The organism is Kribbella sp. NPDC023855, from assembly GCF_040639475.1.
GTDB lineage: Bacteria > Actinomycetota > Actinomycetes > Propionibacteriales > Kribbellaceae > Kribbella.
Genome location: NZ_JBFAAA010000023.1, coordinates 1 through 55,673, shown reverse-complemented (window position 1 = coordinate 55,673; position 55,673 = coordinate 1). Strand labels below are relative to the sequence as shown.

General features: G+C 67.9%; 55 protein-coding genes and 1 pseudogene. 31 read left to right on the top strand and 25 right to left on the bottom strand.

The features are described 5' to 3' along the window. On the bottom strand, window positions 1–182 hold a 182-nt coding region (locus tag AB0F51_RS39150; RefSeq protein WP_360288851.1), incomplete at its 3' end, for a transposase. A 125-nt stretch (window positions 183–307) separates the two neighbouring features. After that, window positions 308–1,096: a phosphotransferase gene (locus tag AB0F51_RS39145; protein ID WP_360288849.1), complete on the bottom strand. Its 789-nt coding sequence runs from the start codon at window positions 1,094–1,096 to the stop codon at window positions 308–310. A gap of 290 nt (window positions 1,097–1,386) precedes the next feature. Between AB0F51_RS39145 and AB0F51_RS39140 the strand changes: the two genes are divergently transcribed. From AB0F51_RS39140 to xylB, 6 genes are all read left to right on the top strand, one after another. Next, window positions 1,387–2,703, top strand: coding sequence for a sugar ABC transporter substrate-binding protein (locus AB0F51_RS39140; RefSeq protein WP_360288847.1), 1,317 nt, complete (start codon window positions 1,387–1,389; stop codon window positions 2,701–2,703). A 7-nt stretch (window positions 2,704–2,710) separates the two neighbouring features. Further along, window positions 2,711–3,661, top strand: coding sequence for a sugar ABC transporter permease (locus AB0F51_RS39135; RefSeq protein WP_360288845.1), 951 nt, complete (start codon window positions 2,711–2,713; stop codon window positions 3,659–3,661). Beyond that, a complete protein-coding gene (locus AB0F51_RS39130; protein WP_360288843.1) occupies window positions 3,658–4,503 on the top strand; it encodes a carbohydrate ABC transporter permease in 846 nt (281 codons plus the stop codon). Before AB0F51_RS39135 ends, AB0F51_RS39130 begins: the two co-directional genes overlap by 4 nt. Continuing rightward, complete coding sequence (locus AB0F51_RS39125; protein WP_360288841.1) at window positions 4,500–5,978, top strand: mannitol dehydrogenase family protein; 1,479 nt, start codon at window positions 4,500–4,502, stop codon at window positions 5,976–5,978. The genes AB0F51_RS39130 and AB0F51_RS39125 overlap by 4 nt, the downstream gene beginning before the upstream one ends. An 81-nt stretch (window positions 5,979–6,059) precedes the next feature. Continuing rightward, a complete protein-coding gene (locus tag AB0F51_RS39120; RefSeq protein WP_360288839.1) occupies window positions 6,060–7,049 on the top strand; it encodes a sugar-binding domain-containing protein in 990 nt (329 codons plus the stop codon). Continuing rightward, entirely contained in the window at window positions 7,042–8,457 is a 1,416-nt protein-coding gene (xylB, locus tag AB0F51_RS39115; protein ID WP_360288837.1) for a xylulokinase, read from the top strand. Before AB0F51_RS39120 ends, xylB begins: the two co-directional genes overlap by 8 nt. Here the strand turns inward: xylB and AB0F51_RS39110 are convergent. Continuing rightward, the gene (locus tag AB0F51_RS39110) at window positions 8,454–9,740 is read right to left on the bottom strand and encodes a HAMP domain-containing sensor histidine kinase (protein ID WP_360288835.1); all 1,287 of its coding nucleotides are present in this window, start codon (window positions 9,738–9,740) and stop codon (window positions 8,454–8,456) included. The two genes, xylB and AB0F51_RS39110, sit on opposite strands and share 4 nt — an antisense overlap. Then, complete coding sequence (locus tag AB0F51_RS39105) at window positions 9,737–10,429, bottom strand: response regulator transcription factor (RefSeq protein WP_360288833.1); 693 nt, start codon at window positions 10,427–10,429, stop codon at window positions 9,737–9,739. The genes AB0F51_RS39110 and AB0F51_RS39105 overlap by 4 nt, the downstream gene beginning before the upstream one ends. Window positions 10,430–10,557: 128 nt before the next feature. Here AB0F51_RS39105 and AB0F51_RS39100 point away from each other — a divergent pair, with 128 nt between their 5' ends. From AB0F51_RS39100 to AB0F51_RS39080, 5 genes are read left to right on the top strand one after another with little or no spacing between them, the layout of a single operon-like run. Then, on the top strand, window positions 10,558–10,881 hold the full coding sequence (locus AB0F51_RS39100; RefSeq protein ID WP_360288831.1) for a hypothetical protein: 324 nt from the start codon (window positions 10,558–10,560) through the stop codon (window positions 10,879–10,881). Beyond that, window positions 10,878–11,867 (top strand): MoxR family ATPase, encoded by a 990-nt coding sequence (locus AB0F51_RS39095; RefSeq protein ID WP_360288830.1) that lies wholly within the window; start codon window positions 10,878–10,880, stop codon window positions 11,865–11,867. The genes AB0F51_RS39100 and AB0F51_RS39095 overlap by 4 nt, the downstream gene beginning before the upstream one ends. Then, window positions 11,864–12,802, top strand: a complete 939-nt coding sequence (locus tag AB0F51_RS39090) for a DUF58 domain-containing protein (RefSeq protein ID WP_360288828.1) — start codon at window positions 11,864–11,866, stop codon at window positions 12,800–12,802. The genes AB0F51_RS39095 and AB0F51_RS39090 overlap by 4 nt, the downstream gene beginning before the upstream one ends. Continuing rightward, window positions 12,799–13,746 (top strand): VWA domain-containing protein, encoded by a 948-nt coding sequence (locus tag AB0F51_RS39085; RefSeq protein ID WP_360288826.1) that lies wholly within the window; start codon window positions 12,799–12,801, stop codon window positions 13,744–13,746. The genes AB0F51_RS39090 and AB0F51_RS39085 overlap by 4 nt, the downstream gene beginning before the upstream one ends. 20 nt (window positions 13,747–13,766) lie before the next feature. Beyond that, the gene (locus tag AB0F51_RS39080; RefSeq protein WP_360288824.1) at window positions 13,767–14,708 is read left to right on the top strand and encodes a trypsin-like peptidase domain-containing protein; all 942 of its coding nucleotides are present in this window, start codon (window positions 13,767–13,769) and stop codon (window positions 14,706–14,708) included. An 8-nt stretch (window positions 14,709–14,716) separates the two neighbouring features. Here the strand turns inward: AB0F51_RS39080 and AB0F51_RS39075 are convergent, their stop codons facing one another. Continuing rightward, window positions 14,717–15,214, bottom strand: coding sequence for a hypothetical protein (locus AB0F51_RS39075; RefSeq protein ID WP_360288822.1), 498 nt, complete (start codon window positions 15,212–15,214; stop codon window positions 14,717–14,719). A gap of 25 nt (window positions 15,215–15,239) precedes the next feature. Here AB0F51_RS39075 and AB0F51_RS39070 point away from each other — a divergent pair, with 25 nt between their 5' ends. Further along, the gene (locus tag AB0F51_RS39070) at window positions 15,240–15,467 is read left to right on the top strand and encodes a hypothetical protein (RefSeq protein WP_360288820.1); all 228 of its coding nucleotides are present in this window, start codon (window positions 15,240–15,242) and stop codon (window positions 15,465–15,467) included. Window positions 15,468–15,571: 104 nt separating this feature from the next. Here the strand turns inward: AB0F51_RS39070 and AB0F51_RS39065 are convergent, their stop codons facing one another. Further along, on the bottom strand, window positions 15,572–15,937 hold the full coding sequence (locus AB0F51_RS39065) for a hypothetical protein (protein WP_360288818.1): 366 nt from the start codon (window positions 15,935–15,937) through the stop codon (window positions 15,572–15,574). Then, the gene (locus AB0F51_RS39060; RefSeq protein WP_360288816.1) at window positions 15,934–16,683 is read right to left on the bottom strand and encodes a TSUP family transporter; all 750 of its coding nucleotides are present in this window, start codon (window positions 16,681–16,683) and stop codon (window positions 15,934–15,936) included. Before AB0F51_RS39060 ends, AB0F51_RS39065 begins: the two co-directional genes overlap by 4 nt. A gap of 84 nt (window positions 16,684–16,767) precedes the next feature. Between AB0F51_RS39060 and AB0F51_RS39055 the strand changes: the two genes are divergently transcribed. The 4 genes from AB0F51_RS39055 to AB0F51_RS39040 all read left to right on the top strand — a co-directional run bounded on the left by AB0F51_RS39055 (window position 16,768) and on the right by AB0F51_RS39040 (window position 22,749). Further along, a complete protein-coding gene (locus AB0F51_RS39055) occupies window positions 16,768–17,655 on the top strand; it encodes a LysR family transcriptional regulator (RefSeq protein ID WP_360288814.1) in 888 nt (295 codons plus the stop codon). A 671-nt stretch (window positions 17,656–18,326) separates the two neighbouring features. Further along, the gene (locus tag AB0F51_RS39050; protein WP_360288812.1) at window positions 18,327–18,794 is read left to right on the top strand and encodes a YkvA family protein; all 468 of its coding nucleotides are present in this window, start codon (window positions 18,327–18,329) and stop codon (window positions 18,792–18,794) included. A gap of 9 nt (window positions 18,795–18,803) precedes the next feature. Further along, window positions 18,804–21,269, top strand: coding sequence for an aminopeptidase N (pepN, locus tag AB0F51_RS39045; protein ID WP_360288810.1), 2,466 nt, complete (start codon window positions 18,804–18,806; stop codon window positions 21,267–21,269). 76 nt (window positions 21,270–21,345) lie between these two features. After that, window positions 21,346–22,749, top strand: coding sequence for a S28 family serine protease (locus AB0F51_RS39040; RefSeq protein WP_360288808.1), 1,404 nt, complete (start codon window positions 21,346–21,348; stop codon window positions 22,747–22,749). Window positions 22,750–22,803: 54 nt separating this feature from the next. Here AB0F51_RS39040 and AB0F51_RS39035 read toward each other — a convergent pair whose 3' ends face one another. Beyond that, window positions 22,804–23,343 carry an RNA polymerase sigma factor gene (locus AB0F51_RS39035; RefSeq protein ID WP_360288806.1) on the bottom strand — a complete coding sequence of 180 codons (540 nt, stop codon included), beginning with the start codon at window positions 23,341–23,343 and terminating at the stop codon, window positions 22,804–22,806. An 81-nt stretch (window positions 23,344–23,424) separates the two neighbouring features. On the opposite strand from AB0F51_RS39035, the gene AB0F51_RS39030 reads away from it, so the two are divergent. The 3 genes from AB0F51_RS39030 to AB0F51_RS39020 are packed head-to-tail and all read left to right on the top strand — an operon-like array spanning window position 23,425 to window position 25,586. Further along, entirely contained in the window at window positions 23,425–24,447 is a 1,023-nt protein-coding gene (locus tag AB0F51_RS39030; RefSeq protein ID WP_360288804.1) for a serine/threonine-protein kinase, read from the top strand. Window positions 24,448–24,502: 55 nt separating this feature from the next. After that, complete coding sequence (locus tag AB0F51_RS39025; protein ID WP_360288802.1) at window positions 24,503–25,147, top strand: hypothetical protein; 645 nt, start codon at window positions 24,503–24,505, stop codon at window positions 25,145–25,147. 10 nt (window positions 25,148–25,157) lie between these two features. Continuing rightward, window positions 25,158–25,586 carry a YciI family protein gene (locus tag AB0F51_RS39020; protein ID WP_360288801.1) on the top strand — a complete coding sequence of 143 codons (429 nt, stop codon included), beginning with the start codon at window positions 25,158–25,160 and terminating at the stop codon, window positions 25,584–25,586. Here the strand turns inward: AB0F51_RS39020 and AB0F51_RS39015 are convergent. From AB0F51_RS39015 to deoC, 4 genes are read right to left on the bottom strand one after another with little or no spacing between them, the layout of a single operon-like run. Beyond that, window positions 25,576–26,601: a S66 peptidase family protein gene (locus AB0F51_RS39015; RefSeq protein ID WP_360288799.1), complete on the bottom strand. Its 1,026-nt coding sequence runs from the start codon at window positions 26,599–26,601 to the stop codon at window positions 25,576–25,578. The genes AB0F51_RS39020 and AB0F51_RS39015 overlap by 11 nt on opposite strands. Before the next feature lie 54 nt (window positions 26,602–26,655). Beyond that, window positions 26,656–27,528 carry an aldehyde dehydrogenase family protein gene (locus AB0F51_RS39010; protein WP_360288797.1) on the bottom strand — a complete coding sequence of 291 codons (873 nt, stop codon included), beginning with the start codon at window positions 27,526–27,528 and terminating at the stop codon, window positions 26,656–26,658. After that, window positions 27,518–28,954, bottom strand: coding sequence for an aldehyde dehydrogenase family protein (locus AB0F51_RS39005; protein ID WP_360288795.1), 1,437 nt, complete (start codon window positions 28,952–28,954; stop codon window positions 27,518–27,520). The genes AB0F51_RS39010 and AB0F51_RS39005 overlap by 11 nt, the downstream gene beginning before the upstream one ends. Before the next feature lie 3 nt (window positions 28,955–28,957). Continuing rightward, window positions 28,958–29,914 carry a deoxyribose-phosphate aldolase gene (gene deoC, locus AB0F51_RS39000; RefSeq protein WP_360288793.1) on the bottom strand — a complete coding sequence of 319 codons (957 nt, stop codon included), beginning with the start codon at window positions 29,912–29,914 and terminating at the stop codon, window positions 28,958–28,960. 128 nt (window positions 29,915–30,042) lie between these two features. Between deoC and AB0F51_RS38995 the strand changes: the two genes are divergently transcribed. The 4 genes from AB0F51_RS38995 to AB0F51_RS38980 all read left to right on the top strand — a co-directional run bounded on the left by AB0F51_RS38995 (window position 30,043) and on the right by AB0F51_RS38980 (window position 33,164). Further along, on the top strand, window positions 30,043–30,612 hold the full coding sequence (locus tag AB0F51_RS38995; protein WP_360288791.1) for a PH domain-containing protein: 570 nt from the start codon (window positions 30,043–30,045) through the stop codon (window positions 30,610–30,612). Then, window positions 30,612–31,484, top strand: coding sequence for an alpha/beta hydrolase-fold protein (locus AB0F51_RS38990; protein ID WP_360288789.1), 873 nt, complete (start codon window positions 30,612–30,614; stop codon window positions 31,482–31,484). The genes AB0F51_RS38995 and AB0F51_RS38990 overlap by 1 nt, the downstream gene beginning before the upstream one ends. A gap of 113 nt (window positions 31,485–31,597) precedes the next feature. Next, window positions 31,598–32,503: a neutral zinc metallopeptidase gene (locus AB0F51_RS38985; protein WP_360288787.1), complete on the top strand. Its 906-nt coding sequence runs from the start codon at window positions 31,598–31,600 to the stop codon at window positions 32,501–32,503. A 214-nt stretch (window positions 32,504–32,717) separates the two neighbouring features. Beyond that, window positions 32,718–33,164 (top strand): hypothetical protein, encoded by a 447-nt coding sequence (locus tag AB0F51_RS38980; RefSeq protein ID WP_360288785.1) that lies wholly within the window; start codon window positions 32,718–32,720, stop codon window positions 33,162–33,164. Window positions 33,165–33,398: 234 nt separating this feature from the next. Here the strand turns inward: AB0F51_RS38980 and AB0F51_RS38975 are convergent, their stop codons facing one another. After that, on the bottom strand, window positions 33,399–35,054 hold the full coding sequence (locus tag AB0F51_RS38975; RefSeq protein WP_360288783.1) for a phospho-sugar mutase: 1,656 nt from the start codon (window positions 35,052–35,054) through the stop codon (window positions 33,399–33,401). 38 nt (window positions 35,055–35,092) lie between these two features. After that, window positions 35,093–35,554, bottom strand: coding sequence for a gamma-glutamylcyclotransferase (locus tag AB0F51_RS38970; RefSeq protein ID WP_360288781.1), 462 nt, complete (start codon window positions 35,552–35,554; stop codon window positions 35,093–35,095). A 31-nt stretch (window positions 35,555–35,585) separates the two neighbouring features. Here AB0F51_RS38970 and AB0F51_RS38965 point away from each other — a divergent pair, with 31 nt between their 5' ends. Beyond that, window positions 35,586–36,965 carry an NAD(P)H-quinone dehydrogenase gene (locus AB0F51_RS38965; protein WP_360288779.1) on the top strand — a complete coding sequence of 460 codons (1,380 nt, stop codon included), beginning with the start codon at window positions 35,586–35,588 and terminating at the stop codon, window positions 36,963–36,965. Between the two features lie 245 nt (window positions 36,966–37,210). On the opposite strand, the gene AB0F51_RS38960 is transcribed toward AB0F51_RS38965, so the two are convergent. Beyond that, entirely contained in the window at window positions 37,211–37,612 is a 402-nt protein-coding gene (locus AB0F51_RS38960; RefSeq protein WP_360288777.1) for a hypothetical protein, read from the bottom strand. A gap of 1,170 nt (window positions 37,613–38,782) precedes the next feature. Here AB0F51_RS38960 and AB0F51_RS38955 point away from each other — a divergent pair. Beyond that, window positions 38,783–39,949 (top strand): glycosyltransferase 87 family protein, encoded by a 1,167-nt coding sequence (locus tag AB0F51_RS38955; RefSeq protein ID WP_360288775.1) that lies wholly within the window; start codon window positions 38,783–38,785, stop codon window positions 39,947–39,949. On the opposite strand, the gene AB0F51_RS38950 is transcribed toward AB0F51_RS38955, so the two are convergent. Both AB0F51_RS38950 and AB0F51_RS38945 read right to left on the bottom strand, forming a co-directional pair. Next, window positions 39,864–40,205 (bottom strand): hypothetical protein, encoded by a 342-nt coding sequence (locus AB0F51_RS38950; protein WP_360288773.1) that lies wholly within the window; start codon window positions 40,203–40,205, stop codon window positions 39,864–39,866. The genes AB0F51_RS38955 and AB0F51_RS38950 overlap by 86 nt on opposite strands. Continuing rightward, window positions 40,202–40,882, bottom strand: a complete 681-nt coding sequence (locus tag AB0F51_RS38945) for a PadR family transcriptional regulator (RefSeq protein WP_360288771.1) — start codon at window positions 40,880–40,882, stop codon at window positions 40,202–40,204. Before AB0F51_RS38945 ends, AB0F51_RS38950 begins: the two co-directional genes overlap by 4 nt. Here AB0F51_RS38945 and AB0F51_RS38940 point away from each other — a divergent pair. Beyond that, window positions 40,781–41,992, top strand: coding sequence for a glycosyltransferase 87 family protein (locus tag AB0F51_RS38940; RefSeq protein ID WP_360288769.1), 1,212 nt, complete (start codon window positions 40,781–40,783; stop codon window positions 41,990–41,992). The two genes, AB0F51_RS38945 and AB0F51_RS38940, sit on opposite strands and share 102 nt — an antisense overlap. Window positions 41,993–42,009: 17 nt before the next feature. Here AB0F51_RS38940 and AB0F51_RS38935 read toward each other — a convergent pair whose 3' ends face one another. From AB0F51_RS38935 to AB0F51_RS38925, 3 genes are all read right to left on the bottom strand, one after another. Further along, the gene (locus AB0F51_RS38935) at window positions 42,010–42,687 is read right to left on the bottom strand and encodes an alpha/beta hydrolase (RefSeq protein WP_360288767.1); all 678 of its coding nucleotides are present in this window, start codon (window positions 42,685–42,687) and stop codon (window positions 42,010–42,012) included. Between the two features lie 137 nt (window positions 42,688–42,824). Continuing rightward, window positions 42,825–43,646, bottom strand: coding sequence for a hypothetical protein (locus tag AB0F51_RS38930; protein WP_360288765.1), 822 nt, complete (start codon window positions 43,644–43,646; stop codon window positions 42,825–42,827). Window positions 43,647–43,729: 83 nt separating this feature from the next. Continuing rightward, window positions 43,730–44,221: a helix-turn-helix domain-containing protein gene (locus tag AB0F51_RS38925; protein ID WP_360288853.1), complete on the bottom strand. Its 492-nt coding sequence runs from the start codon at window positions 44,219–44,221 to the stop codon at window positions 43,730–43,732. 212 nt (window positions 44,222–44,433) lie between these two features. Between AB0F51_RS38925 and AB0F51_RS38920 the strand changes: the two genes are divergently transcribed. From AB0F51_RS38920 to AB0F51_RS38910, 3 genes are all read left to right on the top strand, one after another. Further along, window positions 44,434–46,044, top strand: coding sequence for an N-acetylmuramoyl-L-alanine amidase (locus AB0F51_RS38920; RefSeq protein WP_360288763.1), 1,611 nt, complete (start codon window positions 44,434–44,436; stop codon window positions 46,042–46,044). Next, entirely contained in the window at window positions 46,041–47,267 is a 1,227-nt protein-coding gene (locus tag AB0F51_RS38915) for a SpoIID/LytB domain-containing protein (RefSeq protein ID WP_360288761.1), read from the top strand. Before AB0F51_RS38920 ends, AB0F51_RS38915 begins: the two co-directional genes overlap by 4 nt. A gap of 85 nt (window positions 47,268–47,352) precedes the next feature. After that, on the top strand, window positions 47,353–48,537 hold the full coding sequence (locus tag AB0F51_RS38910; RefSeq protein ID WP_360288759.1) for a glycoside hydrolase family 76 protein: 1,185 nt from the start codon (window positions 47,353–47,355) through the stop codon (window positions 48,535–48,537). 34 nt (window positions 48,538–48,571) lie between these two features. Here the strand turns inward: AB0F51_RS38910 and AB0F51_RS38905 are convergent, their stop codons facing one another. The 4 genes from AB0F51_RS38905 to AB0F51_RS38890 all read right to left on the bottom strand — a co-directional run bounded on the left by AB0F51_RS38905 (window position 48,572) and on the right by AB0F51_RS38890 (window position 53,176). Continuing rightward, window positions 48,572–49,810: a hypothetical protein gene (locus AB0F51_RS38905; RefSeq protein WP_360288757.1), complete on the bottom strand. Its 1,239-nt coding sequence runs from the start codon at window positions 49,808–49,810 to the stop codon at window positions 48,572–48,574. Between the two features lie 112 nt (window positions 49,811–49,922). Beyond that, the gene (locus tag AB0F51_RS38900) at window positions 49,923–50,792 is read right to left on the bottom strand and encodes a peptidylprolyl isomerase (RefSeq protein WP_360288755.1); all 870 of its coding nucleotides are present in this window, start codon (window positions 50,790–50,792) and stop codon (window positions 49,923–49,925) included. A 98-nt stretch (window positions 50,793–50,890) separates the two neighbouring features. After that, entirely contained in the window at window positions 50,891–52,660 is a 1,770-nt protein-coding gene (locus AB0F51_RS38895; protein ID WP_360288753.1) for a biotin carboxylase N-terminal domain-containing protein, read from the bottom strand. Window positions 52,661–52,726: 66 nt separating this feature from the next. Beyond that, a complete protein-coding gene (locus AB0F51_RS38890; protein ID WP_360288751.1) occupies window positions 52,727–53,176 on the bottom strand; it encodes an Lrp/AsnC family transcriptional regulator in 450 nt (149 codons plus the stop codon). A 54-nt stretch (window positions 53,177–53,230) separates the two neighbouring features. On the opposite strand from AB0F51_RS38890, the gene AB0F51_RS38885 reads away from it, so the two are divergent. Together AB0F51_RS38885 and AB0F51_RS38880 are read left to right on the top strand one after the other, a co-directional pair. Next, the gene (locus AB0F51_RS38885; RefSeq protein WP_360288749.1) at window positions 53,231–54,166 is read left to right on the top strand and encodes an SMP-30/gluconolactonase/LRE family protein; all 936 of its coding nucleotides are present in this window, start codon (window positions 53,231–53,233) and stop codon (window positions 54,164–54,166) included. A gap of 28 nt (window positions 54,167–54,194) precedes the next feature. Next, complete coding sequence (locus AB0F51_RS38880; RefSeq protein WP_360288747.1) at window positions 54,195–55,115, top strand: SMP-30/gluconolactonase/LRE family protein; 921 nt, start codon at window positions 54,195–54,197, stop codon at window positions 55,113–55,115. Window positions 55,116–55,295: 180 nt separating this feature from the next. On the opposite strand, the pseudogene AB0F51_RS38875 reads toward AB0F51_RS38880, so the two are convergent. Then, window positions 55,296–55,673, bottom strand: a pseudogene (locus tag AB0F51_RS38875) (hypothetical protein); the annotation flags it as partial.

The window sequence follows — 55,673 nt, the reverse complement described above, 5'->3', positions numbered from 1 at the left end:
GTTGGAGGACTCGCCCCGCCCGGCTCCAACTGCCCGGCCTTGTCCAGCAGCACCCACCGCGACAACAACTGCGGCCCCACCCCGATCTCCCGAGCAACCTGAGCAATCGGCCGATCCGACTCGATCACCAACCGAGCCGCCTCCCGACGAAACTCCGGCGTGTACTTCCTCGCCTTACCCATAACGACATCCTTCCCACGAGATCAACATCTCGCCAGACAAGGTGTCCACCCAACGGGGGCAAGCCCAGAGCGGCCGGAGCGGGCGAGCGACGGAGGAGCGAGCGGGCGGAGGGCGCGTGGGGGAATCAGTCGGCCAGGCACTTCAGTAGTACGTCGTGGTGGGTGGTGAACCAGTGGTTGGTTCGGGTGGTGAGGGTGGATTCGCCGGTGGTCCAGCGTTGGTGGAACCAGGGGTGGCCGGATTCGGCTCCTCGGCGGACGTAGTCCATGCACCAGATGTGGTTGGCGGCTGCCGCGTCTACGAGTCGGACGCGGTCGGCGTTGGTCAGGCCGTAGGCGTCGGCGAAGCGGCGGAGGCGCGTTAGGGCGTGGCCTTGGCGGGGGTCGTGGATGTCGGCGTCGGGGCGGAGGGGGGCCCACAGGCGGGCCGCGGCTGCGACGTCCCACAAGGCTGAGCCGGGACCGGCCAGGTCGAAGTCGATGAGGGCTACTGCCAGGCCGTCGCGGAAGACGATGTTGTCGAGGTTCGGGTCGTTGTGGCCGACCAGGCCTTCGTCGTACTCCGGTGGTACGGGTTCGGCCCAGGTGTATCCGACTGGGTCGAAGCCGGCGACTGCCTCGTGGTACCGGCGCAGCAGGTGGGCCACGCTCTCCAGAGCCACGTCGGTCATCGACCAGGCCGGGTACGGCGCTGTGACGGTCTCGCCCGGCACGTAGGTCAGCACCTCGCGACCCTGGTCGTCGACACCGAGGAAGGCGGGCGCGGCGTCGAAGCCGACTCCGTGGAGGTGGTCGAGCAGGGCGTGGACGGCAGGGCTGCTCGCCCGCAGCGGGCGGCGTACGGTCTGGCCGACTCGCACCACCAGCCCACGGTTGGCGGTGCCGCCGAGCAGGCGGGTCTCGACCTCAGGCATCACGGCTCAGTCTGGCGGCTGGACCGCATTCCGGCTAGGCCGCCCGACAAGCCGCCACCCAACCGGCGAGCAGTCGCTCAAACGAACCAGCAAAACCTGCAAGCATGCCGCTCATATGAGCATCACTGTGCTCGACTGTTGCGCGAGCTCTTGACACCGACCCAAGCCTCCCGGTTCACTCAATAATGAGCAGGGAGCTGCTCATCTGAGCGGGACCGCCGATCGCGAAGGAGCAGCCTGTGCTGGACAAGCGCAAACGGAGCGGGGGTTTGGTCGTCGCACTCCTTCTGGTGAGTGGAGTGAGCGGCTGCGCGGGCTGGGGTGGTGGCGCGGGAGGTGGTGGCGCCGACAGCATCAACGTGCTGATGGTGAACAACCCGCAGATGGTCGACCTGCAGAAGCTGACCGCCGACAACTTCACCAAGCAGACCGGGATCAAGGTCAACTACACCGTCCTGCCCGAGAACGACGTGCGCGACAAGATCAGCCAGGAGTTCTCCAGCCAGGCCGGCCAGTACGACGTCGCCTCGCTGAGCAACTTCGAGATCCCGATCTACGCCAAGAGCAAGTGGATCGCCCCGCTCACCGAGTACATCGCCCAGGACCAGACATTCGACCAGGACGACGTACTGAAGCCGATGACCGAGTCGATGTCCGGCGAGGACGGCAAGGTGTACGGCGAACCGTTCTACGGCGAGTCATCGTTCCTGATGTACCGCAAGGATGTCCTGCAGGCCAAGGGAATCGAGATGCCGGCCAAGCCGACCTGGCAGCAGGTCGCCGACATCGCCGCGAAGGTGGACAACGCCCAGCCCGGTATGCGCGGTATCTGCCTGCGCGGCCAGCCCGGTTGGGGACAACTCTTCGCCCCACTGACCACGGTCGTGAACACGTTCGGCGGCACCTGGTTCACCGAGGACTGGCAGGCGAAGGTCAACTCACCGGAGTTCACCGAAGCGACCAAGTTCTACGTCGATCTGGTCCGCAACCACGGTGAGCTCGGCGCACCCCAGGCCGGCTTCACCGAATGCCTCAACAACCTTGTCCAGGGCAACGTTGCGATGTGGTACGACGCGACGTCGGCCGCCGGTTCGCTCGAAGCACCGAACTCACCCGTGAAAGGAAAGATGGGCTACGCCCCGGCCCCGGTCGTGAAGACCGACAGCTCCGGCTGGCTGTACGCCTGGTCGTGGAGCATCCAGGAAGCAAGCAAGAAGAAGGACAACGCCTGGAAGTTCATCTCCTGGGCGTCGAGCAAGCAGTACGAGGAGCTCGTCGGCAAGGAGCTCGGCTGGTCCCGCGTCCCGGCCGGCAAACGCGCCTCGACGTACGAGAACCCGGCGTACCGCAAGGAGGCGGCGGCCTTCGCGGATCCGACCAAGCAAGCGATCGAGACCGCCGACCCGCGCAACCCCGGCGTGCAGCCGCGGCCGGCGATCGGGATCCAGTTCGTCGACATCCCCGAGTTCCCCGACCTCGGTACCCAGGTCAGCCAGGACGTCAGCTCGGCGATCGCCGGCCGGATGAGCGTCGACGAAGCACTGAAACGCGGCCAGGAACTCGCCGACGACGTGGCCGAGCGCTATCGCGCCAGAGAAGCGAAGTGAGGCTGACATGACTGTCGAAGCCGAAGTCCGACCGGGCCGTCATGCGGCCAAGCCGCCCAGCAACAACAGCACCCTGATGCGCCGTACCGGTGACTGGGCCCGGCGGGCGCCGTTGCTGCCGGCGCTGGTGTTCATGATCATCGTCACCCAGCTGCCGTTCGTGGTCACGATCATCACGTCGTTCATGGACTGGAACGCCTACTACCCCGACGAGCGCGGGTTCGCCGGGATCGACAACTTCCGCCGGGTGCTGACCGATGCGAACACCCGCCAGGCAATCCTGGTGACCATCCTGCTGACGGCGGCGGTCGTCCTGATCAGCCTGCTGCTCGGCCTGGGCATCGCGCTGTTGCTCGACCGCAGGTTCCGCGGTCGTGGCGCGGTCCGGACGATGATGATCACGCCGTTCCTCGTCGTACCGGTCGCGGCGGCTCTGCTCTGGAAGCACGCGCTCTACAACCCGGAGTACGGGCTCTTCAACGGTGTGCTGACCTGGATCTTCGGGGACAACGCTCCGCAACCGGACTGGATCAGCAACCAGCCGTTGTGGTCGGTGATCTTCGCGCTGGTCTGGCAATGGACGCCGTTCATGATGCTGATCCTGCTGGCCGGGCTGCAGAGCCGTCCGCTCGACGTGATCGAGGCCGCGGGCATCGACGGCGCGGGCCAGTGGGACATCTTCCGCTACATGACGTTGCCGCACCTGCGTCAGTACCTCGAACTGAGCGCGCTGCTCGGCTCGATCTACGTCGTCCAGAACTTCGACGCCGTCTTCACCATTACCTCCGGCGGCCTCGGTACGGCGAACCTGCCGTACTCGATCTACCAGACCTTCTACACCGCCCACGACTACGGCCGGGCCTCGGCCGCGGGCGTCATCGTGGTGATCGGCACGATCCTGATCGCCACCTTCGCGCTCCGTTCCGTGTCCACCCTGTTCAAGGAGGAGGGCCGATGAGCCACGTGACGATCGTGACCGGCAAGCGGAAGAACCGCGGCGGCGGGATGGCGTTGAGCGCGCTGGCCTGGATCGTCGGAGTGCTGTTCGTGCTCCCGGTGCTGTGGATGGCGCTGACGTCCTTCCACGCCGAGCCCGACGCCGCGCAGAACCCGCCGGCCATCGCGGCGCCGCTGACCCTCGACGGCTACCGCTCGTTCTTCGACACCGGCCCTTGGCCGTCGATCGCGAACTCGCTGACCGCGAGCATCCTGTCCACGCTCCTGGTCATTCTGCTGGCCTTCCCGGCGGCGTACGCGCTGTCGATCAAGCCGGTGAAGAAGTGGACCGACGTGCTGTTCTTCTTCCTCTCCACGAAGATGCTGCCGGTGGTCGCGGGCCTGCTGCCGATCTACCTGTTCGCGCAGGTCACCGGGCTGCTGGACAACATCTGGCTGCTGATCGTGCTCTACACCTCGATGAACCTGCCGATCGCGGTCTGGATGCTGCGCAGCTTCCTGGCCGAAGTACCGGTCGAGATCCTCGAGGCGGCGTCGGTCGACGGCGCCGGCCTGGTCCGCACGCTGCGCTCGGTGGTCGCTCCGGTGGTGACGCCGGGCATCGCGTCGGCGGCCCTGATCTGCTTCATCTTCAGCTGGAACGAGCTCCTGTTCGCCCGCGTGCTCACGGGCACGGTGGCTCAGACCGCGCCGGTGTTCCTGACGGGTTTCGTCACCAGCCAGGGCCTGTTCCTCGCGAAGGTCTGCGCGGCGTCCCTGGTCGTGTCGCTGCCCGTCCTGATCGCCGGCTTCGCGGCACAGGACAAGCTCGTCCAGGGTCTGTCGCTCGGGGCGGTCAAATGAGATTGCACAAGCTCAACTCGGCCAGCGTGGCATCCCTCGGCGAGCAGGTCGGCGTACCGGCTTATGACCGTACTGCGGTCCGCCCCGGCATCGTGCACTTCGGAGTGGGCGGGTTCCACCGTGCGCATCAGGCGATGTACCTGGACCGGCTGATGAACGAGGGCAAGGCACTCGACTGGGGCATCTGTGGAGTCGGCGTCCTGCCCCAGGACCGGGGGATGGCCGACGTGATGGCGGCGCAGGACTGCCTGTACACGTTGGTGGTCAAGTACCCGGACGGGACGCTGGAGCCGCGGGTGATCGGCTCGATCGTCGACTACCTGTTCGCGCCGGACGACCCGGAGGTGGTGCTGACCCGGATGGTCGATCCCGACACCCGGATCGTCTCGCTGACGATCACCGAGGGCGGGTACCACGTGAACCAGGTGACCGGTGAGCTGGATGCTTCCGATCCCGGCCTGGCCGCGGACCTGGAGCCGGGCGCGCTGCCGGGGAGCGCGTTCGGCTTCATCATCGAGGCGCTGGCCCGGCGCCGGGCGGCCGGGGCGCCGCCGTTCACGGTGATGTCCTGCGACAACATCCCGGGCAACGGGCATGTGGCCCGCAAGATGCTGACCGCGTTCGCCCGGCTGAAGGACGCTGACCTGGCCGACTGGATCGAGCGCGAGGTGCGCTTCCCGAACTGCATGGTCGACCGGATCACGCCGGTCACCGCCGACGAGGACAAGGCCGCGCTGGCCGAGCGATTCGGCATCGAGGACGGCTGGCCGGTCGTCTGCGAGCCGTTCACCCAGTGGGTGCTCGAGGACGACTTCGGCGCCGGCAGGCCGCAGTACGAGGATGTCGGGGTGCAGTTGGTGGACGACGTCGAGCCGTACGAGTTGATGAAGTTGCGGCTGCTCAACGCGAGCCACCAAGCCCTTTGCTACTTGGGATATCTGGCCGGCTACCGCTATGCGCACGAGGTGTGCCAGGACAAGCTGTTCGTCGACTTCCTGCTCGGCTACATGGACACCGAAGGTACGCCGACCCTGCCGCCGGTACCGGGTGTCGACCTGGACCGCTACAAGCACCAACTCATCGAGCGGTTCGCCAACCCCGAAGTGCGCGACACGCTCGCGCGACTCTGCGCGGAGAGCTCGGACCGGATCCCGAAATGGCTGCTGCCCGTCGTCCGCGAACAGCTCGCCGCCGGCCGAGGGATCGAGCACGCCGCGCTCGTCGTCGCCTCCTGGGCGCGGTACGCCGAGGGCGTGGACGAGCAGGGCGAGCCGATCGTGGTGGTGGACCGGTTGCGGGACAAACTGGTCGAGCGAGCCCAGCACAACCGGGAGGACCCGCTGCTCTTCGTGTCCGACCGGGACCTGTTCGGTGACCTCGTGGAGGACGAGCGATTCGTGCGCGCCTACACGTCCGCGCTGGCCTCACTGCACGAGCACGGCGCCCGGGCCACGCTGGAGGCGCGGGCGGGCTGACCACCGGCTGGAACCACTCGCGGCAAGCAGCCTTAACCGGTTACGGTGCCGGAGAAACACGGGAGAAGGATTGGTGGCGGGGTGACGGTGAACAGCCGGGGACAGCTGCTCGGGGATGGCGATGACGACGACGAGCTGCTGGCCGAGGTCGCCCGCCGCTACTACCTGGACAACACCTCCAAGGTCGACATCGCCAAGCAGCTCGACCTGAGCCGGTTCAAGGTCGCCCGGCTGCTCGAGGACGCCCGCAGCCGGGGCATCGTCCAGATCCAGATCAAGAACCCGAGCCCGATCGACCGCAGCCTGTCCGAGCAGCTCGCGCACGTCCTCGACCTGCCGCGCTGCGTAGTCGCCCACACCTCCGGCTCGCCCGAGCAGGTCCGCGACCAGGTGGCTGAGGCTGCTGCCCGGACGCTCGCACCGCTGGTACGCGACGGTGATCTGCTCGGTCTGACCTGGAGCCGGGCCGTCGACGCGATGGTCGACCACCTCGACGCACTGCCCGCCTGCACGGTGATCCAGATGGCCGGCTCACTGCACTCACCCGCGGGCGGCGGCAGCACGATGGACCTCGCCCGCCGAGCCGCGGCCCTGGCAGGCGGTACTGCGCACGCCGTCCACGCGCCGCTGGTGGTGGACGACGTCGCTGCCGTCGCCGCTCTGCGCAGGCAGCCCGGCATCGCCGACACCCTGGCACTTGCCGACGGCCTCGACATCTCGGTCGTTGCCATCGGCGCCTGGCGGGCCGGCTGCTCGACGGTCTGGGACGCGGTCTCGGAGGAGATCCGCGCGCAAGGCCAGGCCGGTGGCGCAATCGCCGAGGTCAGTGGGCATCTGCTGGATCCGGACGGCAGACTGGTCCAGTCACCGTTGGAGCAGATGATCATCGCGGTCTCGGTCGACCAGCTCCGCCGCCCGGCGGAACGGGTCGCATTGGCCGCGGGCAGCCATCGCGCCCCGGCGGTGATCGCCGCGGTCCGGGCCGGTCTGGTCAGCACCCTGGTGACGACGACCGACCTCGCCCGCGAAGTACTGCGGCATGTTTCAACCGAGAGGGATATGGATGAGTGACCCGAGACTGGTTGCCGGGGTGGACTGCTCGACCCAGGCAACCAAGGTCGTCGTGTGCGACGCGAACACCGGCGAGGTACTGCGGGAAGGCCGTGCCCCGCATCCTGACGCCACCCAGGTCGACCCGGCCGAGTGGTGGAAGGCCTGGCAGATCGCGTCCGACGGGCTGCTCGACGGGGTCGCGGCTCTGTCCGTCGCCGGCCAGCAGCACGGGATGGTTCTCCTGGACGGCGCTGGTGAGGTCGTTCACCCGGCAGTGCTGTGGAACGACACCAGCTCCGCCGCGGCTACGACCGAGCTGGTCTCCGAGCTTGGCGGTCCCGAAGCCTGGGCTGCCGCCACCGGCTCTGTGCCCGTGCCGAGTTTCACGGTGACCAAGCTGCGCTGGGTTCGCGGCGCTGCTCCCGATGCGGCCGCTCGTGCCGAGGCGGTGGCGTTGCCGCACGACTGGCTGACCCACCAGCTCGCGGCGGACCGGTCCGGCATCGCCGACCTGACCACGGATCGGGGTGACGCGTCCGGTACTGGGTGGTGGTCGCCGACGACCAACGACTACCGGCCCGACCTGGTCGAGCTCGCCTTCGGTCGCTCGTTGCAGCTGCCGCGCGTAGCCGGGCCTTCAGAGGTTGTTGGCCAGACTGCATCCGGAATCGCGCTTGCTGCGGGCACAGGCGACAACATGGGTGCAGCACTCGGCCTTGACCTCCAGCCGGGGGATGTCGCGGTCTCATTGGGGACCAGCGGTACTGCGTTCGCCAGGGCCGTCGCCCCGACAACCGATCCGAGCGGCTTCGTCGCCGGCTTCGCGGACGCGACCGGCGGCTACTTGCCCTTGGTCTGCACGCTGAACGCGGCTCGGGTGCTCTCGGCAACGGCTCAACTGCTCGGCATGGACCTCGCCGAGCTGGACGAAGCCGCTCTCACTTCACCTGGCAGCGCAGGCCTGGTCATGCTGCCCTACCTGGACGGCGAGCGGACTCCCGACCTGCCGCACTCGACCGGCCTCATCTACGGACTCACCCGTACTACGGCCCAGCCCGCCACGATGGCTCGGGCCGCGGTGGAAGGCATGCTGTGCGGCCTGGCCGACGCAGTCGACGCCCTGCGAGTCCAGGGTGTGCCGGTCAACCGGGTCTTGCTGCTTGGCGGTGCTGCGCGCTCCCGCGCAGTACAGGCTCTTGCACCGGCTCTGCTGGGTGCACCGGTGGTCTTGCCTGAGCCGGCCGAGTACGTCGCTCTCGGCGCGGCCCGCCAAGCAGCGTGGGCCGTCTCGGGTGCCGTCCCGACCTGGGAAGTCGCCATGAGCAAGCCCGAGTCACCGGTGCTCACGGACGAGGACGCCGCCCAAATCCGCGCCCGCTACGCCGCAGTCCTGTCCGGCACCCGCCCCCTGCTGGCCCAGCGCTAGGGTCGCGCCCCCAGGGGGTCCTCGGGTGGCGGGGTGGGGGAGCGGCGGGTGGTGTTGGTGAGGGAGCGTTCGGGGAGCCAGAGGATGAAGGTCGAGCCGACGCCGACTTCGGAGTGCAGGGCGACCGTGCCGCCGTGGGACTCGGCGATCTGGCGGACGATGGCCAGCCCGAGGCCGGCCCGGCGTTGACCCGTCGACGGGCCGTTGGACGGACTGTTCAGCGGGACCGTCGCGGGTGGCTGGCGCTGGCCGGAGCGGAAGAACCGGTCGAAGACGCGATCGGTGTCCTCGACGGCAATGCCCGGCCCTTCGTCCCGTACGGCGATCCACGCCCAGCCGCTGCGACTCCCGACCGCCAGGACGAGCTCGCTGCCGCCTCGGGCCAGCCGGACGGCGTTGGACAGCAGGTTGTCGACCGCCCGGCGAAGCGCCTGGGCGTCTCCCGCTGCGATCGGGCCGGGCGACAGACGTCGTACCAGGCGAAGCTCTCGGTCGGCGGCCAGGAGCGCGTACTCCTCGGCGGCCTCGCCCGCGATCGCGGCCAGGTCCACATCGGCGTCCACGAAGGCAGGTGACGACCGCCGGGCCGAAGCGAGCAGGTCCTCCACCAGCCGGGTCATCCGCTGGATCGCGCGCGAAACGATCGCTGTCGCCTGGGCCCGGTCCTCCGACGAAGTGTCGTCGTGCGCCAGTACTGCGTCCACATTGGCCTGGATCACCGCCAACGGGTTGCGCAGCTCGTGCGACGCGTCGTCGACGAGTTGGCGTTGCGCCACGAACGCTGACTCCAGCCGTTCGAGCATGTCGTCCACCGTGTCGGCGAGGTTGCGCAGTTCGTCGCGCGGACCGTCGAGCGCGATCCGGCGGGACAGGTCGGTCGCGGAGATGTCCTGCGCCGTCGCGGTGATCCGGCGTACCGGGCGGAGCGCGCGGCCGGACAACCACCAGCCGGTACCGAGGCTGAGGATCAGCAGCCCGCCCATCCCTGCCGCCGAATAGGTCTTCAGCGTTTCCAGCGTCTTGTAGTTGACCGCGGACTGGATGCTGGCCAGGTCCGCGGCCTGGAAGGTCTGGCCTGGCTTGGGTTTGTAGTTGCCGTGCTCGTCGGTGTAGACCTTCTTGACCGTGATCGGGTCGAGCGGCTGCGGGTCGAGGTAGGCCGACAGCGCGAAGTACAGGCTGCCGAGCACGAGGGCCGACAGACCGATCAGGACCGCGGAATAGGCCAGCGTCAGGCGGAACCGGATGGTCTGGGTCCACGGCGGCAGGTTCAGCCGGTTCACGTCTCACCTCGGAGCCGGTAGCCGCGCCCGATCACCGTTTCCAGCAAGGGCTCCTCGCCTTCCACGGTGAGCTTGCGACGCAGGGTGCCGACCGTCACGCGGACGCTCTGGGTGAACGGATCGGCGTTCTCGTCCCAGACGTGTTCGAGCAGTTCCTCGGCCGAGACGACATGGCCGGGCCGCGACATGAGATAGCGCAGTACGCCGAACTCCTTCAGGGTCAGCGGAAGCTCGCGGCCGGCCCTGGTCGCCTGGTGGCGGGAGCTGTCCAGGACGAGCTCCCCAACGTGCAATTGGGTGGTCCCGTTGGTCACGTCACGGCGGAGCAGCGCGCGAATCCTGGCCAGCAGTTCGACCAGCGCGAACGGCTTGGTCAAGTAGTCGTCCGCGCCCTGGTCGAGGCCGCGCACCCGATCGGCGAGGGAGGCCCGGGCGGTCAGCATCAGCACCCGCAGCTCACGCCCGGAGGCCACTTCGATCTCGCCGCGGCGGACCGCGCGGCACAGGTCGAGGCCGCTCGTGTCGGGCAACGTGATGTCGAGAATCGCCAGATCGTACGGCGTGGTCGCTAGCTTCTCGACCGCCTCGGCACCGGTCAGCGCGGTGTCCACTGCATAGCCGGCCCGGCCGAGTCCCGAGCGCAGCGCGCTGACCAGACCTTCCTCGTCTTCCACCACCAGTAGTCGCACGAGTCAAAGGTAGCCGTGTCCCGCGCCGGGCACGGGGTGCTCTTTCGGTGAGCTTTCGCTCTGCTTTCCGGTCGTTTTCGGGGCCGCCTGATGATCTGGGCCCATCATCCGATCTCGAAGGAGTCAGCATGAATCTCCCCGGCAAGCGCCTCCTGCTCGGTACTGCGGTCGCCGCCGCCGCGTTGGGCGTGGGCGGTTTCGCGTACGCCGCCGGCAACGACCCGTCCCCCGACCAGGGCTACGTGACGGTGGAAGAGGGGCCGGCCACGGCCGGCAACACCTCTGGCACCGAGACCGGACCAGGCACCGGCACTGCGCCGAACGGCACGGGCGCGGCGCGCGATGGAAAGGACTGCCCGGACAAGGGCGGCGCCGGCCAGGGTGGCGGCACCGAAGGCGCCCAGCCGAGCCAGCCGGAGCAGAGCCAGACCAACCCGCAGAGCAACGCATGACCGCAGTACTCGAGCGTGCTCTCTTCGAGGTGAAGCGGGTCGTTGTCGCGCAGGACCAATTGGTGGAGCGGATGCTGGTGGGCCTGCTGGCTCGCGGCCACTGCCTGCTGGAAGGGGTGCCGGGCGTCGCCAAGACGCTGGCCGTCCGGACCCTCGCGGAGGTGATCGGCGGGCGGTTCGCGCGGTTGCAGTTCACCCCCGACCTGGTGCCGGGCGACATCGTCGGCACCCGGATCTGGCGGCCGTCGGCGGAAGGGTTCGACACCGAGCTCGGCCCGATTTTCGCCAACCTCGTGCTCGCCGACGAGATCAACCGCGCGCCCGCCAAGGTGCAGTCGGCGTTGCTGGAGGCAATGGCCGAGAACCAGGTCAGCATCGGGGGCGTCAGCTACCCGCTGCCCGAGCCGTTCCTCGTGCTCGCCACCCAGAACCCGATCGAATCCGAGGGCGTCTACGCGTTGCCCGAGGCTCAGCGCGACCGGTTCCTGCTCAAGATCACCGTCGACTACCCGACGCCGCTGGAGGAGCTCACCATCCTGCAGCGGATGAGCTCACACCGCCCGCACGCCAACGCGGTGCTGACGCCCGCCATGGTGAGTGAGTTGCAGGAGGCAACGGAAGACGTCTTCGTCCACAACGCGGTGGCGGAGTACGTCGTCCGGCTGGTGCACGCGACGCGAGCGCCGCAGCAGTACGGGATCGACGATCTCGGCGGCGTACTGGAGTTCGGCGTGAGCCCGCGGGCCACGCTCGGTCTGGTCGCGGCTGGTCGTGCGCTCGCGTTGCTGCGGGGCAGGGATTATGTGTTGCCCGTCGATGTGTACGACGTGGCGCATGACGTGATGGCGCACCGGCTCGTGCTGGCCTTCGATGCGCTTGCCGACGGCATCGATCCGCGGGCGGTCGTTTCCCGAGTGCTGCACGCTGTCGAGCAGCCGCACGTCGTACCGGCCGATCAGGCGCAGCAGCAGGGGTCCGCGGCATGACAGGTCCTGACCTGCTGGCCGGGCGGGAGCGGGCGCTCCGCTCGCTGGAACTCTCGGTGAAACGAAAGCTGGAAGGCTTTCTGCACGGCGAGATCACTGGCTTGCGGAGCGGCCCGGGCAGCGAGCCGAACGAGGCGCGGCCGTACCAGGCGGGTCAGGACGACGTCCGCCGGATGGACTGGAACGTCACGGCCCGCTCCCTCGAACCACACGTCCGGGCACCCCTGGCCGAACGCGAACTCGAAACCTGGGCGCTGCTCGACGCATCCGCCAGCATGGACTTCGGTACTGCGCTGTCGGAGAAGCGCGACCTGGCCGTCGCCATCGTCGGCGCGGTCGGCCTGCTCTCCAACCGCCCCGGCAACCGCCTCGGCGTAAGAGTTGCCCTAGGCAATGAGATTCACCACCTCCCCGCCGCCGGCACCCCACCAGCCCTCCGCCGCACCCTCCGCACGCTGCTCTCATTGCCCAGAGCAACCCCAGGCGAACACCCGCAAACCGACCTAGCCCAAGCAATAACCCGGCTAAACCGAGAACACCCCCGCCCCGGCCTCCGACTAGTCGTCTCCGACTTCCACACCGAAGGGTGGGAGGTTCCGCTCCGACGGCTTGGTGCTCGGCACGAGGTGATTGCTGTCGAGGTTCTTGATCCCCGGGAGCTCGAGTTGCCCGAGGTTGGGTTGCTCACTTTGGTGGATCCCGAGACTGGGCGGCGGCGCGAAGTACAGACCAGTAAACGCAGGTTGCGGGAGCGGTATGCGGCGGTGATGCGGGAGCACCGAGAGGAGACCGCGCAAGCGATCCGCGCCGCCGGTGCGGCTCATCTCGTACTGCGAACCGACACCGACTGGGTGCGCGACGTCGCCGCCTTCGCCACCGCCCGCAAACGCGCCAACACCCGACGCACCCCCCGAGGGAGGACCGGTATCCGATGAAGTTCGAGCAACCGCTGTGGCTCTGGCTGCTGCTGATCGTCCCGGCGCTGGTCGTGGCGTATCTCATCGCACAACGCCGCCGCAGCAAGTACGCCGTACGGTTCGCCACTTTGCCGATGCTGGAGAAGGTCGCGCCGACCCGGCCGGGCTGGCGCCGGCACGCACCCGCGTTCGCCTTCCTCGCGGCGCTGACCGTGCTCACGATCGCGATCGCCCGGCCGGTCGCCGACGTCCGGGTGCCGCGCGAACGCGCCACCGTCGTGGTCGCGATGGACATCTCCAACTCGATGGCCGCGACCGACGTCGAACCCAACCGGTTCGAGGTCGCCAAGAGCGCCGCGACCGAGTTCGTCAACAGCCTGCCCGAGCAGTTCAACGTCGGCCTGGTCTCCTTCGCCCGTACTGCGAACGTCGTCGCACCGCCGAGCACCAACCACCAGGCCACCGTCGACGCGATCAACCGGCTGACGCTGACCGACAGCACCGCGATCGGCGAGGCCGTACTGACCAGCCTGACCGCAGTGCAGAACCTGGACGCCGACGCGGCCAACGACCCACCACCGGCCCGGATCGTCCTGCTCTCCGACGGTGGCAACACCGCGGGCCGCCCGATCGACGAAGCAGCGGAAGCCGCCGTCCAGGCCGGCGTACCGGTGTCGACGATCGCGTACGGAACACCGCAAGGCACCGTCGACATCGAAGGCCGGTCGATCCCGGTCCCCGCCGACACCGAGTCCCTGCGCGGACTCGCCGACGCGACCTCCGGTTCGTTCTACTCCGCGGAGAGCGACGAGGAACTGCGCTCCGTCTACTCCGATCTCCAGTCGTCGATCGGCTGGACCACCGAGGAACGCGAGATCACCAACCTGGTGGCAGGAATCGCCCTGGCCGTCGCACTGCTGGCCGGCCTGGCGTCCCTGCTCTGGTTCTCGCGACTGCCTTAACAGTTCTTTTGGAGCCTCTCGTGAGCCCTCATCTCGGTCATCCCTTCCGTGGCCCGCACTACCAGCCTGGCCCGCCTCCGCCGACCTCGCCCGCCCCCACCGGCCCGCCCAGCGGCGCCCCCTTCACCGTCACCCCGGCCTCCGCAGCGCCGGCTCCCCCCTCTCCGGCCGCGGCACCTCCGGCCGGGGTGACGGCTCCACCGCCAGTACGCCGTACCGGCCGGGTACTCGCCACTGGTATCGCACTGTCCGTGCTGGCCGGCGGTTTGGCTGGCGCGGTGACCGGCAACTGGGGTGACTCGCCGGCTGCGGGCGCTCCGGTCGAATTGCCTCAGGCAAATGCTCCGTCGACCGGAGCTCAGCAGGGCTCGATCGCGGCTGCCGCGGCCAGTGTGTTGCCGGGCGTGGTCTCGGTCCGGGCCGGTCGGGCGACCGGTTCAGGATTCGCCATCGACCAGCAGGGGCACGTAGTGACCAACGCACATGTGGTCGAAGGAGCAAGCGATGTGTCACTGGTCCTGTCCAACGGGCGACGCGTGGACGCGAACATCATCGGGGTCGACGCGAACAACGACCTGGCGGTGCTCCAGGTCACCGGCACCGTCGAGGGACTGCGCGCGCTCACGCTCGGCCGGTCCTCGCAGCTCCACGTGGGCGACCCGGTCCTGGCGGTCGGCTCACCACTCGGCCTGGAAGGAACGGTGACGGCCGGCATCGTCAGTGCGGTCGACCGGCAAGCCCGCTTCGGCGACAACGGCAACCGTCAGTCGGCGATCCAGACCGACGCGGCGATCAACCCGGGCAACTCGGGCGGCCCACTGGTGAACGCGGCCGGCCAGGTGGTCGGCGTCAACACCGCCATCGCCACCATGGGCACGAGTTCGCGCTCCGGCAACATCGGCATCGGTTTCGCCATCCCGGTCGACCGCATGACCACCATCGTCAAGGGCCTGATCGACTGACCCCGGTACTACGTGACCTTCACCCCGATCGAGGGGGAGATCACCGTCTCGTGCGGAACACTCGACGCCAGTACGGCTCGGAACGCGCCGTTCGCCGTACTGGTGAACGGGATCGAAGCGATGCCTCCGGCAACGGTCTTGGCCGAGCCGAGAGTGATCCAGCGCGTCGTACCGGCGGCCCGTCGTTGCAGGTAGACGGTGACACCGCGCGGAGCAGCCGACCAGGTGTTGAGCCGGTGGGCATCTTGGACAACGACCTTCGCCTTACCGCGTGCGCCGTACGGGAGGGTCGGGGCAGAGACGGCGGCCCGCCGGGCGGCGTACACGGAGGCGCTGACGTAGTAGCTGCCGATGTGGCCGGTGTTGTCGCTCAGCAGGAAGTTGAAGGACTTCAGGCCGGCAACTCGAGGTGTCAGCGATGCCGGGACGCGCAGGGACGGCGTCGGGTTCGTGCACCAGTGCCCGACCGGTACTTCGTCCCTCGGGTCGAAATCGTAGAGGACCACCCTGCAGTCGGTCAGCCGGCGGCCGGTGGGTGCGACGGCGCCGATCGAGACCAACGCCCTGCGGCCGACCACGAGCCGGGGCGCCCTGACGCTGTACCAGAATGACCGCCACCTCGCCCAGCTCGTGGCTGCTGCCGGGCGTGGGGCTCAGGACCTTCACCGACAGCTCGCTGTCGGCCGCGGTCGCGGGAAGTGCGCCGAGGGTCGGCGCGAGGCCGACAGCTGCCAGCAGTACCGGTACGACGAGTCGTAGGGACGAACGCAAGAGGACCTCCGCTGCAGTCGGGGCCGGGGCGCCTCGTCGTCCGTCCATCGACCGGCGGTGGCGACCGTTACGGCTTTTGCAGCAACCTGCAATCAGTGCGGTTCGGGTAGCAGGCTGGAGATCGGTGCCGGGTCCAGGTTTTCGCCGTCTTGGTGGCGGAGCAGCCAGTCGTCGAGGTCGGCTGCGGCTTCTTCGGGGTTGTTGTGCCACCAGGTTTGGTGGTCAGCGGCTTGGCGGCCTGTTGCTTGATGACCTGTTGCTTGGTGGTCTGTTGCTTGGTGGCTGGTGAAGGTGTGGACGGTGGCCGCGTAGCGTTCCGCGGCTCGCAGTACTTCGTTTGCTCTGGCCAGCAGTTCGTCGGGTTCGCCGTCGATGCGGACAGCCGCTCTCGCCGCTTCCGAGAGTTGGCATGCTTCCCAGGCGATCGCCAAGCGGGCCAGGGATTCCTCGGGGATCATGAGTTCACCGCGAAGTAGACGACGGTCATCGCGGCCGCCGAGCCGACCACGATCGCCCGCAGTACAGGAGTCGGGAGTTTGCGCGCGATCGTGGCACCGCCGTACCCGCCGAGGATCGCGCCGCCGAGCATCAGACCGAGCTTGGCCGACTCGGTGAGGACGTCCGAGGCGAGCAGGAAGACGACCGCCGCAGTGAGATAGATGGCCGCCATCTGGGCCATCCGCAAAGGGTTGACCCGGCCGGGATCGATGCTCGCGGCAACACTCCAGAACGCGACCATCATCAGCCCGGACGCGCCACCGAAGTACCCGCCGTAGATGGACAGCAGCAACTGCCCGGCCATGATGACCGGCCGGCCGGCGACCGTGGTCCGCAGTGCACTGGCGATCCGGCGACCAAAGGCCAGGACGAAGGTGGCGAAGGCAAGCAACCACGGCACGACCGCGTCGAAGGAGTTCGAGGGAAGGGCGAGGAGGAGTGCTGCGCCGACGGCTCCTCCGACCACGCTGGTTGCGGTGAGCACGCGGATCGACGTACTGGGGAGTGGTTCGAGGTCGCGGCGGTAGACCCAGAGGCTGGCCAGCCCGCCGGGCAGCAGAGCAACGGTGGTCGCGGCGTTGGCGGTGACCGCGGTGACCCCGACGGCAACCAGTGCGGGGAACGCGACAAAGCTGCCGCCACCGCCGACCGAGTTCAGCGCGCCGGCCGCGATACCGGCGAGCAAGACGATCAGCAGCGCGGTCACCCGTCGAGCATCGGCCAGCCGGCGTAAGGAGCACAATGCGTTTTTGCCGCAGTCTGCCTATGGCTGAGGCGTAGGCTGAGTGTCATGCGCTACGACCTGGATGACCTGCGGTTGTTCGTCTACGTGGTCGACCAGGGCTCGATCACGGCCGGCGCTGCTCAGCTGCACCTGAGTCTGCCTTCGGCGAGCGCACGGGTCAGAGCGCTCGAGGCACAAGCCGCCGTACCGCTGCTGATTCGCGAACGCAGGGGAGTGCGACCAACCCCAGCCGGTACGACGCTAGCTCGGCATGCGCGCGAAGTACTGGCTGAGACTGCTCGCCTCGATAGTGCGGTCGCCAGCTACACGGCGGCTCGGTCGCGGCCGTTGGTGCTGGTCTCTGGAGGATCGGCGATGCATCGAGTGGTGCCGGCTGCGTTGGCGTCGTTCCTGCGCGAATACCCGGAACACGACGTGACTGTGTCCGAGCAGCGCACACCCCGCTCCCTCCGCCTACTCGCCGAGGGCAAGGCCGACCTCGGCATCGTGCTCGACGACGACGAAACGCTCGCCTCGAACCTGCACACCGAACCGTTGTCCGACGACTCCCTGGTCGTCATCGGCCAAGCCGGTGGGGTCCTCAGCGGCCGCCAGACAATGGCGTACGCCGAAGTCGCCGAGCACCCGATGATCGGCCTCGACCTCGACTCGACCCTCCGCGGCTGGATGGACAAACGCCTTGGTCCACACGCCCCCGCACCCCGCTACCGAACCTTGGTGCCAACCCTCCACACTTTGATAACCCTCGCCACAGCCGGCGTCGGCCTGGCCATCACACCCCTGCGCTCAGTCCACCAAACCCCAACCTTGGACATCTGCCGCCTCACAGACCCCTGGGCAACCCGAGCCCACCTCCTTTGCTACGCCCCCTCCCAACCGACGCCACCCACCACAGCCCTGGCCCACCGCATCCGCCTCGCCGCCAACAGTTGATCCCACGCCCGCGCCTCGTTCGCTCCTCCGTCGCTCACACGGCGCTGGCTCCCACCCGCCCCTGGGCGCTCCTGCGTCGCGCGAAGGCCGAGAGTAGGCACCCGCGTTGGCGAGGCCGAGCATCTCGCCAGCTGGCAACGCGTTGCGCTGCCACAATCCGCGGAGTCGGCCGCCGCAGCAACCAGCCTTGGAAGTCACCTGCGGGAACGCTCAGCGGGTCCGACTTTTGTGCCGAGCGACAGGAGGTAGTCCCAGATTCCTGCCCACAGGCTTGCTGATTGAGCGTGCGGCTGGCGCCGAGAGCCGACTACCTCCTGTCGGTCGGGACATCCAAGCTGGCCGAAAGACCGGAGGTGAGCGCACCCCGGATCGTCAGCTGGCAAGACGCTCGATCTGACCAAGATGGGGTGCCTACTTCTGCTTCCCGCGCGACGAAGGAGCGCCTAGGGCGGGCGGGAGCCAGCGCCAAAGCGAGCGACGGAGGAGCGAGCGTGGGCGCAGGCGTGGGATCTGCACGTGCTGGCCAGACGCTCGGCCTAGCAAAAGGCGGGTGCCAACTCTCGCCTCCGCGCGACGCAGGAGCGTAAGCACAGGGCGGGCGGGAGCCAGCGCCAGAGCGAGCGACGGAGGAGTGAGCGTCGGCGCAGGCGTGGGGGAACTACAGTTGACGGATGGTGGTATTCGGTGGGCTGCTCGCAGTAATCGGCTTGGCGACTCTGGTCTTCAGAGACGCCGACGTCGTCGGGATCCCGGCTGCGGGTGTAGGTGTCACGCTGCTAGTGCTCGGAGCGGTGGCTGCCGGGGTTGGATTCCTCAGGCGGGCGGCGCGGAAGCGCAAAGCCGCGCGTGGTGAGCCAGTGCCGGTCGGGGATGTGTTCGAGCGAGCCGCCGCCCTACCCCGCCTGTTAAAAGCCGCCAAAGCCGAGGGCTACGCAGGTCTCCCCGGAAGCCGGAAAGCCTTGTGGGCATTGGCATTGGTCTACTTGATCTCGCCGATCGACATCCTCCCTGAGTTTCTGCCGGTCATCGGCGTGACCGACGACGCCGGCGTGGCCGTGTGGTTGTTGACGAGCGTCTCGACGGCCACCGGTCTGTATCTGCGGCATGAGCGAGAGCGGCGTGGTCTGCCGCCCGGTTAGGGTCAAACTATGCCTGCTCTCATCGTGGAAGAAGCCCGTACCCGGGCCGCTGCCGTCGATGTCCGCTCCTACGCGATCGCCTTCGATCTGACGCTGGGCGACGAGGTCTTCGGAGCGGTGAGCACGATCCGGTTCGCGGCCTCGGCCGACCGGACGTTCGTGGACGTCAAGCCGCAGGAGCTCACGACAGTCACGCTCAACGGCACCAGCGTCGACCCGGCCGGCCTCGACGACGGACGGCTGTGGCTCGACGGGCTCCGAACAGGGGACGGGCTCGAAGCCGAGAACGAGCTCGTCGTCGAGGCGGTCATGAAGTACTCCGCCGACGGTGAGGGCCTGCAACGGACGGTCGATGCGGGCGACGGCCTGGTCTACCTCTACGGGATGTCGTCACTGGAATCCGCACCTCGGTACTTCGCCTGTTTCGACCAGCCCGATCTCAAAGCGCCGTACACGATGACGGTGACGTGTCCCGACGAGTGGATTGTGCTCGGCAACGGACCGGCCAGCAAGACCGGCCCCGGGCAGTGGAGCATCGCCGAGACCAAACCGCTTTCCACGTACTTCGTCACGCTGGTGGCCGGCCCCTATCACCTGATCCGCGCGGAGCACGACGGGATCCCGCTGGGACTCGCTTGCCGGCAAAGCCTGAAGGAGCATCTGGAGCGCGACAAGGACGACCTGTTCACCGTCACCGCGCAGGCCTTCGACGAGTACCACCGGCTGTTCGGCTACCGGTACCCGTTCGGCGAGTACCACCAGGTGTTCGTTCCGGACTTCAACCTCGGTGCGATGGAGAACCCGGGTTGCGTGACGTTCGCCGACAGCATGGTGTTCCGGTCGACGGTGACCGACGCGGAGCGTAGTACGCGGGCTCGTGTCGTGGTGCACGAGATGGCGCACATGTGGTTCGGTGACACGGTCACGATGAAGTGGTGGAACGACCTCTGGCTGAACGAGTCGTTCGCGGAGTACATGGCCCATCGCGTCTCGCATGACGCCACCGATCACCAGGGTCACTGGACTGATTTCGCCTTCGTCCGCAAGTGGTGGGGGATGCAGGCCGACCAGCGGTCGTCGACGCATCCAGTCGCGGCCGACGCGATCAAGGACGCCCGCGCGTCGCTGGACGACTTCGACGGAATCTCTTATGCCAAAGGCGCCGCGGTGCTCAAGCAGCTCGCGGCCTACCTCGGTGACGAGGTGTTCCTGAAGGGGGTCAACGCGCACATCGACGCGCACGAGTTCGGCAACGCGGATCTGTACGAGTTCATCGGCAAGCTCACCGAGGCCGGTGCCCAGGAGTTGCCGAACTGGTCCGAGCAGTGGTTGCGGACGGCGGGGATGGACACCATCAGCGCCGAGCGCACCGAGACCGGGCTCCGGCTGCACCGCAAGACGCCCGCGGACCGTCCTGCCGACCGGCCGCACAAGCTGACAGTCGCCGGGTACGACGAAAGCGGGCGCGGCACGTCCGTTCCTGTACTGCTCGACCAGGACGTGGTGGACGTGGACTTCGACTCCACCCTGGCGGTGATCGTGCCGGACGCAGCCGACGACACCTGGGCCAAGATCCGCCTCGACGCGACCAGCCTGGCGAACCTGCCCGCAGTACTGCCGAAGCTCGCTGACGGCACCACGCGGGCGGTGATCTGGAACAGCATCCGCGACGCGACGGCAGACGCCGAGCTCGACCCGCGGCAGGCACTGGCGATCCTGCTCGAAGCGCTGCCGTACGAGGACAGCGACATCGCCGTTGGCTCCCTCCTGCGCTGGCTGGACGACCGTTTGCTGACTACGTACCTCTCGCAGGAGCCGTACCGCGGTCAGGTGGCTGCAGCCCTCACTGCAAGGCTCGCGCAGACTCCGCCCGGCAGCAGCCTCCAGTTGGCCATCACACGCGGAGTCATCTCCACTACTGACGACGCCAAGTTGCTGCAGGCCTGGCTGGACGGCAGTGACGTCCCTGACGGCCTGCAGGTGGATACAGACCTCCGGTGGTCGCTCGTACTACGCCTGGTCCGGCTGGGCGTCTACGGCAAGGCTGAGGTGGAGGCCGAGCTTGCCAAGGACCGGTCGACCGAGGGTGTCACTCAGGCGGCGCGATGCCTGGCTGCCAGCGCCGACGGCAAGGAAGCCGCCTGGCAACGAATCATGACCGATGCCACGATCGGGGTGAACGAATTGTTCGCCACCTGCGAGGGGTTCTGGCATCCCGCTCAGGCCGAACTGACCGCGCCGTACGTCGAGCGGTACTTCGCGGAGATCGCGCGGACCGGCGAGATCCGGTCGGGCATGGCCGTCGCCATGACGGTGAGCCGGATCTTCCCCAGGTACGCGGTGGACGAGCGGGTGATCGAGCTCGCCGAGACGCTGATCGCCGACGACACGGTCGCTCCGAGCATCCGCCGGATGAGCGCCGACCAGACCGACGACCTCCGCCGGGCGATCGCCGTACGCCGAACCTTCGGCTGACCGCACGGTCTCGCGGTTGTCGGTGGGGGCGCTTAGTCTCTTCGGGTCTGACGCCCCCACCCTGAGGAGTCTGCCCATGCGCCGGTTCACCATCGCCGCCGTTCTCGTTGCCCTGATATCGGGACCAGCCGCGCTCACCGCGTCGGCAGCGCCCGCAGTACCGGCTGCCGATCCAGTCGCCGACGTCACGGCGAAACTTCAGACGATCGCCGGATTGCGGATCGAGAGCAGCAGGGTCGTCAGCGGCAAGCCGTTCTTCGTCCTGCGCTACACCCAGCCGGCTGATCACAAGAACCCGGGCGGGGAGAAGTTCGAGCAGCGGGTCACGCTCTGGCACCGTGACTTCAACCGGCCGACCGTGCTGCACACCACCGGGTACGGCGGAGTCGGCGGCACGTTCACCGCGGAGCCGACCCGGCTGGTCGACGGCAACCAGCTGAACGTCGAGCAGCGCTTCTTCAACACCTCCACGCCGGCCAGCCAGGACTGGACCAAACTCAACATCTGGCAGGCCGCGAGCGACCACCACCGGATCGTCGAGACGTTCAAGAAGGCCCTGTACTCCGGCAAGTGGGTGTCCACCGGCGCGAGCAAGGGCGGGATGACGTCGGTCTACCACCGCCGCTTCTACCCGAACGACGTGGACGCCACCGTCGCCTACGTGGCTCCGCAGGACGTGATCAACCGGCGGGACACCTACATCGACTTCATCCAGCAGGCCGGCACGGACCCGGCCTGCAACCAGGCTCTGCGGAACATGCAGCGCAACACGTTGCTCCGCCGGCCGGCGATGCTGGCGAAGCTGACGGAGTACGCGGCGCAGAACGGGCTGACCTACGAGAGCACCTTCGGCTCGGCCGACCGGGCGCTCGAGGCCGCAGTACTGGACACGCCGTTCGCCTTCTGGCAGTACAGCACGCAGGCGGACTGTGCGCGGGTGCCGGGCACCGCGGCGGCGACGGACCAGGAGCTGTTCGACTTCATCGACGAGATCTCGGGCTGGGGGTTCTACACCGACGAGGGCACCGCGCCGTACCTGCCGTACTACTACCAGGCGTCCGAGCAGCTGAACTGGCCGGACGTGGCGAGCAAGACGAGCTGGCTGAAGGGTTTGCTGCACTACCGCGAGGCGGGTGACGCGCCGGCCGCCGTACCGGACTCGATCGAGCCGAGGAACCAGCCGTTCGCGATGATGGACGTGGATCTGTGGCTGAAGAAGTCGGGTCAGCGGATGCTGTTCGTGTACGGCGAGAACGACCCGTGGAGCGCGGAGCGGTTCGAGCCCGGACCGGGCACGCGGGACTCGCACTGGTACACCGTCCCGAACGGCAACCACGGCTCGAACATCAACGCCCTGCCGACGGAGCAGCGCACCGAGGCGACCCAGATCCTGCAGAAGTGGATGGGCGTCGCCGCCAACCCGGCCGCCGCCCAGACCAAGTCCATAGACCCCGGAGCCAAACGCCAAGGCCTCCGCTAACCAGCACGCCGAACCCCCGGGCGACCACCGCCCGGGGGATCGCCGTCCCGGGGGTCAGCGGATGGTTAGGTGTTCGGCTACGTGTTTGCGGGCCTGGTGGATGCGGGCCTTGACGGTGCCGAGTGGAATGGCGAGTTCGTCGGCGATCTCGGCATACGTCATCGCGCCGAGGTCGCGGAGTACAAGCGGTTGAACCAGTTGCGGGTGCTGGGCCTCGAGGGTTTCGAGCGCCTCCAGCAGGTCGAGGCGGGAACCGGCGATCACCGACGTGGTCCGCGGGTCGATCGACTCGGGCAGCACCTCGGCCGACTGCTCGACGGACCGGCGTTTGAGCGAGCGGTACGTCTGCCGGGCGCAGTTCGTCGCGACCACTGTCAGCCAGCCGGCGAAGCTCCCGGTGCCTTTGAAGGTGTGAATCTTCGTCGCGACCGTCAGCAGCGTGTCCTGCGCGGCCTCTTCGGCATCTTCGCGGAACGGCAGGAACCGGGCCACCCGGCGCAGTACCTGCGGCCGGATCGCCTGCAACAGCTCGGGAATGACGTCCTTGTCGCCACCCGCCGCGCGCGCCGCGAGGTCTTCCAGATCCTCGTTCAATGCTCCCCCAGCTCGCCACGACGGCACTCGCCATGGCGTCGGTGTTCGCCTTGATCCCTGCAGTGCTCGACAATAGCCGGGATGGATGTCATCGGACGCTACCGGCTGCAGTCGAAAATCGGCGCAGGCGCCTTTGCGACGGTCTGGCGAGGGTACGACGACGACCTCGACGTGGATGTCGCCGTAAAGGTGCTGGCGGAGAACTGGGCGTCCCGCGCGGACGTCCGCGAGCGGTTTCTGTCCGAGGCGCGACTGATGCGCCGGATCGCCAGCGACCGGGTGGTCCGCGTCTTCGACCTCGGTGAGCTGCCCGACGGCCGCCCGTACTTCGTGATGGACTACGTGTCCGGCGGTTCGCTGGCCGACGTGATGGCGCACGGCCCGCTCGATCCCGTCGACGCGCTCTGGTGGGGAGCCGACCTGGCCCGCGCGGTCGCGGCGCTCCACGAGGAGGGTGTGGTGCATCGCGACATCACCCCAGCGAACCTGCTGCTCCGGCCCTCGCAGGGGTTGGAGTCGGGCGGCGGTACGCACCGGATCGTGCTGGCCGACCTCGGGCTGGCGAAACGCGCTGCCGAAGCGTCGGGGCTGACCCAGGCCGTCGGCACCCCGTCGTACATGGCGCCGGAGCAAGGGCGGGGCGACGGTGGGTTCGACGAGCGAGCCGACGTGTACGCCGTCGGTGCGGTGACCTACGCGCTGATGACGGGCAGGCCGCCGTTCCTGGCGTCGTCCATCACCGACGTGCTGGCGCGCGACCCCGACAGTGCCCCGCCGAGTCTGCAGCCGCTGCTGCACGACTCGGTCGGTGAGCTCGACGAGATCCTCGCCCGGACGCTCGCGTACCGGGTAGGCGACCGCTGGAGCCGCGCGGACAGCCTGGCGGAGCGGCTGGAGCAGGAGGCGTACCGCCTAGAGCAGGAAGCTCCGCTGCTCGCCTCCCAGCGCACCACCATCGGCGACCAGGACGGCATCCGTACGACGGTCGCGGCGTCGGCCCACCCGCTCCGACGCCGCCGAAGCCACCGCGGCTGGCTGTTCGTGGCCCTCCCACTCCTCTTCCTGCTCGCAGCAGCCGGCAGCTGGTACCTCGCAACCCGCTGACCACCACCCGAGACACCCACAGCCAAACCACCCTCTGACTCCGTACCGTAGTCATATGACTACTCACTGCATCAAGGTGTGGCTGCGCAAGTCATCCCTCGTCGCGCTCACGCTCGCCCTTGCGGTACCACCTACCGCAGCCTTCGGAGGTACTGCGGCGCCGGCTGCGAGCTATGCATGCCGAGCGGACACGAAGTTCGGTAAGCAGACCTTCTCGCTCAGGCAGGGCGTGGATGCGAAGGCGCCTGCGACCGTGCGGCCGGGGGCCCGGTTCACCGTGGCGTTTGATCTCAAGCCGGGGTCTTTGCCGGGGGAGGTGAAGGGGTTCAAGCTCAAGGAGGTTCGCGACCTCACCCTGCGGGTCCCCGTCCCGGCCAACACCTCGTTCGTCAGCGCGCGACTCGCCGGCGGCTCGGGACTCGGCTCGACGCCGACGCTCGAACGCTCGGGCAGCATCGTGACGATCCGGGTCGCCGGGCCGATCCCCGGCGGATCGGCGTACCAGTTGCCGACTCTCTCGGTGCGCCTGAAGGCCGGCGGTCGTGGTCGCGTGGTGGAGACGAAGCTCCTGGGCACCAGCTTCGACAACCCCGGCCTCAACTTGCAGGCGACGATCAAATGGAAGTTCGTGACCGTCAAGTCGCCGGTCGCCTGCTACCCGGACCCCAACCCTGCCCTGACCAGGACCCAGATCCGTTAATCTGCGCGCTATGCGCTTCATGATGACGTTTCGTGGCACCGAGGAGTACGAGAACGGCGCGATGCCGAGCGAGGAGAGCATCACGGCGATGACCGCGCTGATGGGCGAGATGGCGGCCCAGGGCGTGCTGCTCGGCGGTGACGGCTTGCACCCGAGCTCCAAGGCGGTCCGGCTGGAGCTGCGGGAGGGAAAGCAGCGGGTCGTCGACGGTCCGTTCACCGAGACCAAGGAACTGATCGCCGGCTACTGCCTGATCCAGGTCGACTCGAAGGAGGAGGCGATCGAATGGGCCTCCCGCTGTCTGGTCGCCGACCAGGGAAACTCGGCCGGAATCGACCTGCGCCAGATCTTCGAGGCGGACGACTTCGGCGACGCCTACACGCCGGAGGCCCGCGCCATCAGCGAGCAGGCCACGGCTCAGGCCGAACTCAATAAGTGACCGAGATGCTCCGGGTCGCCGGGGTGATGGTGGCGGTGCCGCCGTACGGGAGGATCAGTTGCGGGTCGGTGTGCCCGATGTCCAGGCCGGTGACCACGACCGCATCGGGGTTGTACTCCGACAGCGCGCGGCGGGCCGCGGCGTACTGGTTCTCGACGTAGCTCGCTGATTCCTCGGAGCTCAACTGCTGGTCGAGCGACCACGACTTCGGGCGGGCCCAGAGGACGGCGTCGAACCGGGCCAGGAGGCCTCGCTCCCCGAAGTTGCGGAGGCTCCGGTAGACCTGTTCGGCCGACGGAAGTTCCTCAGACGTCTCCAGGAACAGGACACCGGAGTACTGGTCGGTGGGCAACATCCAGCGGTTGGCGGCGAGCTGCATGTCGAGGATCTCCAGGCAGCCACCCCAGAGTCGACCGGTCACCGGCGTCCGAGGCCCGTACCAAGTCCACTCGGTGCGCGGGAAGAGTACCGGCTCGGAGGCGAGCGAGGCAGGGTCCGCCCAGTCGCGGTCGCGGTCCGTCCAGTCGGAGGCGGTCAGCTCGAAGTCGCCCGAGCTGAACAGCGCGGCCCGCAGCGAGCGCTCGGTGTCGGGGTGCATCGCGCCACCACGACCGAACTGAACCATCACGCTGCCGCCGTGGTAGGCCGGAATGCCCAGCGAATAAAGGAAGTTGAGCAGGGTGGTGTTGTCGCTGTAGCCGTAGAACGGCTTGGGGTTGGCGCGGAAGACATCCGGATCGAGATGCTTGAGGATGGTGATCTGGTCGTCACCGCCGATGGACGCGATGACGGCGCGGATCTCCGGATCGGCCCACGCGGCGTGCAGGTCGGCCGCCCGCTCCTCGGGGCTGGACTTCAGCTTCCGGCTGGTCGGATACTCCACCGGCTCCAGCCCGAACTCCCGGATCCGCTGCAGGCCAAGCTCGTAGGGCAACGGAAACACCTCGGCCAACCCACCTGACGGCGAAACCACAGCCACCCGATCGCCGGCAACAACCTTCCGCGCAAACAACATGCGCACAACCTACAGTCGGTCCGCTGCCGACTGCAGGTGGATTAAACCGGCCAGCTACAGACCGATCGGGTGCCAGACGGTCTTCAGTTCGAGGTACTGCGTGAGGCGGGACAGGCCCGGCGACGCGGTCCAGTCTTCTTCGGCCGGACGGCGGACCCGCTTGAGGTTTTCGGCGGCCGCAGCTTCCAGAGCCGTGGCCTCTTCGGGGTCCGTGACACCGGCCAGGTCGATGGCGTTCACGTCGGAGTGCGACGCCAGCCACGGCCCGATCTCGGTCGCCGAACCGGTGAGCAGGTTGACCACCCCACCCGGTACGTCGGACGTCGCCATCACCTCGCCCAGGGTCACCGCCGGCAACGGCCGCTCAAACGACGTGACCGCGACGACCGTGTTGCCCGAGACGATGGCCGGGGCGATCACGCTGGTCAGGCCGAGCAGACTGGAGTCCTGCGGCGCGAGCACCGCCACCACTCCGGTTGCCTCAGGCAACGAGAAGTCGAAGTACGGGCCGGCCACCGGGTTGCTGGAACCGACCACCTGGGCGAGCTTGTCGGCCCAGCCGGCGTACCAGACCCAGCGGTCGATCGACGCGTCGACGAGCGCCCGCGCCTTGCCGATCGACAGCCCTTCCGACGCGGCGACCTCGGAGCTGAACTGCTCGTGCCGCCCTTCCATCACCTCGGCGATCCGGTACAGCACCTGGCCGCGGTTGTACGCCGTCCGCGTCGACCAGCCGCCGAACGCCTTGCGGGCGGCGACCACGGCGTCGCGGGCGTCCTTGCGCGATGCCTGCGAGGCGTTCGCCAGGAACTTGCCCTTGGCATTGGACACCACGTACGACCGGCCGGACTCGCTGCGCGGGAAGGCGCCGCCGATGTACAGCTTGTAGGTCTTGCGCACGTCGAGGCGAGTGCTGTCAGTGGGCAAGGTAGGCCTCCAGACCATGGCGGCCGCCCTCGCGGCCGTAACCCGACTCCTTGTAGCCGCCGAACGGCGAGGTCGGGTCGAAGCGGTTGAACGTGTTCGCCCAGACGACGCCGGCCCGGAGCTGGTTCGCCATCCAGAGGATGCGCGAGCCCTTCTCGGTCCAGACGCCGGCCGACAGCCCGAACGGCGTGTTGTTCGCCTTCTCGACCGCCTCGGCGGGGGTCCGGAAGGTGAGCACGGACAGCACCGGCCCGAAGATCTCCTCGCGGGCGATCCGGTGCGCCTGGGAGACGCCGGTGAACACCGTCGGCGGGAACCAGAAGCCCTGGGTGGGCAGCTCGCACTCAGGCGACCAGCGCTCGGAGCCTTCGTCCTCACCGACCTGGGACAGCTCGCGGATCCGGGCCAGCTGCTCGGCGGAGTTGATCGCGCCGATGTCGGTGTTCTTGTCGAGCGGGTCGCCCACGCGCAGGGTGCTCATCCGGCGCTTGAGCCGCGCCAGCACCTCGTCGTACAGGCTCTCCTGGACCAGCAGTCGCGAACCGGCGCAGCAGACGTGGCCCTGGTTGAAGAAGATGCCGTTGACGATGCCCTCGATGGTCTGGTCGATCGGGGCGTCCTCGAAGACGATGTTCGCCGCCTTGCCGCCCAGCTCGAGCGTGACCTTCTTGTCCGTCCCGGCGACCGACTTGGCGATCGAGCGGCCGACCGCGGTCGAACCGGTGAAGGCGACCTTGTCGACGCCCTCGTGCTCGACCAGCGCCTGTCCGGTCCGGCCCGCGCCGGTGATGATGTTGACCACACCCGGCGGCAGATCGGCCTGCTGGCAGATCTCCGCGAACGCCAGCGCGGTCAGTGGTGTCGTCTCGGCCGGCTTCAGGACGACGGTGTTGCCCGCCGCGAGGGCCGGCGCGATCTTCCACGCCAGCATCATCAGCGGGAAGTTCCACGGGATCACCTGGGCGGCGACACCGAGCGGCCGCGGGTCCGGACCGGCACCGGCGTACTCGAGCTTGTCCGCCCAGCCCGCGTAGTAGAAGAAGTGGGCTGCGACCAGGGGCAGGTCGACGTCGCGGGACTCGCGGATCGGTTTGCCGTTGTCGAGCGACTCCAGCACGGCCAGCTCACGCGACCGCTCCTGGATCAGCCGCGCGATCCGGTACAGGTACTTCGCCCGGTCGCGGCCGGACATCGGCCCCCAGACCTTCTCGTAGGCCTTGCGGGCCGCCTTCACCGCCCGGTCGACGTCGGCCGGGCCGGCCTCGCTGATCTCGGCCAGCACCTCCTCGGACGCCGGGCTCACGGTCTTGAACGGCTTGCCGTCCGTCGCCTCGGTGAAGGCGCCGTTGATGAACAACCCGTACGACGACTTGATGTCGACGATCGCGCGGGACTCCGGCGCGGGTGCGTACTCGAATCTGCTCATGCCTCAGTCCAGCGTGAAGTAGTCGGGGCCGGGGTAGTGCCCGGTGGCCAGCTTGGTGCGTTGCATCAGCAGGTCGTTCAGCAGACTGGACGCCCCGAAGCGGAACAGCTCCGGGTCCAGCCAGTCCGGTCCGGCCGTCTCGTTGACGGTGACCAGGTACTTGATCGCGTCCTTGGCCGTCCGGATCCCGCCGGCCGGCTTGACGCCGATGTGCAGCCCGGTCGCCTCGTGGTAGTCGCGGACCGCCTCCAGCATCACCAGCGTCACCGGCAGCGTCGCCGCGGGGGAGACCTTGCCGGTGGACGTCTTGATGAAGTCCGCGCCGGCCAGCATCGCCAGCCAGGACGCCCGCCGGACGTTGTCGTAGGTGACCAGCTCGCCGGTCTCCAGGATGACCTTCAGGTGCGCGTCGCCGGCGGCCTCGCGGATCGCCGCGATCTCGTCGAAGACCAGCCCGTACCGGCCGGAGAGGAAGGCTCCCCGGTCGATCACCATGTCCACCTCGTCGGCACCGGCCGCGATCGCGTCCCGGGTGTCCTGCTGCTTGATCGCGAGGCTGGAACGCCCGCTGGGGAAGGCGGTGGCGACGCTGGCCACGTTGATCCCGGTGCCGCGCAGCTCGAACTTCGCCGTGGCCACCAGGTCCGGGTAGACACAGACCGCGGCTACTTGCGGCGCGGTCGGGTCGGCCGGGTCAGGCCGCTTGGCCTTCGCGCACAGCGCCCGCACCTTGCCCGGGGTGTCCTGACCTTCCAGCGTCGTCAGGTCGATCATCTGGATGGCCAGATCGAGCGCGTACGCCTTGGCGGTGGTCTTGATCGACCGGGTGCTCAGGGCGGCGGCCCGGGCCTCGGCGCCGACCTGGTCCACGCCCGGCAGGCCGAGCAGGAACCGCCGGAGCCGGTCCTCGGACGAGGTCACGTCGGCGAGACTGTCGACGCCTGTGTCGGTAGTGGTCACCCGCCCCAGTCTAATCGCGTTTCGGGCCGCCCGTTCCCGGTTGTACACAGGTACCAGCTGCACAACAGGTCCGCTCGATCAGGCGGGCAAATCTAGGGAACATCGCCCCCTGCGGCTACCTTGTCCGGGTGAATGCGAAGCAGCCCAGCGAGAACGAGCAGTACCTGTCCGCGTCGAACCGGATCACCGCGGTGGTGGTGATGGTGATCGGCTCGCTCGGCCTGATCGACATCGTGGCGGAGTGGCGCACGCTGGGCGGCCTGGTGGCCGGCTGCCTGATCGCCTTGCTGATGCTCGCCGCGTACGTCGGCCTGTTCCGCCCGTCGGTGACGCTCCGCCCCGACAGCCTGCTGATCCGTAACCACATTCGCGACCACGTCGTCCCGTGGAACCTGATCACCGACGTTGACATGACCGACATCCTCCGCGTCCACGTCGGCGACCGGCGGCTGCGCTGCCCCGGCGTCCAGCTGGTGATGCGGGACATGCGCAAGCAGCGGGTCGGCGGCAGCAAGCTCAAGGCGGACAGCTCGGTCTCCCGGGCCGAGTTCGTCGTCGACCGGATCGACTACCACCTCAGCAAGTACGGCGAATCGGGTTCGGCCGACGCTCAGGTCGTCACCAGTTGGGCCCGCCCGGAACTTGGCATCGCCGCAGTACTCGCTGTCGTCGCCCTAATCGCCCAGCTGCTGCGCTGATGCGTTTCCTGTCCCGCCGCGCCTTCCTACTCACAGGGGCCGCTGCCGGCCTTGCGGGTGTCGGGCTGGTGGAGACAGGCGTAGTACCGGGTCGTGTTCGGCTGCATGACGCGCTGGGGCTGACGGGTGAGGACGGTGTGGCGCCTGACGTCGAGCCGGGCCCAGTGGAGTCCGGCAGCTTCGAGTCGGCGGCTCGGCGTACCAGGGTGGGCTGGACCGTCATCTACCCACACGGACAGAAGGCCGACGCGGCACTGCCCGTCGTACTGATGCTGCACGGCCGTGGGGGCGACCACACCTCGACCATCAACGACCTGAACGCCGACCGATACCTGACAGCCGCAGTACAAGCCGGTACTCCGCCCTTCGCGCTCGCGGCCGTCGATGGGGGAGCAGCCAACTACTGGCATCCCCGCGCCTCTGGTGACGACCCACAGAGCATGCTGACGGCCGAATTCCTTCCACTGCTGAAGAAACGCGGCCTGCGCACCGACCGGTACGGCGTACTGGGCTGGTCGATGGGTGGTTATGGAGCCCTGTTGCTGGCTGCCGATCGGGGCGCGACCCAGGTGGCGGCAGCCGGGGCGTTGAGCCCGGCGTTGTGGCACAAGGCCTCGGAGGCCTCGGCCGGCGCGTACGACGGACCCGACGATTTCCAGCGGCATCAGGTGTTCGGTCGGGCCGCGGACCTCAAGAATGTTGCCCTGCGCATCGATTGTGGCCGGGACGACCCGTTCGCGGGAGCGGTCCGGGACCTGCGCGACGAGCTCGACGCGGCCGGCGGGTTACAAGCCGGAGCGCACACGGCCGGTTACTGGCGGCGCATGCTCGGTGAACAACTCTCGTTCCTGGGGCCGAAAATCTCCGATTGAGGGGAACCTCACCACGATCGGCACCGTCCGAGTCCGTGTTCGCCCCCGGGATGAACCTCACGGTCACCCAGGATGGACTCCGCAAGGTCCCCGAATCATCGAGAGTGGAGCAAATGGTCAACCTCTCCAGCAAGAAGCGCGTCCTGGCCGGCATCGCGGCCATGGCAGGACTCGCGGCTGTGGCACTTCCCGCGCAGGCGGCTCAGGCGCACGGTGGCGTCGGCCCGGCCGAGCCCCCGCAGGTCAAGGCGACGACGACGACCAAGGCCACCACGCTGGCCTCGAACACCAACATCGTCAAGTACAACCGGCTGTACAAGACCGGCGCCATCGCCGCGTCGAAGTGCGCGGAGGTCAACGTCTCCCTGCGCACCGCCGCAGGGGTTCAGGCCTACGACAAGAAGCTGCTGGACTGCATGTGGCGGGCCTGGGCGCCGACCCTGAACGCCGCGGGCGCGAACTACCGGTTGAAGCCCGTCCTGATCTTCTACGGCAGCCGTGCCGCCACGAACTGTGGCGTCATCCGCTACCCCACGTCGTACTTCTGCGGCTACGGCAGCCAGGCCCACATCTACATCCCGACGGCCTACATCTCGAACATGTGGCGGCAGAGCAGCCCGACCTACGCCCGGGCGTACGCGACCAACACGCTGGCCCACGAGTACGGCCACCACGTGCAGTACATGACCGGCATCCTGGGAGCCTCCTGGGCCCGTCAGCGGGCGGCCAGCACCACCACGGCCAAGCTCGAGGAGAGCCGTCGCCGTGAGCTGCAGGCGTCCTGCCTCGGTTCGGCCATGCTCGGCGCGAACAAGCGCTACTACCCGATGTCGGGCGGCCTCTACGCCCAGTGGAAGTGGCTGGTCGAGCACTCCGGTGACATGAAGGGCTACCCGCGCGACCACGGTTCGTTCGCGAACCACGGCTGGTGGTCCCACACCGGCTTCTACGCGACCAGCACCAAGACGTACGCGGGTCACTGCAACACCTTCACCGCAGCCTCCAGCCGGGTCTCCTGACCTGACTGACACAATCTCCGGGTGATCCGGAGTAACCAAGCCGCCTGGAACGCGTTGCCGTTCCAGGCGGTTTGTTCGATCCGGCCGCAGGTGGTTGCAATGAAGGTTGCAATTTGGCCGACACGTTCACGATCTGCGATCGTGTGGTTACCGTGTTTCGGGTCCGCACGCCTTACAGTCTTGGTCGACCCACGAACGGCAGGAGTCAAGGATCGTGAACTACGACGAGTTCAACACCGAGTACACCAAGGTGCTGGACAAGATCAAGAGCAGCACGTGCAGCTGGTCGGAGCTGTCCGGTCACGTCACCCGGCTGCGGCAGGGGACGGCCGGCATCACCACGCCGGTCGAGCGCGCGCAGATCGACAGCGACCTGGCCGCGCTCGGCCAGATGGTCGACCTGTCGCGGCGGACCAACGACAAGGAAGACGTCTGGACCGTCACCTCCGAGGCGGTCCGCCGGGCCAGCAGCGGTGAGGGCAGCGTCGCCGACCGGATCGCGCGGATCGAGGCGAGCATCAACGAGATCACCACCCTCGCCAACCGCAACCCGGACGAGCGCGAGGCGCTGATGCAGTCCACCAGCACCCTGAAGATCCTGCACTCCTCCCTGCAAAGCTCCCTCCGAGCCGAACAAGCCGAAGCCGCCGCCCTCAGCTAACCCACCAGCTGACACCGTGTTCCACTGACTGAGGGCCCCTGATCATCCAAGGGGCCCTCAGTCAGTTGTTTGCTTGCCGACGCAGAAGTACTAGATGGTGCGAGTACAGCGCGCACCTCGCGGAAGGTGCGAGGCGCAGCGTGCGCCTCGCAGGAGGTGCGAGGCTCGGCGTGCGCCTCGCCTTCCCTTGGGTGTTTGCTGCCGCAAGGCAGCAAACACGTCAGCACGGGATGGTCAGATGCCGGCTGCTGCGGCTAGGTCTTGTTTGATGGCGGTTAGTTCGGTGGTGGCTTGGGTGCGGGCTGCTGCGAGGTCTTCGCCTTCGACCGGGATGACGACCTCGAGGTAGCACTTGAGTTTGGGTTCGGTGCCGGAGGGGCGTACTACGACGCGGGCGCCGGCCGACAGTGTGTAGCGGAGGCCGTCGGTGGGCGGGAGGGCGTCCGAGCCTTCGTTGAGGTCTTCCACTCGCTCGACCGTGTGTCCGCCGAGCAGCGTGGGTGGGGTTGCCCGCAGGCGGTCCATCGCGGCCGTGATCAGGCTCAAATCATCCACCCGCACGGCCAGCTGATCCGTCGCGTGGAGGCCGTACTTCTTCGCGAGGTCGTCCAGCAGATCCAGCAGCGTCCGCCCAGCCGCCTTGGCCTGCGCGCCCAGCTGCAGCACCCGGACCAGCGTCGACACCCCGTCCTTGTCCTTCACAGCCGCCGGATCCACGCAGTACCCGAGCGCCTCCTCGTACCCGAAGACCAGCTCCGGCACCCGCCCGATCCACTTGAACCCGGTCAGCGTGTCGACATACCCCACGCCGTACGCCGCCGCGATCTTCCCCAGCAACGACGACGACACGATCGAGCACGCGGCAACCCCATCAGGCCTTCCGGAGAGCAGGAACTCACCGAGCAACGCCCCCAACTCGTCGCCACGCAACATCCGCCAGCCACCGTCGGCCGACGGACCCGGTACTGCGACCGCGCACCGATCGGCATCCGGATCGTTGGCCACGGCAAGGTCAGCACCAACCGAACGCGCCAGTTCGAGCGCAGCGTCGATCGCCCCCGGCTCCTCCGGGTTCGGGAACGACACCGTCGGGAAGTCCGGATCCGGATCCGCCTGCGACGCCACCACAGCCGGTACTGCGAACCCCGCCCGCTGCACCGCCGCCTCCACCAGCAACCGCCCCACCCCGTGCAGCGGCGTGTAAGCGACCTTCAAGTCACGAGGCGCATCCGCCGGGACCAGCGTCGCGATCCGATCGAGATACGCGTCCAGCAGCTCATCGCCGGCCGTCTGCCAGTCGTCCCCACGCGGCACGGTCGCAAGCGCCCCAACAGCAGCAATGGCGGCGGCGATCTCAACATCAGCCGGCGGCACGATCTGCGAGCCGTCGCCGAGATACACCTTGTACCCGTTGTCCTGCGGCGGATTGTGCGAAGCCGTCACCACCACTCCGGCAACCGCTTTCAGATGCCGGATCCCGAACGCGATCACCGGCGTCGGCGTCGGCCGATCCAGCAGTACTGCGTCCAGCCCCGCGCCCCGGATCACCGCGGCGGTGTCCTCCGCGAACACGTCCGACTTGTGCCGCGCGTCGTACCCGATCAGTACCGGCCCGTCGGTCAGCCCGTTGGCCTTCAGGTACGCCGCCAGTCCGGCGGCCGCGCGGATCACGACGACCCGGTTCATCCGGTTCGACCCCGCACCGACGGCGCCGCGCAACCCCGCAGTACCGAATTCGAGGGTGCCCGCGAACCGGTCCGCCAGCTCGGCGTCAGCCGCCGGCCCGGAGTCCAGCAGTTCCTGGAGTTCGGCGCGCGTGTCGGGATCGGGATCCTCGGCGAGCCAGGCTTGCGCGGCGGTACGGATCAAAGCGGCATCGTTGACGGTCACGACCGCACGATACCGCCCAGTACGGCGGGAACCCGGCTCTAATGCCCCGAGCTCTGGCAGGGTCGGGCGCGGAGGTCGGCCACGTAGTCGTCGGGCGCGCCCGCTGCCTCGGCGGCCTCGGCGAGGATGCCCAGGTACCGCGCGGAGGGCAGGCCGCCCTCGTAGGCGTTCAGGACGTACATCCAGGCGAGCTGCTCACCGTCCAGGGTTTGCACCCGGACTTGGATCTTGCGATAGATGCCCTGGTCGATCCACTCCCACTCGTCCAGCCGCTCGACGTCCTTGGGACTGACGTCGTACAGGGCGACGAAAACCTGGTTCGTCGGGTCGCTGGGATCCTCGACGACGGTCGCCATCGAGCCCTCCCAGCCGAGTTCCTCCCCTCCGAAGGTGAGGCGCCAGCCGACGATCCACCCGGTTCCGCGCAGGGGGGAGTACGGGCACCGCTCGGCCATCAAGTTCGGGTCCAGATTCGACGCAAACGCGGCGTACAGGGTCACGAGATCACAGGATACGGAACAATGGCCTCTCGTGGCGCGAGTTGTGATCATCGGTGGCGGTCCAGGCGGGTACGAAGCGGCGAGTGCGGCCGCCCAATTAGGGGCGGAGGTGACAGTCGTCGACTCCGGCGGGATCGGCGGTTCGTGCGTGCTCACGGACTGCGTCCCGAGCAAGACGCTGATCGCCACGGCGGAGGTGATGACCGAGGTCGAGGAGGCCGGCGAGCTCGGCGTCCGGGTCGAGGACGGCGACGACGATCCGCGGAACTCCGTGCGTGTCGACCTGTCCGTCATCAACCAGCGGGTCAAGTCGCTGGCGGCGGCCCAGTCGGAAGGGATCAGCCGGCGGCTGGCCGCCGACAAGGTCCGGGTGATCAACGGCCGCGGCCGGATGGACGGCCCCGAGACCGTGGTCGTGGGCAACGAACGGCTGGACGCCGACGTGGTGCTGATCGCCACCGGTGCAAGGCCGCGCATCCTCAAGGGGTCCGAGCCGGACGGCGAGCGGATCCTGACCTGGGAGCAGGTCTACGAGCTCGAGGAACTGCCCGAGCGGCTGATCGTCGTCGGGTCCGGAGTCACCGGCGCCGAGTTCGCCAGCGCGTACGACGCGCTGGGCAGCGACGTGGTGCTGGTCTCCTCGCGGGACCGGGTGCTGCCGGGTGAGGACAAGGACGCAGCCGAAGTACTGGAAGACGTCTTCAAGCGACGCGGCATGACGGTGCTGGGCAAGTCCCGCGCCGAGTCCGTCCAGCGGCAGGGCGACGGGGTCGTGGTGACGCTCACCGACGGCCGGACGGTCGAGGGTTCGCACGCGCTGCTGGCGGTCGGATCACTGCCGAACACCGAAGATCTCGGACTCGTCGAGTCGGGCGTGTCGCTCGGCGATGGCGGCTTCGTCACGGTCGACCGGGTCTCGCGGACGACGGCGCGGGGCGTGTACGCCGCAGGTGACTGCACCGGCGTACTGATGCTCGCCTCGGTGGCGGCCATGCAGGGCCGGATCGCCATGTCCCATGCCCTGGGCGACGCGGTGGCGCCGCTGAACCAGTCGACCGTCTCCTCGAACGTCTTCACGGCGCCCGAGATCGCCACGGTGGGCGTCACGCAGGCGGCGCTGGATGCGGGCACGAGTACGGCGATGGTCGTCAAGGTGCCGCTGGCCGACAACGCACGCGCCAAGATGCAGGGCGTCCGAGACGGCTTCGTGAAGCTCTTCTGCCTCCCGAACACCGGCATCATCGTCGGCGGCGTCGTGGTGGCGCCCCGAGCCTCCGAACTGATCCACCCGATCTCCCTGGCAGTAGGCGCCCGCCTCACAGTCGACCAGATGGCCCAGTCCTTCACCGTCTACCCCTCAGTCTCGGGTTCCATCGCCGAAGCAGCCCGCCGCCTCCACCTCCGCTCGTAAGCCCCAGCACCCTCTGCACGGCTCCTGCGTTTACTGCGAGCGCAGGCTGCCACTAGCAGTTCCTCCGCGCAGCCACCGCAGGCAGGCTCCCGCAGTTACTGCGGGGCGGCCTGCCACTAGCAGTTCCTCCGCGCGGCCGCTGTAGGCAGGCTCCTGCGGCTACTGCGAGGGGTAGCGCAGTAGCCGCAAGGAGCCTGCTGGCGGTGTGGTGGGCGAGCGGTTGCTGGTGGTTGGGGCTGGGGTGGTTAGGTGGGGGTGTTGGCGGAGTCGGTGTCGCCTGGGGTGTTCGCCGAGGTGGTGTCACCCGGGGTGTTGGCGGAGGCGGTGTCACCTGGGGTGTTCGCCGAGGCGGCTTCGCCTGGGGTGTTGGTGCTCGCCACCTCGCCGGGGGTGTCGGCTGAGGCTGCGGCCGGGGCGGCGTTCGTCGCACCGCGGGTGGTGGCCGTCAGGTTCGCCGGCTGTGGGTCGTTGAGGTTCGGCGCGGCGTACGCGGCAATGCCCAGGTCGATCGTGGAGATGGCGGCAACAGATCCGACTACTCCGGTTGACCCGGTCTGTGGCTTCGACCCAGCGTTCGGCCAGGGCGAATCGTGCCCGGGTTGCTTGCGGCCAGCCGGGCTCCTGCACGCGGTGCGGCCCAGTGACAAGTGAGAGAACGACCGACGCGACCCGCAGCCTCAGCTGCCGTGGGTCGACGTACCGGTCGAAAGTAGACAAACAGTGGCTGGCATAGCCGCTGATCGCGGCGGCATGGCGCGGCAGCACCTCCGCGAGAACGCTCAGATGCCCAACCAGACAAGCAAGATCATCGACGCGATCACCAGGCCCAGCCGTGTCCACATCCAGCAGCCCACACACCGAACCCTGCGCATCCACAAACACCTGCGCTTCATAAAATCACTGTGCACCGGTACGACGGCACCAACGTGGCTCTCGGCAACGATGATTCCGGCAAGCTGGGTGGCGTCCTCGGCCAACCCCGGTACGACGGCGCCAACCGCGCGCGTAGTACTCGGTCCGCTCCAGCCAAGACGACCGCCTGGGAGCATCGAGGAGCTGCGACGGCAACCTGTCCAGCAGCCTCAGTAGCTCCGAAGGATCCGGCAGCGGCCCGCCGGAGCGCAGTACGGACCTGAGACTCCGACCGGGCAACCCTTCCAGCACCAGCAGCCCATCATCGCTCCACCCCAGACTCCGCGGAACCGGTACTCCGCCGCCAACCAGCAGCCGATGCCGCTCATGCAGCGTCTCGACCTCGTCCGGCCGAATCACCTTCAAATAAAGCCGTCCCAACACCCCAGTCGCCTCAACAACCGCCCGCCGCAAAGGCCGATAAGCCAACAACTCAAGGCCGACCTCCCCACCCCCAAGCCCACAGCCCTCAAACAACGCCGAAGCACCAGCAGGATTCATCGCAACCCGCATCCCCGGAAGCAACGGATCGCCCCCAGCCACCCAAACTCCGACCTGCAACTCATCGCCCCCGATGACGGTGCCGCCGCCCGGCAGCGAGCCATCAGCGCTCGCACACAACACCTCAGTACGAGTAGCCGGCCCCTGAACAATTTCGATGCGATAGGCAACCGTCGTACGACCGCCCCAGCAATCAACCTGCTCAGCCCGCCACCTCACCAACCGCCCACCAACCCCGCCACAGCCACCGCCAGCGCCTCGCCAGCCGCAGCCCCAGTCAGCAGCTCCAAAATCTCCCCGTCATCCGCCATACCCCCCACACTGCCCACCCACCATGAGCCCCTCGTTAACCATTTCTGAGAGCTCTCTCATCCCCCTCAGAGCCTCGTGTGAGGATTCTCGGTATGCGGAGCAGGGTGTGGTGGGGGCTGGCTGTTGGGGTTTGTGTTGTGGCTGGTGTGGTGGTGCCGTTGCTGCTGCGGCATTCGTTGGTGGATTTGAAGGTTTATCGGGTGGGTGGGGAGACGCTGCTGGGGGATGCGGCGGGGTTGTATGAGGTGCGGTTGGCGGGGTTGCCGTTTACGTATCCGCCGTTTGCTGCTGTGGTGATGGTGCCGTTTGCCTTGTTGCCATGGGGTGTGGCGGCTGTGGTTTGGTCGGTTGTCAGCTTTGTGAGTTTGGTGGTTGTCTGGCGGTTGTCCGCGGGTAAGGGGTTGGCCTCGCCTGTCTTGTTGGCGGTGGTTGCTGGGTCGTTGTTACTGGAGCCGGTGCGGGAGACGTTCGGGTTCGGGCAGGTGAATCTGATGCTCTGCGCGTTGATCCTGTACGACGTGCTCGACACCAAGCACTCGCGCCGTGGGATCTGGGTCGGGTTGGCGGCTGGGGTGAAGTTGACGCCTTTGGTGTTTTTCGGGCTGTTGCTCGTCACCCGGCAGTGGAAGGCGTTGGCGTACGCGAGTGCGGCGTTTGCGGGCACGGTGCTGGTGGGATTTGCGGTGACGCCGAAGGGCGCGACGGAGTACTGGACGTCGTTGGTGGCGGAGACGACGCGGATTGGTGGGTTGGCGTTTTCGAGCAACCAGTCGTGGAACGCGTTCCTGGTCAGGCTGACCGGGGATCTCGACGGTGGTGGGCCGGTGTGGCTGGTGCTGGTCGCGTTGACGGTCGGCGGCGGGTTATGGCTTACGTGGAAGCTTTGGAACCAAGGTGAGCAGTTGGCCGCGGTGTCGACGACCGCGCTCATCGGTCTGCTGTGTTCGCCGGTGTCGTGGAGTCACCATTGGGTCTGGGCCATCCCGTTGGGGCTCAGCGTGATGAGCGTGCTGCCCAAGAATCCCAAGCTGGTGTTCGCGGCCGGCTGGTTCGGGTTGTTCGCGATCGCCCCGATCTGGTGGCCGCCCAACCACTACAACCGTGAGCTCGACTGGTCCTTCCCGGAGCAGTTCACCGGCAACGCCTACCTGATCGCGGCGATGGTTGCCATCGTCATGCTGATCGCCCACCGGCGTCGGCCTCTAGCTGACGCAGACCCGCTTCGAACGCCTGGCCGTACTGCGCCCGCGCCCCGATGAAGAAGCGGTTCGCCAACGGCACGGCCCAGGTCAGCCGGTCGGCCACGTTGAAGACGCGATAGGTCACCCGCACCCCGACCGGGTCAGGCTCCACCGTCGTCTCGCCGCGATACCACCACCCGCCTTGGTACGAGAAGACCGCGCCATCAACAGACTCCTGTACGTCGTACCCGGCCAGCTTCTTGCGATGCCAGGCGATTGCCGACGCGAGGTCGACCCGGGCGGTGCCTTCATAGCTGAAGAGCAGTTTCTTCAAGACTCCTCCAGGGACAACGCGAGTCGGCGTACCCAGGCCGCCTGGGCTCGGGACATCGCCACGCGGTAGTCGAGTTCGACGACGGCCAGGTAGGGCAGGCCGTCGACCTGGAGTTGCGCGACGATCGCCTCGAGGTCGGCCGCGTCGGCGGTCAGCCGCTTGGAGCGGCGGGTCAGCAACTCGGCGGCCCGCGCCGGTTCCAGCAGCCCGACCAGGGCGAGTGCGGCGTCGAAGCGGGGTGGGTCCTCGGTCGGGTCTTCCAGCAATTCGGCGAGCCACGACTTCAGTTCTTCGTGGCCGGCGGGCGTGAGGCTGTAAACGGTGCGCTCCGGGCGATTGCCCTGGCGGTCCGCGCGTTCGACGGCGATCAACCCGTGCCGGTGCAGACGCTCGACGGTCGAGTACACCGAGCTGTGCTTGACCGCGACCCCGGCGGCCGAGCCGCGCTCGCGCAGGGTTGCGACCAGTTCGTACGGGTGCATGGGCCGCTCCCAGAACAAGCCGAGTAGGAACTGAGATCTAGCTGCAACACTGGCATAGACCGCATGACCTGATCGGTTGTCAGGCTGGATCGGGTGAATTGGGGGATCCTGGGGGACCCAGGCAAGCGCCGCTGGTGGCTGGTCGCGGGGGTTTGTGTGGCCGTTGCCGTGCTGCTGCCCTTCGGGTGGGATCACACCGGCGCGGATCTGAAGGTGTATCGCCTCGGTGGCGCCGCGATCCTGTCCGATCCGTCGAGCCTGTACACGACCCGCCTGCGCTACATCTCGATGCCGTTCACGTACCCGATCTTCGGCGGCGTCGTGATGGCGCCGGTCTCGCTGCTGCCCTGGCCGCTCGCGTACGGCGCCTCGATCGCCACCTCGCTGGTCGCCCTGGTAGTGATCTGGAAGCTCAGCCTCAAGCAGTACTTCGCCGGCCGCCGGCTGCACCCGGCCGTCCTGATCGCCATCTCCGCAGCGTCCCTGCTGATCGAGCCCGTCCGCGAAACGCTCTCGTACGGCCAGATCAATCTGCTTCTCTGCGCCTTGATCCTGTACGACGTCCTCGGCCCGAAGCAGCGTTTCGGCCGGGGAGCCTGGCTGGGACTGGCGGCCGGGATCAAGCTGACGCCGTTGGTCTTCTTCGGCCTGCTGCTCGTCACGCGGCAGTGGAAAGCTCTCGCCAACGCGTCAGCCGCGTTTGCCGGGACGGTCGCGATCGGCTTCCTGATCGCGCCGCGGACGGCGTACGAGTACTGGACGAACCTGATCTCCGACACCGGCCGGATCGGTGGCCTCGCGTACTCGGGCAACCAGTCGTGGAACGGCTTCCTGATCCGGCTCACCGGCGACCTCGACGGCGGCGGCCGGCTGTGGCAGCTCGTCGTGCTGGTGACCGTGGCCGCTGGGCTCTGGCTCAGTCGCGATCTCTGGCGCCGCGGCGAGGAGCTGGCCGCCGTGTCGGTCACCGGGTTGATCGGCCTGTTCTGCTCGCCGGTGTCCTGGAGTCACCACTGGGTCTGGGTCATCCCGCTCGGCGTCTCGTTGCTCACGGCAACACAACTCGGCCGGCGCTATCCGTTGCCGGTGGCCCTGAGTTGGTCCGCGCTGTTCATGCTCGCCCCGATCTGGTGGCCCCCAAGACGCGGCAACCTCGAACTCAGCTGGAACTTCGTCCAGTCCCTGGCCGGCAACGCCTACCTCTGGCTCACCCTCGCCGCCGCACTCCTGCTCGCGCTCGACGGATGGCGAGAAAGAACCGCGATGCGCACCGCCCGCCGAGACCAGGCAGCGTTCCCTCACTAGCGAACCCCAGGCTCGACCTAGCGGCTCAGCCAATTGCCGACCGCCGTGAGGAACGCGCTCGGCTGGGTCCGCTGGATGGCGTGTCCGGCACCCTCGATCGTCACGAGGCACGCGCCCGGGATCCGCGCGGCCGCCTCAGCCAGCTTGCCCTGCGGTACGGGGCTGGTCGTACCACCGCCAAGGATCAACGTCGGCACAGCGATCGCCGGCAGCTCCTCCCACCACGCGGGATCCGGCTTGGCGAGCTGGCCGATGATCGCGACGTACGCCTCCCAGTCGAAGTCGAGCTCACCTCTGGGCCGCTCCGGCACCTTCCACTCGCCCTCCCCATCCGGCGGCGGGCTGTCGACGAGAATGAGGCCGGTGAGCCGATCGGCGTACTTCTCGGCGAAGATCGCCGCGACCGTCCCGCCCATCGAGTGCCCGCACAGCAGGAACGGGCCGAGCCTCAGCTGGTCCACGAACTCCAGCAGGTCATCGCGCATCGCCTCGAACGAGTACGCCGAAGTCCAGGCGCTCTGCCCGTGCCCTCGTTGGTCGATCGCATAGACGCGCCGTCCCGTGCTCAACGCCGGGGCCACCTGCTCCCAGGCAGCGGAGTTCGCACCCAATCCGTGCAACAGCACCATGGGCGGGTCGCCTTCGGCGCCGTACGCGACGACGTGGAACTCACCGGCGGCCAACTGGACCTTCACCACATCACCCTCACTGTGGAATCCGAACGGGGTTGGGTTCAGCAAAGCGACCTGCGGGGTCAAGCGGAGGCGATCTGGTCGTGGAAAGCAAGAACCGCCGGAAGCGTGAAGCTTCCGGCGGTTCGCAACAACACAGTTTAGAAGTCGCCGCCGAAGTCGCCGCCGCCGAAGTCCCAGCCGCCGCCGTCTCCGCCGAAGTCGCCGTCGCCGCTGAAGTCGCCCTCGCCGCCGTCACCGCCGAAGTCGCCACCTTCGAAGCCGCCGCCGGCCATGTCGCCGTAGCCGCCGCCGGCGAACATGCCGCCGAGCATGGTGCCGATGAACATGCCGGTCATCACGCCGCCGAGGGCGCCGAACATGCCCTGGGCGTAGGGGGAGTAGGCCGGGCCGGCTTCCCAGTACGGGACGCGCTGCGGGCCGACCATGACCTTGCGGACGTCAGGCTCGGCGCCGGCCCGGACGCGCTCGGCGTCGGCGGCGCAGGCCGGGACCTCACGCGGCGCGCCGCCGGGCGGTGCCCAGGTCACGTCGACGACCGACGGACCGTGCTGCGGGTTGAAGAAGCAGGACGGGCGGCGCTGCGGCAGCGGCTCGCCGTTCACCCGGGCGCGGACACAGGCCATCGCGTACCGGCCGTCCTCGAGGATCTCGATCACGTGCCGGATCTGCTCGGCCTCGGTGACCTCGCCGACCGCCTTCTTGGCCGCCTCGTAGGAGTCCAGCGCGCGCTGGTAGTCCTGCCGGGCCCCGTCGCCGAGGTCCTTGCCGACCATGTCCAGGTCGAGGTCCTGCAGCTCCTCGCCGAACTTGGTGATGTCCTCGTCGGCGGTCCGCTTCACCGACTCCAGCTCGGCCGAGCTGATCTCGTTCTTCTTCTTGGTCTCGAGTTGCGTACGCCGGTACGAGCGGTAAGCCAGGACGGCGATCGCGATGACCGCGATCAGCAGGATGAACTTCATGTCGGGCCTTCCTCGACGAGTGTTGCGTCGAGCCTACCGGGCGGTCGGAACCGACCGAAATCTCCTGAGAATTCGCTGAAGAATCACGGTGTTCGGGGCGGCCGGTAGCGCCTGCGAAGGGCCTCCGGGGCGGCCGGCCCGGCGGTGAACACGTACTCCGGCCCGTCGATCCGCCGGCCGGTCGCCCGGTCCACCACGACCGGCTCGACCTCCTCGCCGGTCCGCGCATCGACCAGGATCATCGTCCGGTCCTCAGCCGCCAGTCGCTCGTTGCCCCACGCGGCCAGCGTGATGATCACCGGCCGCAACGACCGCCCGAGCTCGGTCAGCACGTACTCATATCGCGGTGGTTTCTCGTGGTACTGCGTACGTTCCAGCAACCCGTCGTCGACCAGTGCCCGTAGTCGCGTGGTCAGCATGCTGGACGAGATCCGTAGGTTGCGCTGGAACTCGTCGAACCGGGTGTACCCGTCGAAAGCGTCGTGCAGGATCAGCAGCGTCCACCACTCGCCGACCTGCCGCACAGTCGCGGGCAGCGGACCGGGCAGCTCGTCAGACCGGAACCGGCCAGCCATACCAGCCACACCGCCCACCAGAGGTCGCTTCGATTTCAGCAGCCATCCTAGCGACCCAGGACTGCGCCACCCAGGACTGCGCCACCCAGAGCTGCGCCACCCAGAGCTGCGCCACCCGGGAATGCGCCACGCAGGGTGATGAAATACCGGGCCGTCGATCACGCGGTGCGCATAATCGATTACTGCTGTTCCATCTAGCAGAAGGCTGTCCGATGAGCAAGACCTTCTCACCCCGACTGGCGCTGACCGCGGTGACAGGCCTCGCCCTGCTCGTACCGCTCGCGCCCACCCCCGCGCACCCGCTCCATCAGCAGACGACCGCCGGCCCCATCCCCGCCGAACCTGCCCTTGCCGACGCCGACTACACAGAACTCCCGTTGCAGCAGGCCGGCCGCTACTCGGCCGCCCAAGCCCAGCAGACCAAGCCCTTCGGCATGGTCGGCGTCACCTGGCAGTACCGCGAGAGCTCCGCCCAGGTGCAGGTCAAGGTCCGCGTCCAGCGCAACGGCCAGTGGTCAGCCTGGGAGCCCCTCCGCGTCGAAGACGACCACGGCCCCGCCACCTCGGAACGCACAAGACGCTCAGGCACCGAGCCACTCTGGATCGGCGACGCGAACGGCGTCCAGGCTGCCCTGACCACGCTCGACGGTACGACGGTCTCCGACGCCAAGGTCGTCCTGATCAACCCCGGAACGCTGGCAACCGACGCCGAGCCCCCTACCGTCCAGGATCCGGCCGGCGTCGAGGGCAGCCGAGCGCCGTACCCGATGCCGGCCATGGTGAGCCGGCGTGGCTGGGGCGCTGACGAACGGCTTCGGGCCCACAACGGCAAGACCTGCGCGCGACCGAAGTACACCGGCACTGTGCACGCTGCCTTCGTCCACCACACCGCGGACCGCAACAACTACACCCGCACGCAGGTGCCGGGGATGGTCCGCAGCATGTACGCGTACCACGTGAAGAGCCGCGGCTGGTGCGATCTCGGCTACAACTTCCTCGTCGACCGTTTCGGCCGCGCCTTCGAGGGTCGGTACGGCGGGGCGCAGTTCCCGGTACTCGGTGCGCACACCGGCTCGTTCAACGCGAACTCGTTCGGCGTCTCGCTGATCGGCAACTTCGAGAAGGTCGCGCCGACCGCGCCGATGCTGGAGACGACGGCCCGGATCATCGCCTGGAAACTGGACGCCTACTACCGGTCGCCGTTGGCAACGGTCGTGCTGGCCGGCAAGAAGCTCGGCACGATCTCCGGTCATCGCGACACGAAGGCGACCGCATGCCCGGGCAAGAACCTGTACGCGAAGATTCCTTGGCTCAGGCAACGGGTCAACGTCTTGATGGGCAAGAGCGTGTGGACCGAGATCTACCGGTTCGCCCAGCAGCTCGGCGGATTCCGGGTGACGGGGCAACCGTTCTGGGGTGAGCACCGGACGAAGACCGGCCGCGCCACCTACTTCGCCGTACGGGACATCTACTGGTCGCCTGCCAGTGGAGCGCATTCGGTGACCGGGTTGTTCCGGACCCGCTTCCGGCAGCTTGGTCCCGACGGAATGCTCGGGCTGCCGACCAGCGAGTACCGCAACGGCAGGGTCGCCGGCAGCAAGGTCCAGTCGTTCCAGAAGGGCGGCCTGTACTGGTCGAAGGCCACCAAGATGCGCCCGGTCGCCGGATTGATCTACCGCAAGTACGTCTCGCTCGGTGCGGAGCGCGCGCGGATCGGCCTGCCGATCAGCGACATGTACCAGGTGAAAGGTGGCCTGCGGCAACAATTCCAGCGCGGCATCCTGACCTACAACAACCGCCAGCAGAAGGTGTACGTCTCGTGAGGCCCCTGGTCTCTGCCCTGGTGATCGGTTCGACGTTGCTCAGTGCAACAGCACAGGGCAACGCCGCGACCCCGCCGGAGCCCGAGCCGGAGACGGTGCAGACCCTCACCGGTCGCGGCTTCGGTCACGGCCGGGGCATGTCGCAGTACGGGGCGCAGGGGGCTGCGATCGCCGGCCGGTCGGCCAAGGCGATCCTCGACTTCTACTACCCCGGTACGACGGTGGGCACGGCGACCGGCTCCATGCGGGTGCGGATCACGGCGGACACCACCGACGGCGTTCGCGTTGCCGCCAGCAACAAACTCCGGGTGCGGGATCTTGCCACCGGCAAGGTCTACACGTTGCCGGTGGCATCGACCAGGGACCAGTGGTCGATCAACCCACGGGGCGAACACGGCGCCACGGTCAGCTCGTACAACGCCAAGACGAAGACCTGGACGCTCTGGAAGACCTTCACCAGAATGGCTCAGTTCGAAGGGCCGACGGTCATCGCCCTCGTCCTGCCGAGCGGGGCCGTCGTGCGTTATCGCGGCGCGTTGCGATCCGCGGACGTGGCTGGAGCTCACTTCGACACCATCAATGTGCTCTCGCTGGAGCTCTACCTTCGGGGCGTCGTTCCCCGCGAGGCGGTGACGAGTTGGCGGCCCGCCGCGCTGCAGGTCCAGTCGGTTGCCGCTCGCACCTATTCGGTCTACCACCGGAACCGGGCGACCAAGCGGGCTTACGATCTCTGCGACACGACGTCGTGCCAGGTGTACGGCGGCTACAACGCCGAGGTCGCGTCGACCAATGCGGCGATCGTGGCGACGGCCGGCCAGATCAGGCTCTACCAGGGCAAGCCGATCATGGCCGAGTTCTCCTCGTCGAACGGTGGCGCCACAGCTGACGGCGACGCGCCGTACCAGGTGACGAAGGCTGATCCGTGGGACGCGTTTCCGGGCAACAAGAACCCGAACGTCGCCTGGAGGGTGACCCGGACCAGCTCGCAACTCCAGGCCGCGTTCGGTGTCGGCTCGCTGCGGAGCCTGCGCGTCGTACGTCGTACTGGCGTCGGTCCGTCCGGTGGTCGGGTGCTCAGCGTCGAGGCGGTCGGGTCGAAGGGGCGGGTCGTGCTGACCGGGGACCAGGTCCGGTCGCGGCTGCGCCTGCGCTCCGCCTGGTTCGCCTTCGCCGGGGTGCGGCCAACCACACTTGATATATCAACACAAACCCAATCGCGATGATGCCGAGGCATTGACGGCGAAACCTCCGGCCAGCTAGAACGTGACATCGATGTCAACCGCTGCCGCCCCAGGAGGAGCAAGGTCGATGCGCAGAAAATTTGGTATACCAACTCAGAGGATCGCGGGCGGGCTGCTCGCGGTCGGGATGCTGGCCGCGCTGCACGTCCCGAGTGCGAACGCGCAAACCGAGGCCGGCCAAGGCACTGGCCCCGGAACCGCGGCGGCCCGCGCCCAGGCGTCGTACCAGGCCCTGAACAAGTACTTCGAGACCGGCCAGCAAGGGCTGTTGCTGGAGGAGTACCCGAACCACCAGCAGAACCCGTACTCCTACGTCTGGCCGTACTCGCAGGCCGCGATCGCCGCGGAGAACCTGGCCGGCATCCCCGGGGCCGGGCGCCAGGCGGCCAACGAAGCCGAGCGCCGGCTGGACGCGTACGAGCTCTACTGGAACGCGACCACCACGCCGAAGGGGTACGACTCGTACCTGCGGCCGCCGCTCGGTCAAGGTGGTGACAAGTTCTACGACGACAACGAGTGGATCGGCCTGCAGCTGATCCAGCACTACCAGCGGACTGGTGACCGCTCGTCGCTCGCGCGGGCGAAGGAGATCTTCGCGCTCGTCGTGCACGGCTGGGACAACGACCCGACGCACCCGTGCGCGGGCGGCGTCTTCTGGACCCAGGCGCCGTGGAGCCAGGACCGCAACACGGTCTCGAACGGTCCGGGTGCCGAACTCGGCGCGCACTTGTTCCTGCTGACGCGCGACAAGTCGTACCTGACCTGGGCGAAGAAGATGTACGACTGGACGCAGAAGTGCATGCTCGCCCCGAACGGCCTGTACTGGGACCACATCGACCTCAAGGGCACGATCGAGAAGACCCAGTGGAGCTACAACCAGGGCGTGATGCTCGGCGCCGGAGCCCTGCTGTACAAGGCGACACGCGACAAGAAGTACCTCACTGATGCCAAGGCACTGGCGAAGGCGTCCCTGGCCTTCTACGGCACCGACGACAGGCTCTGGAAGCAGCCGACGAGGTTCAACTCGATCTACTTCAAGAACCTGCTGATCCTCGACTCGATCGAGCACGACCGCAGCTACAAGGCAGTCATGCAGGCGTACTCCGACCGAGCCTGGAAAGAGGCCCGCGATCCCGCCACGGGCCTCTTCCACTTCGTCGACGGCCCGGTCCAGTTGCTGGAACAGTCCGGCATGGTCCAAATCGACGCCCTACTGGCCTGGCCCCGCAGCAGGTACGACGAACTCGCTTAGCTGACTGGCTGAACCTGCCTTCGACCGGGCAGGTTCAGCTAGCCCTGCTGTAGTACTTGAGGCTTGTGGCCGTGTAGGGCGAGTAGTTGTAGACGTGGCGCATGAGGCCCAACTGGCCCCACTTGGAATAGAACTCGGTCGTGTTGATGGTGATGGCGGAGTGGTCACCGTTGGGGTAGAAGACCTTGCGGCCGGCCTGGCCGAGGTTGGAGTTCAGGCGGTAGCTGCCATCGGTCCAGTACTTGGCGGGATTGTCGATCCAGATGTTGTTCGAGGTGCTGGTGCTGTGCCAGGCGTACGAGTGGCAGTTGTACTTGCGGGTCGAGCTTCGGTGCCGGGTGGCCTTCGGGTAGTTGCTCGCCACCCACCTGTCGTTGGTGGCGATCTGAGCCGCGCTCAGCTCGGTCGTCACCTTGGTGGCAGTGACCGACGAGCCCTTCGGGGTTTTGACGGTGGTACTGGTGTCGGTCGTGCCGAAGACTGTGTCCGAGCTGCCGGTGGCTCGCTGGAGGGGTTCGGCGGACCGGGCGTCGCCGGTGGCCAGGAAGGAGCGGGTGGCCGCGTCGGACTCCAGCCCCTGGGCGACTGAAGGCGACTTGGCCGCGACGGCTCTGCCGATGACCAGGCTGGTGCTGGCCTGGCCGACGAAGCCGTAGACGTCTGCCCGGGCGACCTTCGCTCGGAGCTTCTCCTGGCTCTCCTCGACGAGTTGGGTGAGCTGGTCTGGGTTGAGTGTGCGCCGGAAGGCGTCCTGGGCGAGTAGTGCTTCGATCCGGCGAAGTGACGAGTCGAGCTGGCCCTGCTGCAGGAGTGTGGCCTTGGGTGCGACGGCTGGGCTCATCGATTCGTAGCGCTTGAGCAGTTCGGCGCCGGCGTCGGGGCGGGCGGCCAGGGCTGCGAAGCCGTTGAAGCGGGACGACATCTTGTCGAAGCCCTGCTGGGGAGTGTTGAAGGCCTGCATGTCGTCGAACAACGGATAGCGCAGCACCGTGTCGACCAGTGCGGCGGTCGGCATCGCGGCCAAGGTCGCGGCCGGGATCTGCGTCACCCGCAGCATGTCGTCGTGGGTGGACAAGCTCGCCCAGGCGGCGGTGCCGGGAACCACGGGATAGCTGTAGGCGGCGGTCGGGGCGTCGGTGGCGGGTGCCGCCATGACCGGTGGGGTCAGGGCGATCGAAGCTCCTGCCACCGAAAGCGCCACCGCGCTCAGGACGAAGCGTCGGGTGATCTTCCGCGCGCCGTCCTGAACGCCGTCGATGTTCTGTTTTCTCACGCTGATTCCTCACGTCTCGGGCGGATTTCGTAGAACCCGAGACGCTAGGCACGCGTGCTTTCTAAGAGCTTTCCAGTCACTTGCAGCGCGCTTCGCTGCGGCTGGAGCCTGGTCAGTTCTTGGCGGCCGCGGTTGCGGTTTTGATTTCTACCGGGGTGGCGGGCTTGCCGTCGGTGGGTCCGCCCTCTGGGATCACGCCCGCGTTCGCGACCTTGTCGATCAGCTCGAGGCTGGGCTTGTCGACCGTGCCGAACGCGGTGTACGCCGGGCTGAGGCCGGACGCGTCGCCGTACACGATGAAGAACTGGCTGCCGTTGGTGTTGGGGCCTGAGTTTGCCATCGCGAGGATGCCGCGGCCGTACTTCAGTTCGGGGTACACCTCGTCCTTGAAGCTGTAGCCGGGGCCGCCGCTGCCGGAGCCACTCGGGTCACCGCACTGCAGCACCTGCAGGCCTTGGCCGACGGTGAGCCGGTGGCACTTGGTGTTGTCGAAGTACTTCTGGCTGACCAGGTTGAGGAAGCTCTTCACCGTGCACGGCGCCAAGGCGCTGTCCAGGGTCAGGTTGAGGTCGCCGACCGAGGTGTTGAGGGTGACGGGCGAAGTGCCACTGGCCTTGACCTTGCCGTTGGCCGGTGGGTCGACCTTCTTGCTGGCGGGCTCGGCCGACTTGGTGTAGCTGCAGTCCACCTCCGCCGCGAGCGGCGTCGGCCGCTTCGGCGGTGCCGCCAGCGCGGTCGGAATCGACTGCGGTTTGTTCTCCGCCCCGCTCGGCGCCGACGGCGTGTCGGATGCCGCCGGAGTGTCGTTGCCGGTGTTCTTGGCGACGACCACGAAGACACCCGCGATCACCACGACCACCGCCACGATCGACGTGATGGTGACCGCCAGCATCCGGCGCTGCCGAGCGCGTTCGGCCTGCCGCTCGGCCATTCGCTGTGCCTTGCGCTGAGCCAGCTGCTGTTCGTGAGTCTTCCTGGACATGCAGAGTTCTCCTCACACCTCGCGGCAATCCTGGAGGGAAGCTACCGCCAAACCCTGAGAAACGCCTGTGGATTGCCGTGTCGGATCTGGAAACCCTGCTAGTCCTTGATTTCGCAGATGGCTGCGCCGGCCGCGACGGTGGCGCCTACCTCGGCGGACAGGCCGGTCACCGTTCCGGCCTTGTGGGCGTTCAGGGGTTGTTCCATCTTCATCGCTTCCAGGACGACGATCAGGTCGCCCTCGGCGACCGTTGCGCCTTCCTCGACGGCGATTTTCACGATGGTGCCCTGCATCGGCGAGGTGAGCGAGTCGCCCGATGCCGCCGCGCCCTTGCCGCTGCTGCCCGCGCGCCGTGACGGCTTCTTCTTCGCCGTACCGGCGGCTGCCGCGGAGGCGCCCAGCCCAGCCGGGAGGACGACCTCGAGCCGCTTGCCGCCGACCTCGACCGTGACCGTCTCCCGCTCGTCCGCCTCCGCCACGTCGACCGGCCCGGCGTACGGCGGGATCTGGTTGTCGAACTCGGTCTCGATCCACCGGGTGTGCACCTTGAAACCGTCGGCGCCGATGAACGCCGGGTCACTCACCACCGCGGCGTGGAACGGGATCGCGCTCGGCATCCCCTCGACCACGAACTCCTTCAGCGCACGGCGTGACCGCTCGAGCGCCTGGGTCCGGTCGCGGCCGGTCACGATCAGCTTCGCCACCAGCGAGTCGAACGACCCCGGGACCGTCTCGCCCTGGTCGTAGCCGCCGTCGAGCCGGATGCCCGGACCGGACGGCGCGTGCCACTTGGTCAGCGTGCCCGGCGCGGGCAGGAAGCCGCGGCCCGGGTCCTCGGCGTTGATCCGGAACTCGATCGAGTGGCCACTCACGACGGGATCGTCGTACCCGAGCTCTTCGCCATCGGCGATCCGGAACATCTCCCGGACCAGGTCGATCCCGGTGACCTCTTCGCTGACCGGGTGCTCGACCTGCAGCCGGGTGTTCACCTCGAGGAAGGAGATCAGGCCGTCCTGGCCGATCAGGAACTCACACGTCCCGGCCCCGACGTACCCGGCCTCGCGCAGGATCGCCTTGGACGACTTGTAGAGCGTTTCGAGCTGCTCGGGCGAGATGAACGGCGCGGGCGCCTCCTCGACCAGCTTCTGGTACCGGCGCTGCAGCGAGCAGTCCCGGGTGGAGATCACCACGACGTTGCCGTGGGCATCGGCCAGGCACTGGGTCTCGACGTGCCGCGGCTTGTCCAGGTAGCGCTCGACGAAGCACTCGCCGCGACCGAAGGCGCTGATCGCCTCACGCGTCGCGGACTCGAACAGCTCCGGAACCTCGGCCATCGTGCGGGCGACCTTCATGCCGCGACCGCCGCCGCCGTACGCCGCCTTGATCGCGATCGGCAGCCCGTACTCCGTTGCGAAAGCCACCACCTCGTCAGCGTCGGCCACCGGGTTCGGCGTACCGGGAACCTGCGGGGCGCCGACCTTCTCGGCGATGTGCCGCGCCTTCACCTTGTCGCCCAGGGAGTCGATGGCGCTCGGCGGCGGGCCGATCCAGATCAGGCCGGCGTCGATCACGGCCTGCGCAAACTCGGCGTTCTCGGCCAGGAAGCCGTAGCCCGGGTGCACCGCGTCCGCGCCGGAGCGGGCCGCGACGTCGAGGATCTTGGCGATGTTCAGGTAGGAGTCGGCCGGTGTCGCGCCATCCAGCGAGTACGCCTCGTCGGCGAGCCGGACGAACAGGGCGTCGCGGTCGGGCTCGGCGTACACGGCGACGCTGCCCAGTCCCGCGTCGGCGGCGGCACGGACGACCCGGACGGCGATCTCGCCCCGGTTCGCGACCAGAACCTTGGTGATGCGCTTGCTGTCAGACACAGCTGAACTCCCTTCGGCCCGCCCGAGTCTAGAGTCAATGGGACCTCAGAGGTGACAGGTTCTATGTCACATCACCGCGGGCGGGCGCTCGAAGCAGGACTCCAGCACGACGACTGTCTGAGTGCTGGTCACGCCGTCCACCTGATGGAGCGCCCGCAGAGTCCGCTGGAGGGCTTCCGTGGTCTCGGTGCGCACTTTCACCAGGACCGACGCGGGCCCCGCGATGATGTGCGCCTCCTCGACCGCGGCGATGTCCTCCAGCGCCTGCCGAGTCGCCGCGTCGCCCATCCAGGCGTCCGTGTCGAGCAGGACATAAGCCAGTACTCCGTTGCCGAGCGCCGCCGGATCCACCTCAATCGTCGTCCGCCGGATCACTCCCGCGGCCCTCAACTTGCGAACCCGCTCGTGAGCCGCTCCCGCGGACAACCCGACCGCCTGACCCAGCGCGGCGTACGACTGCGTCGCATCCTGCTGCAACTGGGCGAGCAACTCGCGATCTGTCTGGTCGATCGTCATATGTGCTGAACCTCATCTGGCTCGAAGAAGAAATAGCAAGATAGCATTCTGAGTATGACGATCACGCTGACTGACACACCACCGCCCCGATCCCGGGCCGAACTGGTTACTCTCGACGAGCGCTTCGCCCTGGTCGCGCGCGGCGACGAGTACGTGGAGCGCCTGTACGACGGCGGCCGCTGGCTCGAGGGGCCCGTCTACGTCCCGGCCTGGCGCAGTCTGGTGTTCAGTGACATCCCGAACGACCGGATGCTCCGCTGGGACGAGTTGTCCGGCACGGTCTCGGTCTTCCGCCAGCCGGCCGGCTACACCAACGGGAACACCCTGGATGCCCAGGGCCGTTTGATCAGCTGCGAACAGGGCAACCGCCGGGTCACACGGACGGAGGCGGACGGCTCGATCACGGTGCTCGCGTCGCACCTGGACGGCCGCAGGCTGAACAGCCCGAACGACGTGGTGGTCCGCCGGGACGGCTCGATCTGGTTCACCGACCCGCCGTACGGGATCACCTCGAACTACGAGGGGCACGCCGCCGAACAGGAGCTGGACGGCTGCAACGTCTACCGGCTCTCGCCTGATAACGCGGAACTCACCGTCGTGGCCGATGACTTCGTCCGGCCGAACGGCCTGGCCTTCTCGCTCGACGAGTCCCAGCTGTACGTGGTGGACACGCCCGCGAAGCACATCCGGCGGTTCGAGGTGAAGGGCGACCGGCTGGTCGGGGGCGAGGTCTTCGCGCCTTGCCAGGCAGGAATGTTCGACGGCATCCGGCTGGACGCGACCGGCCGGGTGTGGGCGGCGACTCACGAAGGCGTGCACTGTTTCGACCCGGACGGCACGCTGATCGGCAAGCTGCTGTTCCCTGATGTGGTCTCGAACCTGTGCTTCGGCGGGCCGAAACGCAATCGGCTGTTCGTCACGGCGACCACCTCGGTCTACTCCTGGCTGCTCACGACGGACGGAGCCCCACCGCCGTACGATCGCGGATGACAACGTACGCCCTATCCGAGGAGCTGGCATGCCCCTGCTCGAGCCGTTGGCCGGAACTGTCCCTGCTGAGTGGGTGAGGCTGGATGACCGCTTCGCCGGGATCCGGGGAGACTCCCGGATGGAGCGGCTGTGGACCGGCGGGCGCTGGCTGGAAGGGCCGGTGTACTCGCCGGCCGGGCGCTACCTGGTGTGGAGCGACATTCCGAGTGACCGGATCCTGCGCTGGGACGAGACGTCGTACCAGGTGTCGGTGTTCCGCGAGCCGGCCGGGAACACCAACGGGCACACGCTGGACGAGCAGGGCCGCCTGGTCAGCTGTGAGCACGGCAACCGGCGGGTGACGCGGACCGAGCACGACGGTTCGGTGCGAGTGCTTGCCGACGGCCACAATGGCGGCCGGCTGAACAGTCCCAACGACGTGGTGGTCAGTCCGGACGGTGCGGTCTGGTTCACCGACCCGGCGTACGGGATCGACAGTGACTACGAAGGTCATCGCGGGGAGATCGAGGTCGGTGGTTGCCACGTCTACCGGATCGCGCCGGACGGCACGCTGAGCGTCGTCGCCGACGACTTCAGCCGGCCGAACGGGCTGGCCTTCTCCACCGACGGCAGCCTGCTCTACGTGACCGACACGGAGGAGGCGACCATCCGCGTCTTCACCGTCGACGGCGACAAGCTGACCGGTGGCGAGCTGTTCGCCGAGTGCGGCAACGGCGCCTTCGACGGCATCCGCCTCGACAGCGAGGGCCGGATCTGGGGAGCGGCCGCCGACGGTGTGCACGTCTACCACCCCGACGGAACCCTGCTCAGCAAACTCCTGGTCCCCGAAACCGTCTCCAACCTCTGCTTCGGCGGCCCCAAACGCAACCGCCTCTTCCTCACCGCCACCACCTCCGTCTACTCCCTGCTCACCACAGTGAACGGCGCACCCCAGCCCTACGACTCCTAAGCTATCGCTACGGAGCGTAGGCGAGTTGTCTCGGGAGATGCCTTGTCCCGCGATCAGGGCGGGATTCCTTGCCCACAAGCGATCTGGGGAGGGGCCCCTCTCTTGACAGGACCTCGCAGGGGGCGGAGAGTCGAACTGACTTCCGAGCAAGACTACGCCAAGTAGTCGGTCGAGGTCGAGTCAGATCAGACGGGGGGAACCGTCATGCACCATCCAGTTCTGCCTGCCGACGCTGGGCGGCAACACCAGCCCTGCCTTCGGTGGAGCCGCGGCGCTCACCGTGCAGCAGATGCTGGCCTTCGCGGCGAGCCAGTCCATCGTCGGGGGCAGCGGTTGGTACGGACAGGTCGAGGCGATGCAGGTGCTGGCCAAGGACGCCTTCGACGCTGTCAACACAATCAGGTGGCGTTCAGCGCTCCGTGACAGGCTGAACGACCACGGGTCAGGAAGCGGTGGCGGGCCACCTGGTATCACGAAAGCCGAGAACGGAACGCTGATCGCCGTGTAGACGAGGATCATTCCGACCCTGGTGTCATAAAGCCCCGAGCTCGCGTAGCC

Bases quoted from the DNA above. Each gene is read 5' to 3' on its own strand.
- xylB (WP_360288837.1), top strand. From the start codon at position 7,042: ATGAGTGACCCGAGACTGGTTGCCGGGGTGGACTGCTCGACCCAGGCA.
- AB0F51_RS39130 (WP_360288843.1), top strand. From the start codon at position 3,658: ATGAGCCACGTGACGATCGTGACCGGCAAGCGGAAGAACCGCGGCGGC.
- AB0F51_RS39125 (WP_360288841.1), top strand. From the start codon at position 4,500: ATGAGATTGCACAAGCTCAACTCGGCCAGCGTGGCATCCCTCGGCGAG.
- AB0F51_RS39090 (WP_360288828.1), top strand. From the start codon at position 11,864: ATGACAGGTCCTGACCTGCTGGCCGGGCGGGAGCGGGCGCTCCGCTCG.
- AB0F51_RS39100 (WP_360288831.1), top strand. From the start codon at position 10,558: ATGAATCTCCCCGGCAAGCGCCTCCTGCTCGGTACTGCGGTCGCCGCC.
- AB0F51_RS39065 (WP_360288818.1), bottom strand. From the start codon at position 15,937: ATGATCCCCGAGGAATCCCTGGCCCGCTTGGCGATCGCCTGGGAAGCA.
- AB0F51_RS38990 (WP_360288789.1), top strand. From the start codon at position 30,612: ATGCGTTTCCTGTCCCGCCGCGCCTTCCTACTCACAGGGGCCGCTGCC.
- AB0F51_RS38930 (WP_360288765.1), bottom strand. From the start codon at position 43,646: ATGAAGTTCATCCTGCTGATCGCGGTCATCGCGATCGCCGTCCTGGCT.
- AB0F51_RS39085 (WP_360288826.1), top strand. From the start codon at position 12,799: ATGAAGTTCGAGCAACCGCTGTGGCTCTGGCTGCTGCTGATCGTCCCG.
- AB0F51_RS39030 (WP_360288804.1), top strand. From the start codon at position 23,425: ATGGATGTCATCGGACGCTACCGGCTGCAGTCGAAAATCGGCGCAGGC.
- AB0F51_RS39145 (WP_360288849.1), bottom strand. From the start codon at position 1,096: ATGCCTGAGGTCGAGACCCGCCTGCTCGGCGGCACCGCCAACCGTGGG.
- AB0F51_RS39005 (WP_360288795.1), bottom strand. From the start codon at position 28,954: ATGAGCAGATTCGAGTACGCACCCGCGCCGGAGTCCCGCGCGATCGTC.
- AB0F51_RS38900 (WP_360288755.1), bottom strand. From the start codon at position 50,792: ATGTCCAGGAAGACTCACGAACAGCAGCTGGCTCAGCGCAAGGCACAG.
- AB0F51_RS38880 (WP_360288747.1), top strand. From the start codon at position 54,195: ATGCCCCTGCTCGAGCCGTTGGCCGGAACTGTCCCTGCTGAGTGGGTG.
- AB0F51_RS39095 (WP_360288830.1), top strand. From the start codon at position 10,878: ATGACCGCAGTACTCGAGCGTGCTCTCTTCGAGGTGAAGCGGGTCGTT.
- AB0F51_RS39055 (WP_360288814.1), top strand. From the start codon at position 16,768: ATGCGCTACGACCTGGATGACCTGCGGTTGTTCGTCTACGTGGTCGAC.
- AB0F51_RS38955 (WP_360288775.1), top strand. From the start codon at position 38,783: ATGCGGAGCAGGGTGTGGTGGGGGCTGGCTGTTGGGGTTTGTGTTGTG.
- AB0F51_RS38925 (WP_360288853.1), bottom strand. From the start codon at position 44,221: ATGGCTGGCCGGTTCCGGTCTGACGAGCTGCCCGGTCCGCTGCCCGCG.
- AB0F51_RS38890 (WP_360288751.1), bottom strand. From the start codon at position 53,176: ATGACGATCGACCAGACAGATCGCGAGTTGCTCGCCCAGTTGCAGCAG.
- AB0F51_RS39040 (WP_360288808.1), top strand. From the start codon at position 21,346: ATGCGCCGGTTCACCATCGCCGCCGTTCTCGTTGCCCTGATATCGGGA.
- pepN (WP_360288810.1), top strand. From the start codon at position 18,804: ATGCCTGCTCTCATCGTGGAAGAAGCCCGTACCCGGGCCGCTGCCGTC.
- AB0F51_RS39020 (WP_360288801.1), top strand. From the start codon at position 25,158: ATGCGCTTCATGATGACGTTTCGTGGCACCGAGGAGTACGAGAACGGC.
- AB0F51_RS39015 (WP_360288799.1), bottom strand. From the start codon at position 26,601: ATGTTGTTTGCGCGGAAGGTTGTTGCCGGCGATCGGGTGGCTGTGGTT.
- AB0F51_RS38985 (WP_360288787.1), top strand. From the start codon at position 31,598: ATGGTCAACCTCTCCAGCAAGAAGCGCGTCCTGGCCGGCATCGCGGCC.
- AB0F51_RS38920 (WP_360288763.1), top strand. From the start codon at position 44,434: ATGAGCAAGACCTTCTCACCCCGACTGGCGCTGACCGCGGTGACAGGC.
- AB0F51_RS39135 (WP_360288845.1), top strand. From the start codon at position 2,711: ATGACTGTCGAAGCCGAAGTCCGACCGGGCCGTCATGCGGCCAAGCCG.
- AB0F51_RS39050 (WP_360288812.1), top strand. From the start codon at position 18,327: ATGGTGGTATTCGGTGGGCTGCTCGCAGTAATCGGCTTGGCGACTCTG.
- AB0F51_RS38910 (WP_360288759.1), top strand. From the start codon at position 47,353: ATGCGCAGAAAATTTGGTATACCAACTCAGAGGATCGCGGGCGGGCTG.
- AB0F51_RS39025 (WP_360288802.1), top strand. From the start codon at position 24,503: ATGACTACTCACTGCATCAAGGTGTGGCTGCGCAAGTCATCCCTCGTC.
- AB0F51_RS38885 (WP_360288749.1), top strand. From the start codon at position 53,231: ATGACGATCACGCTGACTGACACACCACCGCCCCGATCCCGGGCCGAA.